Source organism: Planomonospora alba (assembly GCF_039534085.1).
GTDB lineage: Bacteria > Actinomycetota > Actinomycetes > Streptosporangiales > Streptosporangiaceae > Planomonospora_B > Planomonospora_B alba.
Map to the genome: position 1 here is coordinate 1 of NZ_BAAAUT010000040.1, position 54937 is coordinate 54937.

The 54937-nt window shown below is 74.3% G+C and carries 52 protein-coding genes (1 of these 52 cut by a window edge); 15 read left to right on the top strand and 37 right to left on the bottom strand.

The genetic code is table 11. The features are described 5' to 3' along the window. Positions 1-282: 282 nt before the first annotated feature. From ABD823_RS22980 to ABD823_RS23000, 5 genes are all read right to left on the bottom strand, one after another. Complete coding sequence (locus ABD823_RS22980; RefSeq protein ID WP_425566647.1) at positions 283-966, bottom strand: VOC family protein; 684 nt, start codon at positions 964-966, stop codon at positions 283-285. A gap of 182 nt (positions 967-1148) precedes the next feature. Next, on the bottom strand, positions 1149-2213 hold the full coding sequence (locus ABD823_RS22985; protein WP_425566648.1) for an NAD(P)H-dependent flavin oxidoreductase: 1065 nt from the start codon (positions 2211-2213) through the stop codon (positions 1149-1151). Between the two features lie 127 nt (positions 2214-2340). Beyond that, positions 2341-3093: a CoA-transferase subunit beta gene (locus tag ABD823_RS22990; RefSeq protein WP_344862860.1), complete on the bottom strand. Its 753-nt coding sequence runs from the start codon at positions 3091-3093 to the stop codon at positions 2341-2343. Next, positions 3090-3989, bottom strand: coding sequence for a CoA transferase subunit A (locus tag ABD823_RS22995; RefSeq protein WP_344862996.1), 900 nt, complete (start codon positions 3987-3989; stop codon positions 3090-3092). Before ABD823_RS22995 ends, ABD823_RS22990 begins: the two co-directional genes overlap by 4 nt. Before the next feature lie 17 nt (positions 3990-4006). Next, positions 4007-4759 (bottom strand): enoyl-CoA hydratase family protein, encoded by a 753-nt coding sequence (locus ABD823_RS23000; RefSeq protein WP_344862862.1) that lies wholly within the window; start codon positions 4757-4759, stop codon positions 4007-4009. A 122-nt stretch (positions 4760-4881) separates the two neighbouring features. On the opposite strand from ABD823_RS23000, the gene ABD823_RS23005 reads away from it, so the two are divergent. Next, the gene (locus tag ABD823_RS23005) at positions 4882-5784 is read left to right on the top strand and encodes an SDR family oxidoreductase (RefSeq protein ID WP_344862864.1); all 903 of its coding nucleotides are present in this window, start codon (positions 4882-4884) and stop codon (positions 5782-5784) included. A gap of 195 nt (positions 5785-5979) precedes the next feature. Here the strand turns inward: ABD823_RS23005 and ABD823_RS23010 are convergent, their stop codons facing one another. After that, a complete protein-coding gene (locus tag ABD823_RS23010) occupies positions 5980-6867 on the bottom strand; it encodes an MBL fold metallo-hydrolase (RefSeq protein ID WP_344862866.1) in 888 nt (295 codons plus the stop codon). 160 nt (positions 6868-7027) lie between these two features. Between ABD823_RS23010 and ABD823_RS23015 the strand changes: the two genes are divergently transcribed. Next, on the top strand, positions 7028-7456 hold the full coding sequence (locus ABD823_RS23015; RefSeq protein WP_344862868.1) for a MarR family winged helix-turn-helix transcriptional regulator: 429 nt from the start codon (positions 7028-7030) through the stop codon (positions 7454-7456). Positions 7457-7702: 246 nt separating this feature from the next. Here ABD823_RS23015 and ABD823_RS23020 read toward each other — a convergent pair whose 3' ends face one another. Further along, positions 7703-9400, bottom strand: a complete 1698-nt coding sequence (locus ABD823_RS23020) for an AMP-binding protein (RefSeq protein ID WP_344862870.1) — start codon at positions 9398-9400, stop codon at positions 7703-7705. A 218-nt stretch (positions 9401-9618) separates the two neighbouring features. Between ABD823_RS23020 and ABD823_RS23025 the strand changes: the two genes are divergently transcribed. Next, a complete protein-coding gene (locus tag ABD823_RS23025) occupies positions 9619-10407 on the top strand; it encodes an SDR family oxidoreductase (protein ID WP_344862872.1) in 789 nt (262 codons plus the stop codon). 90 nt (positions 10408-10497) lie between these two features. On the opposite strand, the gene ABD823_RS23030 is transcribed toward ABD823_RS23025, so the two are convergent. The 7 genes from ABD823_RS23030 to ABD823_RS23060 are packed head-to-tail and all read right to left on the bottom strand — an operon-like array spanning position 10498 to position 16906. Then, positions 10498-12666, bottom strand: a complete 2169-nt coding sequence (locus tag ABD823_RS23030) for a chemotaxis protein CheA (RefSeq protein WP_344862874.1) — start codon at positions 12664-12666, stop codon at positions 10498-10500. Next, entirely contained in the window at positions 12663-12977 is a 315-nt protein-coding gene (locus ABD823_RS23035) for an STAS domain-containing protein (RefSeq protein ID WP_344862876.1), read from the bottom strand. Before ABD823_RS23035 ends, ABD823_RS23030 begins: the two co-directional genes overlap by 4 nt. Then, positions 12974-13342, bottom strand: coding sequence for a response regulator (locus tag ABD823_RS23040; protein ID WP_344862878.1), 369 nt, complete (start codon positions 13340-13342; stop codon positions 12974-12976). The genes ABD823_RS23035 and ABD823_RS23040 overlap by 4 nt, the downstream gene beginning before the upstream one ends. An 11-nt stretch (positions 13343-13353) precedes the next feature. After that, complete coding sequence (locus tag ABD823_RS23045; RefSeq protein ID WP_344862880.1) at positions 13354-14418, bottom strand: methyl-accepting chemotaxis protein; 1065 nt, start codon at positions 14416-14418, stop codon at positions 13354-13356. Continuing rightward, positions 14411-15475 (bottom strand): protein-glutamate methylesterase/protein-glutamine glutaminase, encoded by a 1065-nt coding sequence (locus ABD823_RS23050; protein ID WP_344862882.1) that lies wholly within the window; start codon positions 15473-15475, stop codon positions 14411-14413. Before ABD823_RS23050 ends, ABD823_RS23045 begins: the two co-directional genes overlap by 8 nt. After that, positions 15468-16304 (bottom strand): CheR family methyltransferase, encoded by an 837-nt coding sequence (locus ABD823_RS23055; RefSeq protein WP_344862884.1) that lies wholly within the window; start codon positions 16302-16304, stop codon positions 15468-15470. The genes ABD823_RS23050 and ABD823_RS23055 overlap by 8 nt, the downstream gene beginning before the upstream one ends. Further along, complete coding sequence (locus tag ABD823_RS23060; RefSeq protein WP_344862886.1) at positions 16301-16906, bottom strand: chemotaxis protein CheW; 606 nt, start codon at positions 16904-16906, stop codon at positions 16301-16303. Before ABD823_RS23060 ends, ABD823_RS23055 begins: the two co-directional genes overlap by 4 nt. Positions 16907-17245: 339 nt before the next feature. Between ABD823_RS23060 and ABD823_RS23065 the strand changes: the two genes are divergently transcribed. After that, positions 17246-18997 carry a methyl-accepting chemotaxis protein gene (locus ABD823_RS23065; RefSeq protein ID WP_344862888.1) on the top strand — a complete coding sequence of 584 codons (1752 nt, stop codon included), beginning with the start codon at positions 17246-17248 and terminating at the stop codon, positions 18995-18997. Positions 18998-19148: 151 nt separating this feature from the next. Here the strand turns inward: ABD823_RS23065 and ABD823_RS23070 are convergent, their stop codons facing one another. The 3 genes from ABD823_RS23070 to ABD823_RS23080 all read right to left on the bottom strand — a co-directional run bounded on the left by ABD823_RS23070 (position 19149) and on the right by ABD823_RS23080 (position 20834). Next, positions 19149-19634 (bottom strand): SRPBCC family protein, encoded by a 486-nt coding sequence (locus ABD823_RS23070; protein WP_344862889.1) that lies wholly within the window; start codon positions 19632-19634, stop codon positions 19149-19151. Then, entirely contained in the window at positions 19631-19966 is a 336-nt protein-coding gene (locus ABD823_RS23075) for an ArsR/SmtB family transcription factor (protein ID WP_344862891.1), read from the bottom strand. Before ABD823_RS23075 ends, ABD823_RS23070 begins: the two co-directional genes overlap by 4 nt. A gap of 88 nt (positions 19967-20054) precedes the next feature. Continuing rightward, positions 20055-20834: a helix-turn-helix transcriptional regulator gene (locus tag ABD823_RS23080; RefSeq protein ID WP_344862893.1), complete on the bottom strand. Its 780-nt coding sequence runs from the start codon at positions 20832-20834 to the stop codon at positions 20055-20057. Positions 20835-20922: 88 nt separating this feature from the next. On the opposite strand from ABD823_RS23080, the gene ABD823_RS23085 reads away from it, so the two are divergent. The 3 genes from ABD823_RS23085 (at position 20923) to ABD823_RS23095 (ending at position 23114) form a co-directional block, all read left to right on the top strand. Next, positions 20923-21402: a nuclear transport factor 2 family protein gene (locus ABD823_RS23085; protein WP_344862895.1), complete on the top strand. Its 480-nt coding sequence runs from the start codon at positions 20923-20925 to the stop codon at positions 21400-21402. 170 nt (positions 21403-21572) lie between these two features. Then, positions 21573-22115: an NUDIX domain-containing protein gene (locus tag ABD823_RS23090; RefSeq protein ID WP_344862897.1), complete on the top strand. Its 543-nt coding sequence runs from the start codon at positions 21573-21575 to the stop codon at positions 22113-22115. 216 nt (positions 22116-22331) lie between these two features. Then, positions 22332-23114, top strand: a complete 783-nt coding sequence (locus ABD823_RS23095; protein ID WP_344862899.1) for an SgcJ/EcaC family oxidoreductase — start codon at positions 22332-22334, stop codon at positions 23112-23114. Positions 23115-23294: 180 nt separating this feature from the next. Here ABD823_RS23095 and ABD823_RS23100 read toward each other — a convergent pair whose 3' ends face one another. The 7 genes from ABD823_RS23100 to ABD823_RS23130 form a co-directional block, all read right to left on the bottom strand. Next, positions 23295-24038 carry a hypothetical protein gene (locus ABD823_RS23100; RefSeq protein ID WP_344862901.1) on the bottom strand — a complete coding sequence of 248 codons (744 nt, stop codon included), beginning with the start codon at positions 24036-24038 and terminating at the stop codon, positions 23295-23297. Between the two features lie 673 nt (positions 24039-24711). Further along, on the bottom strand, positions 24712-25905 hold the full coding sequence (locus ABD823_RS23105) for a lipid-transfer protein (protein WP_344862903.1): 1194 nt from the start codon (positions 25903-25905) through the stop codon (positions 24712-24714). Next, the gene (locus ABD823_RS23110; RefSeq protein ID WP_344862904.1) at positions 25902-26531 is read right to left on the bottom strand and encodes a MaoC family dehydratase; all 630 of its coding nucleotides are present in this window, start codon (positions 26529-26531) and stop codon (positions 25902-25904) included. The genes ABD823_RS23105 and ABD823_RS23110 overlap by 4 nt, the downstream gene beginning before the upstream one ends. Next, positions 26528-27724, bottom strand: coding sequence for an acyl-CoA dehydrogenase family protein (locus ABD823_RS23115; protein ID WP_344862906.1), 1197 nt, complete (start codon positions 27722-27724; stop codon positions 26528-26530). Before ABD823_RS23115 ends, ABD823_RS23110 begins: the two co-directional genes overlap by 4 nt. Further along, on the bottom strand, positions 27724-28833 hold the full coding sequence (locus ABD823_RS23120; RefSeq protein ID WP_344862908.1) for a bifunctional MaoC family dehydratase N-terminal/OB-fold nucleic acid binding domain-containing protein: 1110 nt from the start codon (positions 28831-28833) through the stop codon (positions 27724-27726). Before ABD823_RS23120 ends, ABD823_RS23115 begins: the two co-directional genes overlap by 1 nt. A gap of 31 nt (positions 28834-28864) precedes the next feature. Continuing rightward, positions 28865-30031: an acyl-CoA dehydrogenase family protein gene (locus tag ABD823_RS23125; protein WP_344862910.1), complete on the bottom strand. Its 1167-nt coding sequence runs from the start codon at positions 30029-30031 to the stop codon at positions 28865-28867. Between the two features lie 254 nt (positions 30032-30285). After that, positions 30286-31221, bottom strand: a complete 936-nt coding sequence (locus tag ABD823_RS23130) for an SDR family NAD(P)-dependent oxidoreductase (protein WP_344862912.1) — start codon at positions 31219-31221, stop codon at positions 30286-30288. 64 nt (positions 31222-31285) lie between these two features. Here ABD823_RS23130 and casG point away from each other — a divergent pair, with 64 nt between their 5' ends. Beyond that, complete coding sequence (gene casG / locus ABD823_RS23135) at positions 31286-33016, top strand: steroid-24-oyl-CoA synthetase (protein ID WP_344862914.1); 1731 nt, start codon at positions 31286-31288, stop codon at positions 33014-33016. Here the strand turns inward: casG and ABD823_RS23140 are convergent. Then, entirely contained in the window at positions 33006-34007 is a 1002-nt protein-coding gene (locus ABD823_RS23140) for a GlxA family transcriptional regulator (protein ID WP_344862916.1), read from the bottom strand. The two genes, casG and ABD823_RS23140, sit on opposite strands and share 11 nt — an antisense overlap. 72 nt (positions 34008-34079) lie before the next feature. Between ABD823_RS23140 and ABD823_RS23145 the strand changes: the two genes are divergently transcribed. Next, positions 34080-35366 (top strand): APC family permease, encoded by a 1287-nt coding sequence (locus ABD823_RS23145; RefSeq protein WP_344862918.1) that lies wholly within the window; start codon positions 34080-34082, stop codon positions 35364-35366. Here ABD823_RS23145 and ABD823_RS23150 read toward each other — a convergent pair. From ABD823_RS23150 to ABD823_RS23165, 4 genes are all read right to left on the bottom strand, one after another. Then, positions 35350-36510 (bottom strand): steroid 3-ketoacyl-CoA thiolase, encoded by a 1161-nt coding sequence (locus tag ABD823_RS23150; RefSeq protein WP_344862920.1) that lies wholly within the window; start codon positions 36508-36510, stop codon positions 35350-35352. The genes ABD823_RS23145 and ABD823_RS23150 overlap by 17 nt on opposite strands. A gap of 327 nt (positions 36511-36837) precedes the next feature. Then, positions 36838-38496, bottom strand: coding sequence for a ribosomal protection-like ABC-F family protein (gene abc-f / locus ABD823_RS23155; protein ID WP_344862922.1), 1659 nt, complete (start codon positions 38494-38496; stop codon positions 36838-36840). Positions 38497-38946: 450 nt separating this feature from the next. Beyond that, complete coding sequence (locus ABD823_RS23160; RefSeq protein WP_344862924.1) at positions 38947-39816, bottom strand: GNAT family N-acetyltransferase; 870 nt, start codon at positions 39814-39816, stop codon at positions 38947-38949. Positions 39817-39960: 144 nt separating this feature from the next. Continuing rightward, complete coding sequence (locus ABD823_RS23165) at positions 39961-40803, bottom strand: LysR family transcriptional regulator (protein ID WP_344862926.1); 843 nt, start codon at positions 40801-40803, stop codon at positions 39961-39963. Between the two features lie 72 nt (positions 40804-40875). Here ABD823_RS23165 and ABD823_RS23170 point away from each other — a divergent pair, with 72 nt between their 5' ends. The 4 genes from ABD823_RS23170 to ABD823_RS23185 all read left to right on the top strand — a co-directional run bounded on the left by ABD823_RS23170 (position 40876) and on the right by ABD823_RS23185 (position 45371). Further along, positions 40876-42135: an MFS transporter gene (locus tag ABD823_RS23170; protein ID WP_344862928.1), complete on the top strand. Its 1260-nt coding sequence runs from the start codon at positions 40876-40878 to the stop codon at positions 42133-42135. A 58-nt stretch (positions 42136-42193) separates the two neighbouring features. Further along, entirely contained in the window at positions 42194-43291 is a 1098-nt protein-coding gene (locus ABD823_RS23175) for a serine/threonine protein phosphatase (protein ID WP_344862930.1), read from the top strand. Positions 43292-43632: 341 nt separating this feature from the next. Beyond that, positions 43633-44052 carry a YciI family protein gene (locus ABD823_RS23180; RefSeq protein WP_344862998.1) on the top strand — a complete coding sequence of 140 codons (420 nt, stop codon included), beginning with the start codon at positions 43633-43635 and terminating at the stop codon, positions 44050-44052. Further along, positions 44049-45371, top strand: coding sequence for an RNA polymerase sigma factor (locus tag ABD823_RS23185; RefSeq protein ID WP_344862932.1), 1323 nt, complete (start codon positions 44049-44051; stop codon positions 45369-45371). Before ABD823_RS23180 ends, ABD823_RS23185 begins: the two co-directional genes overlap by 4 nt. A gap of 51 nt (positions 45372-45422) precedes the next feature. On the opposite strand, the gene ABD823_RS23190 is transcribed toward ABD823_RS23185, so the two are convergent. From ABD823_RS23190 to ABD823_RS23200, 3 genes are all read right to left on the bottom strand, one after another. After that, a complete protein-coding gene (locus tag ABD823_RS23190; protein WP_344862934.1) occupies positions 45423-45800 on the bottom strand; it encodes a GntR family transcriptional regulator in 378 nt (125 codons plus the stop codon). After that, positions 45797-46609, bottom strand: coding sequence for a hypothetical protein (locus tag ABD823_RS23195; protein ID WP_344862936.1), 813 nt, complete (start codon positions 46607-46609; stop codon positions 45797-45799). The genes ABD823_RS23190 and ABD823_RS23195 overlap by 4 nt, the downstream gene beginning before the upstream one ends. Positions 46610-46811: 202 nt before the next feature. After that, on the bottom strand, positions 46812-47786 hold the full coding sequence (locus ABD823_RS23200; RefSeq protein WP_344862938.1) for a helix-turn-helix transcriptional regulator: 975 nt from the start codon (positions 47784-47786) through the stop codon (positions 46812-46814). A gap of 135 nt (positions 47787-47921) precedes the next feature. On the opposite strand from ABD823_RS23200, the gene ABD823_RS23205 reads away from it, so the two are divergent. After that, positions 47922-48317: a RidA family protein gene (locus ABD823_RS23205; RefSeq protein WP_344863000.1), complete on the top strand. Its 396-nt coding sequence runs from the start codon at positions 47922-47924 to the stop codon at positions 48315-48317. Positions 48318-48509: 192 nt separating this feature from the next. Here ABD823_RS23205 and ABD823_RS23210 read toward each other — a convergent pair whose 3' ends face one another. The 3 genes from ABD823_RS23210 to ABD823_RS23220 all read right to left on the bottom strand — a co-directional run bounded on the left by ABD823_RS23210 (position 48510) and on the right by ABD823_RS23220 (position 50935). After that, positions 48510-48812: a hypothetical protein gene (locus ABD823_RS23210; protein ID WP_344862940.1), complete on the bottom strand. Its 303-nt coding sequence runs from the start codon at positions 48810-48812 to the stop codon at positions 48510-48512. A 288-nt stretch (positions 48813-49100) separates the two neighbouring features. After that, positions 49101-49922: an MOSC domain-containing protein gene (locus ABD823_RS23215; protein ID WP_344862942.1), complete on the bottom strand. Its 822-nt coding sequence runs from the start codon at positions 49920-49922 to the stop codon at positions 49101-49103. A 29-nt stretch (positions 49923-49951) separates the two neighbouring features. Next, entirely contained in the window at positions 49952-50935 is a 984-nt protein-coding gene (locus ABD823_RS23220; RefSeq protein ID WP_344862944.1) for a helix-turn-helix domain-containing protein, read from the bottom strand. A 110-nt stretch (positions 50936-51045) separates the two neighbouring features. Between ABD823_RS23220 and ABD823_RS23225 the strand changes: the two genes are divergently transcribed. Then, entirely contained in the window at positions 51046-52074 is a 1029-nt protein-coding gene (locus ABD823_RS23225; RefSeq protein ID WP_344862946.1) for a saccharopine dehydrogenase NADP-binding domain-containing protein, read from the top strand. 152 nt (positions 52075-52226) lie between these two features. Here the strand turns inward: ABD823_RS23225 and thrS are convergent, their stop codons facing one another. Further along, positions 52227-53510 carry a threonine--tRNA ligase gene (gene thrS, locus ABD823_RS23230; RefSeq protein ID WP_425566644.1) on the bottom strand — a complete coding sequence of 428 codons (1284 nt, stop codon included), beginning with the start codon at positions 53508-53510 and terminating at the stop codon, positions 52227-52229. Between the two features lie 120 nt (positions 53511-53630). Further along, on the bottom strand, positions 53631-54937 hold the 3' portion of the coding sequence (locus tag ABD823_RS23235) for an RNA polymerase sigma factor (protein ID WP_344862950.1). The gene runs 10 nt beyond the window's last position; the window shows 1307 of its 1317 coding nt (coding positions 11-1317); the start codon falls outside the window, past its right edge; its stop codon occupies positions 53631-53633.

Genomic DNA, 54937 nt, shown 5'->3' on the forward strand with positions numbered 1-54937 from the left:
CCTTCCGGCGCTCCGGAGCGCCCGCGGCTGGAGCGCGACGTCGCCCGTCTGACGGCCGGGCTGGAGGCCGCCCGGGACGCCTCCCGCCTGCCGGAGACCGCCACCGCGGACGGCGTCCTGCACGACCTGGTCGTCCGCACCCGCCTGGCGGCCGGCGCCGGGCCCTCCCGAAGCTGATCCGGCCGGAGCCCGGCCTTCCCGGGGCTGACCGCGGGGCCGGCGCCGGGGCCGCCGACCACTGCGCCCGGGTGACGGCCTGCCGGGCAGGCCGCTGAAGAACCCTCAGCCCAGCCACTCCCGCAGCCCGGCGAGATGCCCGAGCTCCGACTCGATGCGCTGCCTGTCGTCGGCGACGAGCTCCAGATCGCGTAGATCGGCGATCCACGGATCGGTGGGCTCACCGAGGACCGCGGCCAGGTCGATGAGGTGGCACAGGGCGATGGCCAGCTCGACCGGCGGGGCGTCCCCGCCGCGCCTGCGCACCGCGGACTTGAGCGCGCGGAACGCCTGCAGGTCGTCGTTCTTGAACTCGCGCAGGATCCGGGCGTTGTCCAGTGCCCTGGCCAGGCCCGTCAGCCGCTTCGAGCCGCCGTACTCCAGCTCGACCGGCTCGTCGCGCTGGATGAAGATGATCGAGTTCCCGGATGGATCGATCAGCGTGAACCGGGACGCACCCGGCCGGTAGCGGGTGATCCGCGGAAGGCCCGAACCCAGCACCTTCCCGTAGGCCCGGCGCATCGCCGCGGTGAACGCCGCGTGGTAGGGCGCCACGGCGTCGACCATGACCAGGCAGCCTCCGGACTCCTCCCGGGCCGGATCCAGCCCTCCCGGCGCCGGGCCGAAGTGCAGCTGAAACCCGCTCCACCGCAGCGCCAGATAGACATAGGGCCTGCTCTGCCTGTAGGTCACCTCGAACCCCAGCGCCTCGTAGAACGCCGAGGTCTCCTCCACCGACGCGCACGGCATCAGTGGAACCGTCGTCTCGTTCGCGAGAACCGCGGCCTCGTCCACGTCATTCCCCTCTCCGTCTCTCCCGGCGATGCTGGCACCCTTCGGCGAAGCCCGCATATGGATCGTTCCAGGCAGGGATGCGCCTGCCGGGGAGCCGGTGCTCCGGTGCTCCCGGGGGCCTGCCCGGCGGATCGCCCCTACGGCCCGCCGTGCCTGCGCCCCAGGTCACGCAGGGTCGCGGCGGCCCGGGTGACGACGGCGTCGATCAGCTCCTCGCAGGAAGGCAGGTCGTCGATGACCGCCACCGCCTGGCCGGAGGCCAGCACCCCCAGGTCCGGGCGGCCGTCGACCATCGCGGCCCTGAGCAGCATGGGCGTGTTGGCCGCCATCAGCACCTGCGGCCAGGTCAGCTCCCCGCCGCGCCGCATGGCCAGGCCGTCGCGGACCATCGCCGCCCAGGACATGCCGGAGACCTTCCGGAAGCGGGCGGCGTTGCGCACCGCGCGGGCCAGCCGGGTCATGCGGCCCGCCTCCTCCAGCCCCGCCACCAGGGGCGTGCGCAGCACCCGGTGCGGCGTGCCGTCCACCTGGCGGGTGACCACGGTCTCGGAGGCCTCCAGGTAGAGCCGCTTGACCGCGTCCGGGACGGCGCTGTCGGAGGTGAGCAGGAAGCGGGTGCCCATGGCCACGCCGGCCGCGCCGTACGCCAGGGCGGCGGCCAGCCCCCGGCCGTCGAAGAAACCGCCGGCGGCGATCACCGGGATGTCCACGGCGTCGACGACCTGCGGCAGCAGCAGCGTGGTGGCGACCGGACCGGTGTGGCCGCCGCCCTCGCCGCCCTGGACGAGCACCGCGTCGGCGCCCCAGGCGGCGACCTTCTCCGCGTGGCGGCGCGCCCCGACGGACGGGATCACCACGACTCCGGCCTCCTTCAGCCTGGCGATCAGCTCCCGTCGGGGGGCCAGCGCGAAGGAGGCGACCTTCACCCGGTGCCCGATCAGCAGGTCGACGCGGTCGCCCGCGTCGGAGGCGTCGGCGCGCAGGTTCACCCCGAAGGGGGCCGCGGTGCGCGAGCGGACCTCCTCGATGGCGGCGTCGAGCCGGTCGAGGGTCATGGTGGCCGAGGCGAGGATGCCCAGGCCGCCGGCGTTCGCCGTCGCCGAGACCAGCCGCGGCCCCGCCACCCACCCCATGCCGGTCTGCACGACCGGGTGGCGGACCCCGGTCAGCCGGGTGAGCGGCGTGTCGAGGAGCTGGCCGATCACGTCCGGGCCTCCGGTCCTCGCGGCGCCGCCGGCGCGGGCGCCCGGCGGTCGCGGAACGCCCCGCCGCGGGAGGCCGCACCCGCGTCCCCCCCGCCGGTGCGGACGCCCGCCGCCCTGCGGGGTGTCATGCCGGGACCTCCCGGTCGCGCAGGCCCCGCGGGTCGAGCCGCTCGCGGATCAGTCGCAGCTCCTCGCCGGTCGGCTGCCGGGTCTCCGGCACGTCGCCGTCGACGACCGGGTCGAAGCCGGTGGCGGCGAGGACCTGGTCGACCTCCGCCCCGGGGTGGACCGAGACCAGCCGCATCGCCCCGTCCGGCGTGCCGAAGTCGAACACGCCCAGGTCGGTCACGACCCGGCGCAGGTCGTGGAAGCGGGAGGCGGCCGGGCCCAGCTCCGCCGCCCGGTCGGCGCCGACCCCGCTGACCACGTCCACCTCCGGCACGAAGACGCGCCTGGAGTGGCGGGGGATCCAGTAGCTGGTCGGGTTGCAGATCGTGTTGCCGGGGGCGCCGCGCACGCCGAGCAGCTGGGAGGCGGGCCGGGCCCGGTCGCCGATCGCCGAGATGTTCGTGTTGCCGTACCGGTCGATCTGGGAGGCGCCCATCATCACGTGCCGCCGCCCGTTCTGCACCAGCCACAGGTGGTCGCGGAACGGCAGCCAGCCCTCGGCCGGGCCGGCGGGCGCGCCGAGCGGCACCGGCTCGGCGGTCAGCAGCGCCCCGCCGTCGGTGGTCAGCAGGTCGGGCGCGAAGGTGAGCCGGGCCAGCCGGGCGCCCAGGACCGAGCAGGTGCCCATCGCCGCCGCCAGGATCTCACCGTCGCCGCGCCAGGCCTCGGCGCAGGCCACCACGCAGACCTCGGCCCGGGTCGCGCTCATCGGTCCTCCTCCTCGTGCCAGCGCCGTACCGCGTCCCGGTAGGCGGTCTCGCCGCCGGACAGGAAGCGGCCGGTGAAGGCCGCCCACGCGTCCGGGTCGGCGGCCGAGGCCGCGTAGTGCCGCTGGAACGCCTCGTCGCGGCCGCGGTCCGCGCACTCGGTGAAGTGCGCGCCGTCGGGGGTCTCGACCACCCCGGCGACGTGCATCCGGCTGACCAGCAGCGTCTGCGGCGGGCCCGCCAGGCGGCCCGGCCCCACCAGCTGCTCGCAGCTGACGTAGGTGCGGGCGGCGGCCTTGGCGAACAGGTCGTCCAGGTACGGGTCGGGGCCGAGGTACTGGCCGTTGCCGCGGGTGTCGGCCCGGTCCAGGTGCACCAGCGCCGCGTCCGTCGTCAGCGCGGGCACCGCGACCAGCTCCTCGCCCTCCTCCCCCGCCGCCCCGCCCGCGTCCCGCCCTGGAGCGCCGTGCGGCGTGCCCGCCCCGCCGTACGGCGAGCGGACCGTGCGCAGCTCCGGGTTGGCCCGCATCACGTCGGAGCCGAGCCCGGCGCGGGTCGGCAGGAACGGCAGCCGGTGCGCCGCGGCGAGCAGGCCGAACATGAACATGCCCTCGTCGTACTCGGTGAACTCGACGGCCCCGCTGCGCCGGGCGGCCCGGAAGTGCGGCTCCAGGGGGACCGAGTCGAGCGTCACGAACGGGGCGACCACCCGGCGGACCTTGCCCGCCGCGCAGAGCAGGCCCACGTCGGGCCCGCCGCAGGAGACGATCGTCAGGTCCGTCAGGGAGGACCGGAAGATCGCCCGGACCAGGGCCATCGGCTTGCGCCGCGATCCCCAGCCGCCGATCCCGAGGGTCATGCCGCTCTCCAGCGAGGCGACGACCTCCTCGGCCGTCATCACCTTGTCCGCCGGGCTCACCGCCGCGCCCCCTCCGCGACGAAGGCGGCGCGGTGCCTCTCGCCTGCGCCCGTCAGGGTGAGCTCGAAGGTGAAGCCCTGCTCGTAGCGGTAGCTGCGGTGGACGTCGACCGGGTCGATGCCGTTCAGCGACTCCTTGGCCCGGCGGATCACGTACGGGTCCTTGGCCGCGATCTGGGCGGCGACCCCGAGGGCCGTCTCGCGCAGCCGCGCGGCGGGCACGACCTCCAGCACCGAGCCGAACGCGTGCAGCTCGGTGGCGGTGACGTTCCGGCAGGTGTAGACCATGGCGCGCACCAGGTGCTGCGGGACGAGGCGGGCCAGGTGGGTGGCGGCGCCCAGCGCGCCCCGCTCCACCTCGGGCAGGCCGAAGTAGGCGTCCTCGGAGGCGACCACGATGTCGGCGTTGCCGGCCAGGCCGACGCCGCCGCCCAGGCAGAAGCCGTGCACGGCCGCGATGACCGGCGCCTCGCACTCGTAGACCGCGCCGAACGCGGCGTGGCAGCCGCGGTTCGCGCCGACCAGCGCCTCGAAGCCGGGGGATGCCTGGATCTCCTTGATGTCGACCCCGGCGTTGAAGCCCCGGCCCTCGGCGCGCAGCACCACGGCGCGGGTCCGCACGTCGCGCCCGGCCTCCCGGACGGCCCCCGCCAGGTCGAACCAGCCCTGGACCGGTAGCGCGTTGACCGGCGGCACGTCCATGACGATCTCGACGACGCCGTCGTCGTGGTTCCTGGTGGAGATTCCCATGGGCTACCTTTCCACCAAACATTTGTTAGAAATTAAGGTAGCAGAAGGACCGGCACGACCGCCTCCCCCGGCGCCGGGCCGTCCTCGCCCGACCCGGCCGCCGGTGATGAGGAGAACCGACCATGATCTGCAAGGACCGCGTCGTCGTGGTGACCGGCGCCGGGCGCGGCCTCGGCCGCGCGCACGCCCTGGAGTTCGCCCGGCAGGGGGCCCGGGTCGTGGTCAACGACCTCGGCGTCAGCGCCTCAGGGGAGGGCGCCTCCGGCGGCCCCGCCCAGCGGGTGGCCGAGGAGATCCGCGCGCTGGGCGGCGAGGCGGTGGCCGACTGCTCCGACGTCGCCGCCGACGACGGGGCACGGCGCCTGGTCGCCACCGCCCTGGAGTCCTTCGGTCGGCTGGACGTGCTGGTCAACAACGCCGGCTTCCTGCGCGACCGCATGCTGGTGAACATGTCGGAGCAGGAGTGGGACGCGGTGATGCGCGTCCACCTCAAGGGCCACTTCCTGCCGCTCAAGCACGCCGGGCTGCACTGGCGGGCCGAGTCCAGGGCGGGCCGGGCGGTGGACGCCCGGGTGGTCAACACCTCGTCCGGAGCGGGTCTGCTGGGCAGCGTCGGGCAGGGCAACTACTCCGCCGCCAAGGCCGGCATCGTGGGGCTGACCCTGGTGGCCGCCGCCGAGCTGGGCCGGTACGGCGTGACCGTCAACGCCATCGCCCCGGCCGCCCGCACCCGGATGACCGAGCGCGTCTTCGCCGCGGCGATGGCGCCCTCCGCCGCCGGCGCCTTCGACGCGATGGCCCCGGAGAACGTCTCCCCGCTGGTCGCCTGGCTCGGCTCGGCGCAGTCGCGGGACGTCACCGGCCGCGTCTTCGAGGTCGAGGGCGGCCGGATCTGCGTGATGGAGGGCTTCCGGCGCGGCCCGGCCGCCGACAACGGCGCCCGCTGGGACCCCGCCGGGCTCGGTCCGGTGGTCACCGGCCTGCTGGCCCGCGCCGCCGAGCCCGAACCGGTCTACGGGACCTGAGAGGGCGGCTCGCGAGCCGATGCCCGGCCTGCCACGGCATGGCCGGACGGTTCTGCGGCGTCACCGCCGACCGGCGGGCTCGGCCGTGCCGGGATCACGGGGCGGTCGGGCGCAGGCCGTACCCGGCGGCGGGTCCGGCGAGCGGGTGGGCGGGCCGCGCGTGGTCGTCGTGGTCGTGGTCGGTCTCGGGACGGGTCAGACGTCCAGGGGGCGCCAGGCGGGGCCGGTGCCGTCCCGGCGGACCTGCCCGAAGACCGCATCGGCGAAGTGGACGCCGAAGCCGATCGTGTCAGGCTCCTCCAACTCGGCGACGAGGCGACGGCGGTGCTCGGCGGACCGGGCGGGGTCGTGGTCGTAGAGGCAGGACCACTCGGGGTGGTCCACCTGGATCGGTGAGTGCAGGGCGTCGCCGAAGGCGATCAGCCGGGTTCCGCCCCCGGTGATGACGTACTGCGTGTGCCCGGCCGTGTGGCCACCGGTGACCTGGACCCGCACGCCGGGGAAGACCTCCTGCCCGTCCGTCACCGTACGCACGCGCGGTGCCAGCGCGGCGGCCTCCTCCTCGGTGACGCCCTGCGCGAGCAGGTCGCGTTGGGCCCATTCCGGTTCGGCCACCACATACCCGGCCCGGGTGAACACGGGCCGGTCACCGCCCGGGGCGGGGTGCCAGGCCCAGCCGAGGTGATCGATGTGCAGGTGGGTGAAGGCCACCGTTTCGATCTCTTCCGGCCTGCGGCCGAGCTCGGCCAGACCGTCCAGCAGCGCGCCACCGTGAACGGCGCCGTTCGGGCTTCCCGGCTCGGCCGGCAGCGACACCGGCCCCCACCCCGCATCGATCAGCAGTGCGCGGTCGCCGTTCTCCACCAGGAGGCCACCGATACTCGCCACAAGATGGCCGGAGGCATCCAGGTACTGCGGGTGGGCGGCCCAGATCTCATCGGTGGTGTCCGGCAGCCAGCTGCGCGGCCTCCCCTGGATGGCCCCGTCCGGCACGAAGGACACCCTCGTGTCGCCCAGCCGTACCGAGCGGACCCCCGCCGGCCGCCGCAGCCGCTCGTCCTGGTCAACCGCGGAGTTCGCCATGGTCGCGTTCCCTTCTTCGGGGTCGGGTCGCCGCCGCGCCCTCGTCGGCGACCGGGCCACCATAAGCATCAAGCTTGAAACAGTCAAGCTTGAAACATACCGGCTTGAAATAGTTAAGTTGCAAATATGCTGGCTTGATGGACTTGCTAGGATGGAGTGCATGACCACGTCCTCAGAACCGCAGGCCGCCGCCGAGCGGGAGCTGTGCGGCCTGGTGAACGGACTGGCCCAGCAGATCGCCGTTCACGTACGCGAATGCGCGGCCGTCCTGGGCCTCACCTCGGCCCAGGCGACCGCGCTGCGGGAGATGACCGGACCGATGACCATGCGGGAGCTCGCCGAGCGCATGAGCTGCGAGCCCTCCAACGCCACCTTCGTCGTCGACAAGCTCGAGAAACAGGGCTTGATCGAGCGCCGCGCGCACCCCACCGACCGTCGCGCCAAGCAACTCGTCCTCACCGCGGAGGGCGACGCCCTCCGCGAACGGCTCCTCGGACTCCTCGTCCAGGACTCACCGCTGGCCGGCCTCACCGCCCAGCAGCAGCGCACCCTTCAGGGCCTGCTCGAACAGGCCATCATCCGTTCATGAGCCGACACCGCCCCACCCCGGCGGCCCCCACTCCGGTCCGCGCAGCCGGCCCGGTCACCGGCCGGCCCCGACGGCGGAAAGGGCGCCGAAAGGCCGCCGCCCGTTCGTCCGCGCGGACCCGGGCCGACGAACTCGGTCGACGGCGGCCTGGACCAGATCTGATCCACGGCCGTCACGGCCGCACGTCCGGTTCACGAGCTACGCCAGGAGCACCTCCGCGTCCCGCCCGGCGGGACGCGCCCGCCCTCACCTGGGCAGCTCCGACTTCTGCACCTTGCCTGCCGCGTTGCGCGGCAGGCCGTCCACGACGACGACCTCCCGGGGGACCTTGAAGTTCGCCAGCAGCTCCCGGCAGTGCGCGACCAGTTCCCCCGGTACGGCCCGCGCGCCGGGCCGGAGCACGACGTAGGCGCGGCCGACCTCGCCCAGCCGCGCGTCCGGCACGCCGACGACGGCGGCCTCGGAGACGGCCCCGTGGCGGACCAGGACCTGCTCGACCTCGGCCGGGTAGACGTTGAACCCGCCGACGGTGAACATGTCCTTCGAGCGGCCGGTCACGGTCAGGTTGCCCCGCTCGTCGAGGCGGCCCCGGTCGCCGGTCACCAGCCAGCCGTCCCGGACCGCCTCCGCGGTCGCCCCGGGATCGCCGAGATAGCCGAGCATCACGTTGTGCCCGCGGACCAGGATCTCGCCGTCCTCCCCGGCCGGCACCGGCTCGCCCCCGCCGTCGACCACCTTGACCTCCACGCCCTCGATGGGGCGGCCGGAGGTCGTCGCCACGGTCACGTCGTCGTCGGTGAGGGAGCAGGAGGTCACGGTGCCGCACGACTCGGTGAGCCCGTACGCGGTGACGACCTGCGGGAAGAGCTCGGCGCGTACCCGCGTGACCAGGGCGACCGGCACGGTGGCCGCGCCGGTGACCGCGAGCCGGAGCGAGGACAGGTCGTGGCGGGAGCGCTCCGGCGCGTCCAGCAGGGACGTGTAGATCGTCGGCGGTCCGGGCAGGACGGTGATCCGCTCGGTCTCGATCAGCCGCATCGTCTCCTCCGGCGAGAAGACCCGCTGGAGCACCATCGTGGCCCCGCGCAGCAGGCAGGCCAGCACGCCCGCCTTGTAGCCGAAGGCGTGGAAGAGCGGGTTGACGATGAGGTAGCGGTCGCCGCGGGCGAGCCCGGTCCGGCCGCACCACGCCTCGTAGGTCCGCACGTCCTGGCCGTGGGTGCACATGACGCCCTTGGGCCTGCCGGTCGTGCCGGAGGTGAACAGCACGTCCGCGACGTCCCCGGGGGCCACCGCCGCCGCCCGCGCCGCGGCCTCCTCCTCCGGCACGGCCCGTCCCGCGGCCAGGAACTCCGCCCAGGGCACCCCGCCCGCGCCCGCGCGGCTTCCCTGCCCCGCGGGCACGTCCGCGCCCCCACCCGCGCGGGCATCCGTGCCCGCCCCCGTATCCGCGTCCGTGCCCGCACCCGTGCCCGCCGCCGTGCGGCCGCCGAAGTCGATCACCGCGATCAGCTCCGGCAGGCCCGGCACCGGCCCCGCGGCGCCGCGGGCCCGCCCGCCGGGCTCCTCCGCGCCGAGCACGGCCGGGTAGTCCTTGCCGAGGAAGCCGTTCTCCACGAAGAGCAGCCGCGCCCCGCTCCGGGCCAGCGGCCACCGTGCCTCCTCGCCCTTGTAGCGGGTGTTGACCGGCACCAGGACGAGCCCGGCGCTCACCGCCCCCAGCGCGGTCACGATCCATTCGAGGCCGTTCGGCGCCCAGATCGCGATCCGCTCCCCCGGCCGCAGGCCGTAGGCGAGCAGGGCCCGCGCCGCCCGGCGGGCCCGGTCGCGCAGCCCGCCGTAGGTGACCCGGACCGGGCCGTCCACCACGGCCTCCAGGTCCGGGAAGTCACGGGCGGCGCGGTCCAGGATCCGCGGGATCGTCGGTGCGTCGTTCTCGCTCATGGACTCCCTGCCTCGGTGGGGGCCCCGGTGCGGGCCGTTCTGCGGTGCGGGCGCGGCGCCGCCGTACTGCCGCCGTGCCGCTGCCGTGCCGCCATGGTGCCGCCCGGCCCCCGCTCCCGGGAGCGGTTGTCCCGGTGATCGGTACCGTCCGCCCGCCTCCGCCGCGCGCGGCCGTACCCTCCGGGGGCGGGAACGGCCGCGCGCACCGGGAGGCGACGATGAACGTGACGATGGACTTCACCGGCCGGACGGTGCTGGTCACCGGGGGGACCAGGGGCATCGGGCGCGCGATCGCGGAGCGCTTCCTGGCGGCCGGCGCCGAAGTGGTGGTCTGCGGGCGCGCCGAGCCCGCCGCCCTGCCGCGCGCGGGCGGCCGGACGGCCCGCTTCGTCGCCGCCGACGTGCGGGACGCCGCGGCCGCCGCGGGCCTGGTGGACAGCGCGGCCGGCCTGCTCGGCCGGCTCGACGTGCTCGTCAACAACGCCGGCGGCTCGCCCTCGGCGGACGCGGCGACGGTCTCCCCGCGGTTCGTCGAGAAGATCGTGGGCCTGAACCTGCTCGCGCCGTTCTACGTGGCGCAGCCGGCCAACCGGGTGATGCAGGGCCAGGAGTGCGGCGGCTCGATCGTCAACATCGGCAGCGTCGCCGCCCACGACCCGCAGCCGGGCGTCGCGGCCTACGCCGCGGCCAAGGCCGGGCTGCTCGCGCTCACCCGGGCGCTGGCGCTGGAGTGGTCGCCGAAGGTGCGGGTCAACCACATCACCACCGGGCTGGTGCGGACCGAGGCCGCGGCCGCGGTGTACGGCGAGGACGGCGGGGCCGCGGTCGCCGGGGTGATCCCGATGGCGCGGATGGCGGCGCCCGCCGACGTCGCCGACGCCTGCCTCTACCTGGCCGGCGACCTGTCCGCCTACGTCACGGGAGCGGACCTCGCCGTCCACGGCGGCGGCGAGGTCCCCGCCCGCTACGTGGTCACCCGGGAACGGGACCGGGGCCGACCCGGCTGACGGAAGCCGGACCGGACCTCGGGAGCGTCGCCCGGTGCGCCGCCCCGCACGGACCGGGTCGCACGGCGGACGCGCCCGCCGTCTCGCGGCCTATCCCGCGACGCGGAGGCGTTCCCGCTCGCCGTGGCCGGCGACCAGCGGGCCGACGTCCAGGATGAGCGCCACCTCGCCGTTGCCGAGGATGGTCGAGCCGCTGACGCAGTTGAGACTGCTGAACAGCGGGCCCAGCGGCTTGATGACGGTCTGGACCTCGCCCATCAGGGAGTCGACGACCAGGCCGGTCCGCTGCCCCGACTGCTCGATGACGACGACGCTCTGGCGGCGGGCCGGCTCGCCGGGGATGTCGAACAGGGACCGCAGCCGGATGAACGGCAGGACCTCGCCGCGCAGGTACATGCAGTCACGGTCGGCAGGGCCCGCCGGCAGTTCGACGCACTCGGTGACGCGGTCCAGCGGGATGATGAACGACGACTCGCCGACGCCGACGAGGAATCCGTCGATGATCGCCAATGTCAGCGGCAGCCGGATCCGCATGGTGGTCCCCACACCGGGCGTGGAGTCGATCTCGATGCTGCCGCGCAGTTCGGTGACGCTGCGGTGCACCACGTCCATGCCGACCCCCCGCCCCGAGATGCTGGAGACCGACTCCGCGGTCGAGAACCCGGGTTCGAAGATCAGCCCGTACACGTCCTGATCGCTCAGGACGGCCCCGGGCGCCACCAGCCCCCGCTCGGCGGCCTTGGCCAGGATCCGCTCCCGGTCGAGCCCCCGGCCGTCGTCGATGACCTCGATGACGACGCTGCCGGCGTCGTGGAAGGCGTTGAGCCGCAGCGTGCCCCGGGCCCGCTTGCCGCGCCGGACGCGTTCTTCGGGCGGTTCGATCCCGTGGTCAAGGGAGTTGCGGACCAGATGCAGCAGCGGGTCGCCGATCCGCTCGACGAGGGCCTTGTCCATCTCGGCGTCACCTCCCGTCACCACCAGGGCGACCTCTTTGCCCAGGTCCATGGAGACGTCCCGGATGACCCGCTCGAAGCGCCGCAAGGTGGTGCCGATGGGCACCATGCGCAGCGCCAGGGCGCTGTGCCGGACCTCGTCGACCAACCGCATGACCTCGCTCTCCGCCTGCAGCGCACCGCCCTGCCCCGCCGCGGCCGGCCGCATGCCCGTGCTGGCCTGGGCGACGACCAGCTCGCCGACGAGGTCGATGAGCTTGTCGAGCCGGGACGCGTCGATCCGGATGGTCTGGGTGTCGTGGAAACGCGCCTCGACCGTCCCCCGCTGCTTGCCCAGCGCCGCTTCCACGATGGGCTGCCCGACGATGTTCTCCTCGACGAGCACCTCGCCGATCCGCACCGGCGGCTCGGCGTATCCCGCCGATCGCTCCTGCTGGATCCGCAGGGCCCTGGCGATCTCGGCCTCCGTGACCGCTCCGCTGCGGACCAGGATGTCGCCGACCCGCTCGCTCTCCGGCAGCGACTGGATGCGCTGCACGTAGGAGTCGGTCTGGTCGTCGGCCGCCACGATGCGGATGTCGCCGTCCTCGCGCACGAACTCGAACACATTTTCGATCTCGGCTTTCGGGGCGTCGGTGACGAGGTGCACCTCGAAGCCGAGATAGCAGGTCTCGGGGTCCATCCCGTCCGCCTCGGGCAGCGCGTCGACGTCCGTCGTCACGCGTGTCACCGAACCCATGGTGCCCAGGTAGCGGAGGAAGGCCAGCGGATCCATGCCGTTGCGCAGGCTGTCCGGGCCGAAACGCAGGCTCAGCTCCCAGGCGACGTCGGGACGGGCCGGACCGGTCTCCGCGGGCGGCCCGGGAACACTCCCGGCGGGGCGGGTCTGCGCCGTGTCCGCGGACAGGAACGGCCGCAGCCCGGCCAGCAGGTCCTCACCTGCGCGCACCTGGGAGGGGCTCGCCTGCGTCTGCCCCGCGGCGACCCCCTCCACGATGGCCGCGATGTGGTCCGCGCACGGGAGCACGGCGCTGACCAGCCCGGGCGACACGCCGAGTGCGCCCTCACGCACGAGGCCCAGCACGGTCTCGACCACGTGGGTGAACTCCACCAGGTGGTCCAGGCCGAACAGGCCCGCCGACCCCTTCAGCGTGTGCACGGCGCGGAAGAGCGCGTTGACGGTCTCGTCCGCGGCCGGGTCGTCCTCCAGCGCGATCAGCCCGTCCTCGATGTCCTGGAGCAACTCCCGGGCCTCGATGACGAAGGTGCCGAGCGCCTGGCCCAGGTCCTCACCGAGGGACATCATGCCTCCGATCGTCCGGTCACGGTCTGCGCGGTGCCGTCCAGCACGCCGTCGAGGTGGGCGACGGCCAGGGTGTCGCGGACCACCTCGTTGAGATCGCGGAACGTGACGGTCCGGCCCAGACGGTGCGCCTCCCGGCGGGCGTGCAGCAGCACCTGGAGACCGGCGGTGTCCAGGTCGGTCACCCCGGCCAGGCACACCTCCACCGGTGCGCCGTCGCTCAGGGCCGCCGCGAGCCGCCGGTTGTACTCGGCCGCGGTGATGATCGTCAGCTCGTCGTCGACGGCGATCCGGTGGGGAGGGGACGCGGTCATGGCTGGACCAGCTTCGCCACGGCGGCGAGCATCTGCGGGGGCTGGAACGGCTTGGTCACCCAGGCCTTGGCCCCGGCGGCCTGGGCCTGCCGCTTCTTGTCCTCCTGGGACTCGGTCGTGAGCATGATGATCGGTGTGAACTTGTACGCCGGCAGCTTCTTGACCTCCTGGACGAAGGTGATGCCGTCCATGTTCGGCATGTTGACGTCGGAGATGATCAGGTGGATCCGCTGCCCGGTCAGCTTCTTCAGGGCATCCTGTCCGTCGACGGCGGCGATCACGTCGTACCCCGCGCCGCGTAGCGCGATGGTGACCACCTGCCGGACCGAGGCGGAGTCGTCGACTATCAAAACGCTCTTGGGCATTTCCTGTCCCCTCAGAAGAATGTGATTTCGGATTCGCGCACCCGGGCGACGGCACCGGAGTGGTGGGCCTGTCGCTCCTCGTGCATCGTGTAGTCCTCGGCCAGAGCCTTCAGCAGCGCCTCGGCGTCCAGCGAGGCGCCGCCCGGCTCCGCCTCCCGGGTCCGGGCGATGAGCTCCGGGAGCCGGTCGATGTTGTCACGCAGGTGCTGCAGTACCTGGCCTACCCGGTCCTGGAACTGGAGGTTCACGATCGCCTCGTTGATCTCCGCCCGGATGCCGACCGCCGCGTTCTCCAGCTGGGCCGACGAGTCCCGGACCGTGGAGACCACCGACAGCAGGTCCTCGAGGACCCCCTGGACCTCGTCGTTGGCCTGCGCCACGGCGTGGTCCTCCCGCTCGGCCGACTCCTGCGCGGCCGTCAGCACCGACTCGATCGCCTCGGCGATGCCGGTCACCTTGGTCTCCATCCGCTCGCTGATGCCCAGCGACCGGTCGGCGAGCTGGCGGACCTCCGAGGCGACGACCCCGAACGCCGCGCCCGCCGCGCCGACCCGGGCCGCCTCGATGGAGGCGTTGAGCGCCAGCAGATGCGTCTGGCCGGCGATCCCGGTGACCTCGGCCGCCATCCGCTTCAGCTCCTCGTTGAGGCCGAGCAGCGTGTGCAGTTCCTGGGACGCCCGGCGCTTCACCGCGAGCGTGTCGTCCAGGGTCCCGACGACGTCGCCGAGGCGCTTGCGGCTGCGTTCGAAGGCGCCGCCGTCACCGTCGTCGAGCACGACCGCGGATGAGGCCAGGACCTCGTCCAGATTCGACACGATGCCGCCGAACTGCTCGGCCAGGCCGCTGACCGCCGTCTCCATCTGGGCACGGGAGGAGTCGATCTGGGCTGACCAGACCGGGGCGACCTTGGTGGCGAGGTCGGTGATCAGATGCAGGTGCGCCGGCGTGTCCGGCGCCGGCGCGGCCGCAGAGACCTGGCGGGCCCGGACGGCCCGCCGGGCCCGTGCCGACGCGAACCCGTAACCGAGCACGCCGCCGAGGACGAGGACGAGGAGCAGCTGAATCGGTTCAGCCATGCTGACGGATCACCTCCGCGATCGAGGGGAGTGGTACTTCACGGTCGACGGCGCCCAGGGCGACCGCGGAACCCGGCATGCCGTACACGGCGCAGGTCGCCTCGTCCTGGGCGATGGAGAGGGCGCCGCGGCGGCGCATCTCCAGCAGGCCGCGGGCGCCGTCGTCGCCCATGCCGGTCATGATGATCCCCAGCGCGCCGGGCCCGGCCGCCTCGGCCACCGAGCGGAACAGCACGTCCACCGACGGCCGGTGCCGGTTGACCGGCGGGCCGTCGGAGATCCGCACCCGGTACCGGCCGTCGGAGTTCCGCAGCTCCATGTGCCGCCCGCCGGGCGCCACCAGGACGTGTCCGGCGCGCACGGGGTCGCCGTCCGCGGCCTCCTTGACCGTGACCTGGCACATCGGGTCCAGACGGGCGGCGAAGGCGTTGGTGAACACCGCCGGCATGTGCTGGACCACGACGATGCCGAAGTCCACCCGCGGGAGCGCGGTGAGAACGGTCTCCAGCGCCTGGGTGCCCCCGGTGGAGGCGCCTATCGCGACGACCGGCCCGGCCGCACCGGGCGGCGTGCCGGGCCGGTGCGGCACGGGCGGGGGCACGGCGGGCCGGGTGGCCGTGTCCGGCCGCCTCACCCGGCCGGCCGCCGCGGCGCGGACGGCGGTGACGATGTCGTCGGAGCTGTCCTCGACGAACCCCCGCAGCCCGGTGGCGGGTTTGGCGATGACGGCCACCGCGCCCGCGGCCAGGGCGGTCATCGCCGTCCGCGCTCCGCGCTCGGTCAGGGCCGAGCAGATCACGACGGGTGTCGGCCGGATCGCCATGATCTTCTTGAGGAAGGTGAGGCCGTCCATCCTCGGCATCTCGAGGTCGAGGAGGACGACGTCGGGCCAGGACTGGTTCATCCGCCTCATCGCGAAGATCGGGTCCGGCACGGCGGCGATCACCTCGATGCCGGCACTGGCGTGCAGCCGGGAGGTCAGCGCCTGCCGCATGACGGCGGAGTCGTCCACGATCAGCACCTTGATCGGGCCGGCGCCCGGGCCCCGCTCAGCCACGGCCGTCTCCGTCGAGCCGGTAGACGGACGGCGTGACCATGCGCAGCCGCGACGTGATGCCGCTGAGCGACTCGGAGTGGCCGACGATCAGGTGGCCGCCGGGGTGGAGCATCTCCTGCACCCGGGCCACCAGCTCGTGCTTGGTGGGGGCCTCGAAGTAGATCATCACGTTGCGCAGGAGGATGACGTCGAACCTGCCCAGCGACCGGAGGTCCGTCATCAGGTTGGCGTGCAGGAACGTCACCTTCGCCCGGAGCTCGGGGGCGATCGCCATGAGCCCGGCGTAGTCGTCGCGGCCCTTGCGGCAGTACTTCCGCAGCAGCGGCCGGGGGATCCTCTCCGCGGCCGCGATCGGGTAGACGCCCCGGCGGGCGACCGCCACGACCCGGGACGAGACGTCCGTGCCGACGATCTCCCACGGCGTGGCCGGCGCGGCGTCGGCCAGGACCATCGCCGCGGTGTAGGCCTCCTCGCCGGTCGAGGAGGCCGCGCTCCACAACCGGAGCGGCCGGTGCCCGCGGTGCGAGGGCACGACCGTGTCCCGCAGGAAGCCGAAGTGCGGCGCCTCGCGGAAGAAGAACGTCTCGTTGGTGGTCAGCCGGTCGACGACGTAGCCCACCTCCGCCTCCTGGTCCGGCCGCTCGAGGAGCCGGATGTACTCGCTGTAGGAACCCATCCCGAGCTGGCGCAGTCGCCGGTCCAGCCGGTTGGCCACCATGGCCTCCTTGCCGGGAGTGAGCCTGATGCCGGTATGCCGGTGCAGCAGCTCGCTGATGTAGCCGAACTCGCCTCCGGTGATGGCGAGCGGCTCCGCGATCGGCGGTGTCATGCTGACGGGACCTCGCTCGCCGTACCGCCGTGGCCGGCGGGCGCGCCCGCGGCCGGCCCGGCGAGACCGGCCATGTCGGCGATCGACAGGACGTTGTCGACGTCCAGCACGATGACGAAGTCGCCCTCCCGCCTGGCCATGCCGCTGATGTAGTCGGCCCGGATGCCCGCGCCGAAGGCGGGGGCCGGCTCGATGTCGTCGTCCTCGAAGGCGACGACCTTGTTGACGGTGTCGACCAGGATCCCGATGTCCTGCCCGGTGCGCTTGCCCCTCGCGGAGGCGCCGGCGACGTCCCCGGACGCGTCGTTGATGTGGACGATGATGACGCTCGTCCGCTTCTTGATCTCCGTGCTTCCCCGGGAGAGCCGGACGGCGAGGTCGATCACCGGGACGGCCCGGCCGCGAAGGTTGATCACCCCGCGCACGAACTCCGGCATCGTCGGCACCACGGTCAGCCGGCGGTGTTCGAGGATCTCGATGACGTGGAAGATGTCGAGGGCGTAGGCATCCCCGTTGAGGGTGAAGGTCAGGTAGCGGGCCGGTTCGGCGGCCGGCGAACCGTTGGCCGAGGCGCCCCCGTGCGCTGCGGAGATGTCACTCACCGGATGATCCTTTCGGGCAGGCGGGGACCGCGCGTCCCGTGACCCGCACCCGTCTGTTTCGTGGCGTACTAACGTCCGGGCACACACATCGGCGCGGCCGCACGCCAGTCAAGGTGATTTCCGCAGATCGTCCTTCCGGCGCGGCGCCCGCCGGTTCCCCGCCCTCCCCGCCGGCGGGCGCACGGAGGCGGGGTGCCGGAGGCCGGGGACGCGGCCGGGCCGGGGACGCGGTTGCCCGGAAGCGCTCAGGCGGAGCCGGAACGGGCCGATTCTGGGGCGGTTATGACAGACATCCCCGCCCCGCTGTGCGGCAGAGGCGGTTAAGGAGCCTTGGGAGAAATGGCAGACGAAGACATCCGTCGTCGCTCGATCATGTCCGCGTTCCGCGACCTGTCGGTCGTGTGGAAGCTGCGCGCCCTGGCCATCGTGGTCCTCACCCTGATGCTGGCCGTCGGCGCGGTGGGCCTGGTCCAGCTCGGCGGCACCCAGCAGCGCTTGGACGATCTTTACCACGGGAACCTGCGGGACGTTCAGATGATCGGCGACGTCGAGGCCGGTTACCTCAAGGTCCGGCTCAAGACGAACAGGGCCGCGATGGCCCAGAGCAGCGCCGAGAGCGAAGCCGGGATCGCGGACGTGCAGGAGTCCGCCGCCGCCCTGGACCGGGCCTGGGCCGACTTCACCGCTCGGGACGCGGCCGGCGGCGAAGACGAGCGGCGTGCGTTCCTCGACGCGTGGAACGCGTACAAGCAGACCGTGTCGGACGAGTTGATGCCGCTGGCCAAGGCCGGCAAGTACGCCGATTTCAACCGGGTCGTCAACGAGAAGGTCACGCCGATCGCGACGAGGGCCGAAACGGCCCTGGCCGGCCTGCTGGAAGGCGCGGACCGGAACGCGCAGGCGCGGCTGGACGAATCGGCCTCCGCCCACGACACCGCCCAGACGATCCTGATCACCCTCATCGTGCTCGCCCTGGTGCTCACCTTCTCGGTCGTCCAGGCGATCAGCCGGGCGATCTCCCGGCCCCTGAGCCAGGCCGTGACCGTCCTCACCGGTCTCGCCGGCGGACGTCTCGACCAGCGGCTGACCGTGGCCGGCCGCGACGAGGTCGGGCGGATGGGCATCGCGCTGAACAGCGCCCTGGACCGGCTCTCCGAGACCGTCGGCGGGGTGCTGGACTCCACCGCGCAGCTCAACAGCGCCGCCAACCAGATCAGCGGCGCCTCTCAGAGCCTGTCGCAGGCCGCCACCGAGCAGGCCGCCAGTGTGGAGGAGACCACCGCGGCCATCGAGCAGATGACCTCCGGCATCACCCAGAACAGCGAGAACGCCGTCGTCACCGAGGGCATCGCCACGAAGGCCGCCGCCGAGGCCATGGAGGGCGGCGACGCCGTCCTGAAGACCGTCGAGGCGATGAAGGAGATCACCAGCAAGATCGGCATCATCGACGACATCGCCTTCCAGACCAACATGCTCGCGCTGAACGCCACGATCGAGGCCGCCCGCGCCGGGGAGCACGGCAAGGGGTTCGCCGTGGTCGCCACCGAGGTCGGCAAACTCGCCGAACGGAGCCAGATCGCCGCCCAGGAGATCAGCGAGCTGGCCGCCGGCAGCGTGAAGACCGCCGAACGCGCCGGGGAACTGCTCAACACGATCATCCCGAGCATCACGAAGACCTCCGACCTGGTCCAGGAGATCGCCGCGGCCAGCAGCGAGCAGTCCACCGGCGTCCGCCAGATCAACACCGCGATGACCCAGATCAGCAAGGTCACGCAGCAGACGGCCTCGTCCAGTGAGGAGCTGGCGGCCACCGCCGAGGAGATGTCCGCCCAGACGGCTCAGCTCCAGGCCACCATGGCGTTCTTCACCACGGGCACCGCCTCCGGGCACGGGGCGCGCCGTCCCGGCGCCTCCCCCGCGGTCTCCGGCGGTGGCTCCGGCGGCGGGTACGGATACGACGGGCCCTCGCGCCACGGGGCCCACCACAACGGCAACGGCCAGTACAACCTGAACGGCGTCACTGCGCCGGTGTTCACCGGTGTGGACGTCGTCGTTCCGGACATCGACGACACCAAGTTCGACCGGTTCTGACGACGCCATCCGGTCCGGCCGGGCCGTACCGGGCCCGGCCGGACCGTTTGCGCGCCCGGTCCCGCCCGGCGGCGGAGCACGGCCGGCGGAGCGGCGGGCCCGGGGCGGCCTCCGGCGCGGAGCCGGGGCCACCGCGGGCCCGCCGGGGGTCTCAGCTCGCCTTGACGAGGGCGACGAGCTGGTCGAGCGCCGCGCCCCAGCCCTCGACGAAGCCCATGTCCGCGTGCTTCTTGTTGTCCTCCGGCGTCCGGTGGATGGCGATCGCGCGGTAGCGGGTGCCGCCGGAGCCGTTCGGCTGGAGCTCGATGACCGCCGTGAAGGGCAGGTCGCCCTCCTGCGGGCGGTAGCCGGGCGCCAGCGCGCTGGTCCACACCAGCCGCTCGTTCGGGACCACGTCGAGGTAGCAGCCCGCCCCGTCGAACTCCGCGCCCTCCGGAGAGCGCATCACCGTGCGGAAGATCCCGCCGGGGCGCAGGTCGATCTCGCAGTGGGGCGTCTCGAAGGGCTTCGGCGCGAACCACTGCTTGAGCAGGTCCGGCGTGGTCCACGCCTTCCAGACGAGCTCGGGCGCCACATCGACCTCCCGGGTGAGTTCGATGTCGAGGTTCGGGTCGAGGACGTACGGGGTGAAGCTCATCCTTGCTCCTTCAGAGTGGTCACGAAGTGGTCGAATTGATCGAGGCGCCGCTCCCACAGCCGGCGCTGCTCGGCCAGCCAGCCGTCGGCGGCCTCGAGGCCGGCCCGGGAGAGCCGGTAGGTCCGCACCCTCCCCTGCTTGGCGGAGGTCACCAGCCCGGCGCGCTCCAGCACCGCCAGGTGCTGGGTGAACGACGGGAGCGCCATGTCGAACGGCTCCGCCAGCTCCGAGGTGGCGGCCGGCCCCGAGACGAGCCGTTCGATCACCTTGCGTCGCGTCGGATCGGCCAGAGCCTGGAAGACCTGGTCGAGCCGTTCCTGTTCCTTAGGCACACACCTAAGTATGGTGGCCATCGACACTTAGGTCAATACCTAAGTGTCGCGGAATCGCGGTCGCCGCCGCTCGCCGCCGGGCGGGCGGCTACGCCTCGGCGTGAGCGTCGGATGCGGTGAAGTGGGCGGCGCTCTCGGCGTCCGCCGGGTAGTACGACTCGACCGCGACCTCGTCCAGCGTGATGTCCATCGGGGTGCCGAACGTGGTCGTGGTCGAGAACAGCCGCAGTTCCCGGCCGCCGAAGCGGAAGATCATCGGAACCGCGATCTCGGACTCGGCCGGATGGCCCGCCTCCTCGGAGCCGGGCGCCAGCAGTTCCTCGCAGATCGCGGCGAGCTCGGGGTCGGGGGCCACGGCGAGCTGACGCGTGATGCGGCCACGCAGCAGTGCACGCACCTCGGCCAGGTTGACGATGTGAGGGGCGAGTCCGCGCGGGTCCAGTCCGAGCCGCACCATGTTGATCGGCGGCCGCAGCAGATCGGGGGCGACGCCGGCGAGGAACGGGTCGACGGCGCGGTTGCTCATCACGATGTTCCATCGGCGGTCGATGACCAGCGCCGGGTACGGCTCATGGGCCCGCAGTACCCTTGCGACCGCGTCCCGGGCCGCCGCCAGCCCGTCCCCGTCCAGCGGCCGCTCGGCGTAGCGGGGAGCGAAGCCGCCGACGAGCAGCAGCCGGTTGCGCTCGCGCAGCGGCACATCGAGCTGATCGGCGAGCCGGAGGATCATGTCGGCGCTCGGGTTGGACCTGCCGGTCTCCACCAGGCTGACGTGACGAGCCGAGACATCGGCGGCGATCGCGAGATCGAGCTGGCTGAGCCGTCGGCGACGCCGCCACTGCCGCAGCAGTTCCCCCACCGTGTGCATGGCCGCCGATGCTACCCGCCGGAGAGCCGGACGCCATGAAATGCGAGTTCATCGACAACCCTCGCGGGCGGCGGGGACACTGCTGCCCGTGACCAAGCGGAACACGACCCCAGACAACAGGAGCATCGTCCGGCGGGCGCTGACGGCACTGGTCGCCACGGGCGACGTCGATGCGCTCGCACCGCTGCTGAGCGACGGCTTCGTCCATCACCGGCCGGATGCGACCTCGAAGACCAAGGCGGAGTGGCTCGCCGCCGTACGCGCCGCGCTCGTCCCGCTCGCCGGCATGCACGTCGAGATCGAGCACCTGCTGGCCGACGGCGATCACGTCGTGATGCACTCCCGGCGCCGGCTTCCCGGCGCCGGGCCGGGGATCGCGGTCGTCGACATCTGGCGCCTCGACGAGGGGCTGATCGCCGAGGCATGGGAGATCATCGAACCGGTGACCCAGGCGGCCGCCCACCTGAGGTGGTGGGAACCCGATGATCACGACCCGGCCGCGAGCCCGGCGTCACCGCCGGCAGCCGTCAGCGGCAGAGCGGATAGCGGTCGGTTCCGACGACCTTGAGGTTGTAGGCGTCCCGCATGACCCCCGCCCTCCGTCCAGGTCCGCGCTCGCCGGAACCGGACGGCGCCTTGCCCCACCGGCGCGGAGACGATCTCATGGACCCGGAGCGGGCCGCCGTCATCGTCTCCGGACCCGCCGGACACAGCGTGAACACAGCGTGAGGAGAGCCCGTGGCGATATCGGCCTACCTGAGACGGCTGCGGCAGTACGTGGGGCACGACCTGCTGCTGATACCGGCGGTGACGGCCGTCGTCACCGACGGGGAGGGCCGGATCCTGCTGGTGGAGGACGTCGACAGCGGCCGCTGGATCCTGCCCGGTGGAGCGGTCGACCCCGGCGAACGGCCGGCGGACGCCCTGGTCCGGGAGATGCGCGAGGAGCTGGGCGTCGAGGTGGAGCCCACGGCCGTGCTGGGGGTGTTCGGCGGTCCCGAGTGCGTCACCGAGTACCGCAACGGCGACCGCGTCGAGTACGTGACGACGGTGTTCGCCTGCCGGATCGTCGCCGGTGAGCCGGTGCCCGACGGGGAGGAGGTCGCCCGCTTCCGTTTCACCTCCTCCGAGGAGCGCGACGGGATGCGCGTGGCCCCGCTGACCCGCCACATCCTGGCCCGGACCGATCCGGACGCGCCCGGGGCCCGCTTCGACCCCCCGAGTCCCTCCGGCGCCGCAGACGTCCCGGAACCCGTCCGGGAGTCCCCGGGAAAGCGGTGAGCTGCGACTTCCACCGGTGAGCGGCGGTGGGTCCCCGCCGTTCCGTGGCGCGTGACCGTCGAGCGGGACGATGCCTTCATCGCAGCTCGACGTCGACCCGGCCTTCGGCGAGGCTGTCGCCGAGCGACCACACCGGCCGGCCCATCGGCCGGCGCGTCCGTTGCGCGCGGTGCAGAACGGTGGTGTTCATGCTCTGGCTCCTGTGAGGTGCGGGGGTTGAGCAGCAGCCGAACGGCCGGTCATGCCAAGCGCCGATCCGGAAACCGGACGGTCACCGGGCAGGCGGATCAGGGCGCAGCCGCGCCTGAGGAGCGCTCCGTGGACGTCGGCGCGGGCCTCCCGGCGGATGCGTTGAGATCAAGACCGCCTTCGTTTCGCATTACGGCCTTGCAGGCCATCGCCATGGCGTGGGGAGACCTCGCCGACGAGGAAGGGGCTCCCGATACGGCCTCACCCGTCTTGGGCGAGCGCGGTTCGATCCAGGCTTGCCATCAAGTTAAGTCGAGGTTCTACGGTCATCACAACGGTCTTGCCCGACCGGTATTCGAAGGAGCGATGATGAGTCTTGAGATCTTCGGCGTTGCGGACGACCCTCAGAACGACGTGGACGCGATCGTCGGCCTGGTGGCCGCGGTTCAGGAAGCCCAGCAAAACGAGCGGGTCGAGGCTTTTCTCAGCCTGTTCCGCAAGGCGGACCCGGTCTGGACGACCGGGCACGGCAGACGCCTTTCCGGCTGGCAGACCATCCACGACTTCACCGCCCAGGTCCTTCCGGGCTCCACCCGGCACGGAACCGCCGCCTACACTCCGGTTCGGATCCTCTTCATCCGCCCGGACGTGGCCGCCGTCAACGTCCACCAGGTGCCCCTCAACCCTGACGGCACCCGCGCCGACGGCCCCGAAGGACGCCCCTTCTACATCCTCGCCAAGGAAGAAGGTCTCTGGAAGATCGCGGCCGCCCAGAACACCCAGGTCCACGAGAACCTCCGAACCGTCTGACGCCACCGGCCCGCCGGCCGTCGCCCAGGTGGTCCGCCCCGGGTCCTGTGGAGGCGTCCGGGCGACGAGTCGGCCCGGCGCTGCCTGATCGTCACTCACGAGGCTGTAGCCAGGGCACGCCGTGTGCGGGCCCGGGCCGCCGACGGTGTGGTGGCCCGGGCCCGACGGGACGGCAAGCGGTCAGTCACCCGTGTCGGTGGTCACCTTCTCGGAAGGTGGCGCCTTGACGGACACCCTGGTGCCCCACCCGGTGAAGCGGCTGTCGATCGTGATCGTCTTGCCTTCGAACTCGGTTTTGTCGAACACGCCCGTGGCCGCGTACGACGACTTCACCCTGCTCACCAGCCCGGCCGGGGTCAGCGTGAGGGTGTAGGAGACCTTCGTGCCGTTGTGCATGCGCAGCGGGACCGACGCATCGAACCAGCGCGACGCCTTCGCCAGTTCCTTGAAGGTGATCTTCCCTGTGAGCGTGCTCCCGCTCAGCCGGCCCTTCTTGACCAGGGCCGCCAGGGTCTTCGGCTCGACGGGGTTGATGACCTGCCCGTAGAAGCCGCTTCCGCCACCGAGCAGGGCGTTGCCCTTGAGCCAGGACTTGCCCTCCGGCAAGCGGTCCTCCCACATGCCGCCCGAGGTGTAGCTGACCTTGCCGACGCTGATCGTGCGCTCGCGGGGACGGCCCACGGGAGTGGCGGTGATGTCGGAGGCCGCCACGCCTCTGGCGTCGAACTGGAAGATCCCCTTACGGCTCTGAATCTTGATCGTGTCGTCGCCCGAGAGTGTGGTCGTCTCGGTGAACCGCACGCCGTGTCCGGAGGTGAGCTTGCCCTTGAGGGCGCGTACGGGGTCTTTGGGAGCGGCCTGGGCGGGCGCGGCCGCCGCCAGCAGGAAGCCGCAGGCCATCAGGGCCGCAATCGTCGTCTTCATCTTCACGGTCAGCGATCTTTCCGTAAGCGGATCACGGCCCGGACACGGCCGAGGACCGGCGGACGATCGGAAAGCGCGACGGGACCCTATGCACGCCGTCTGCGTGCCCTGTCGCGCCGTCCCACTTCCAAGGAAGTGGGACGGCGCGAGGACGTGAAGACAACGCTCCCATCCCCCGGCTCATCAGCCGTACCGGTCCTCCCCCTCCAGACAGCGTGAAGTCCCAACAGGATCCGGACGGCATCGTCCGGCGCGATGTGACCGGCCGCGTACTCACCGCCTTCGACCACCTGCTCACCCTCCCAGTCCGGGACGTCCGCGGGATCCTCCCCACTGATGCTCAGCGAGCAGGTGTCCCAGCGGCACCGGTAGTGGAAGCGCTCACCGGACGGGAGAAGACCCTCCAACACGACCGGCGAGACGGTCCCGGCCGGCTCCGCCTCCCAGCCCTGGACGTGGAGACCGGCAAGCGGTGGTTGCCGGGCGGCATCCGCTCGTGGCGCGTCCGCCGCGGGAGGCGGCCCACCGTCGAAGGAGGCGGCCGGGTCGTCCATAACGCAGGTCCTTCCGGGGAAGGTGCTGGCCGGGTGGGCGCGGCGCGGCGACCGCGTGGTCGCGAGCCGGTAGGGCAGGCGCTCCCGTGACGGGACCCGGCCGTGCCGATCCGCCGCGCTCACCCCTCCGGACCCAGGATGAGGCCGCTGGTCGGCACGCCCGTGCCCGCGGTGACGATGACATGGCCGACCTCGGCGGGCTGGTTGACCGAGGTGCCGCGGACCAGCCGCACGGCCTCGGCGATGCCGTTCATGCCGTGCAGGTACGCCTCGCCCAGCTGGCCCCCGTGGGTGTTGCAGGGCAGCCGGCCGCCGACCTCCAGGTGCCCGTCGGCGATGAAGTGCCGGGCCTCTCCGCGGGCGCAGAAGCCCAGCTCCTCCAGTTGCGGGAGCACCAGCGGGGTGAAGTGGTCATAGATGACCGCCGCGCCGATGTCGTCCGGGCGCAGGCCGCTCTGCGCGTACAGCTGCTCGCCGACCAGGCCCATCTCCGGGATGCCGGTGATCACCGGCCGGTAGTAGCTGGTCATCATGTGCTGGTCGGCACCCGAGCCCTGCGCCGCCGCGCGGATGACCGCGGGCGGACGCGGCAGGTCGCGCGCCCGCTCCGCGGAGACGACGACCAGCGCCTGACCGCCGTCGCTCTCCTGGCAGCAGTCCAGCAGGTGCAGCGGCTCGGCGATCCAGCGCGACGCCTGGTGGTCGGCCAGGGTGATCGGCCGGCCGTGGAACCAGGCGGCCGGGTTGACCGCGGCGTGCCTGCGGGCGACCACGGCGACCCGGCCGAAGTCCTCGCTGGTCGCGCCGTACTCGTGCATGTAGCGGCGGGCGAACATCGCGACCCACTGCGCGGGGGTGAGCAGGCCGAACGGGGTCGTCCACGCGTAGGCCGCGCTCTCGGCGCCGGCGTCCATCGGCCGGTCCGCCTGGCCGAGGCCGTACCGCACGCCGGAGCGCTCGTTGAAGGCGCGGTAGCAGACGACGACGTCGGCGACGCCGGTGGCGACCGCCATGGCGGCCTGCTGGACCGTGCCGCAGGCGGCCCCGCCGCCGTAGCCGACGCGGGAGAAGAACCTCAGCTCGCCGATGCCGGTGCTGCGGGCGACGTGGATCTCGGAGTTGGTGTCGGCGGTGAACGTCACCAGCCCGTCGACGTCGGACGGCTCCAGCCCGGCGTCGGCGATCGCGGCGAGCACCGCCTCGCAGGCCAGCCGGAGCTCGCTGCGCCCGGAGTCCTTGGAGAACTCCGTGGCGCCGATGCCGGCGATCGCGGCGGCGCCGGACAGGCCGCCGGAGCGGGTGCGGGCGCTCATGCGGCGCCTCCGTCCGGGAAGCGGCCGCTCCGCGCGTCCCGGCCGCCCTCCGGAGGCCCTCCGCCCAAAGGCGGACCCCCGTCCGGGAGACCCCCGTCCGGAAGGCCTCCGGCCGGAGGCGGACCGCCGTCCGCGATCCCGGCCGCGACGAGGCCGCCGGGACCGGAGGACGGGCCGCCGACGGGCAGCCGTACCTCGACGGTTCCGGTCACGTGGGTGCCGACGCCGTTGACGCCGCGCACGGAGATCTCCACCCTGCGGTCCTCGTCCCGTTTGGCGGTGACGGTCCCGCTCAGCACCATGGTGTCTCCCGGGTGGTTGGGCGCGCCGAGCCGGATCCGGATGGCCTTCACCACGGCGGCGGGTCCCGCCCACGCGGTGACGTACCGGTCGACCAGCCCGTTGGTGGTCAGGATGTTCATGAAGACGTCCTTCGAACCCCGGGCCACCGCCGCCTCGGGATCGTGGTGCACGTCCTGGTAGTCGCGGGAGGCGAGCGCGGTCGCGACGATCATGGTGCGGGTCACCGGGACGGCCAGCTCGCCGAGCGTGTCGCCCACCGCGACCTCGTCGTAGGTCTTCGAGGCCGGTACGGTTCCGGCGGCCCCGGAGGCGGGCGGGGTCACGGTGCCGCCGCCCTGTCCGCCAGCACGTCGCCGAGGCGGGCGAGAGCGGCGCTCGCCCCGCCCAGGGTCCCGGCGATCTGCCGGCCCCACAGGAAGTGGCGGTGCACCGGGTAGTCGACGTCGACGCCGATCCCGCCGTGCACGTGCTGGACGCGGTGGACGACGTTCAGCCCGGCCTCGGCCGCCCACCACCGGGCGACCAGCGCGGCGGCCTCGGCGTCACGGGCGGCCCGTGCGCCGTCCGGTGCGCCGTCCCGCGTGTCCCGACCGGCCGGGCCGCCCGGGACGCCCGGGCCGCCCGGGGCGTCGTCGAGGGCGCAGACGGCCCGCCAGAGGCAGACCCTCATGGCGTCGATCTCGATGTAGCAGTCGGCGAGCTGGTGCTGGACCGCCTGGAACGCGCCGAGCGGGCGTCCGAACTGCCTGCGCACGGTCAGGTGGCCGACGGCCAGCCGGAGCGCGCCCTGGCAGACGCCGAGCTGGAGGGCGGCCAGGGCGGCGGACGCCCGGCCGAGGACCAGGTCGAGCACTCCGGCGCCCTGCTCCCCGACCGCCTGCGCGGGCGCGCCCGCCAGGGTGAGGTGGCCGCCGAGGTCGCGGCTGGTGGTCTCCGCCCGCTCCCAGGAGACGCCCTCGCCGCCGGCCGCGACCAGGAACAGCCCGGAGCCGGCCGCCGTGCGCGCGGAGACGAGCACGCGGGCCGCCCCGGCCGGCGAGGGCACGGCCGCCTTCACCCCGTTCAGCCGCCAGCCGCCGGGGGCGCCGCCGTCCGGCCGGGCCTCGCACCGCGGGTCACGCGGGTCGTGCGGGCCGAACTCCTCCAGCGCCAGGGTGAGCCGCGCCGCCCCGTCCGCGAACGCCGGGAGCAGGTCGCGGCGCTGCCCCGCCGTGCCGTACCCGGCGATCGCGAGCGCCGCGACGGCCGCCGACCAGACCGGTACGGGGGCCACCCGGCGGCCCTGCTCCTCCAGCAGGACGCAGAGGGCGGCCAGTCCGAGCCCGGCGCCGCCGTCCCGCTCGGGGAGCGCGGCACCGAGCAGGCCGGCCTTGGCCAGCTCCGTCCAGAGCTCCTCGTCGACGCGGCCCGGGGAGCCCTCGACGGCGCGGACCCGCTCGGTGGAGGCCCGGTCGGCGAAGACCTCCGCCGCCAGGCCGCGGACCTCCTCGAGCTCCTCGCCAAGGGTGAAGTCCATCAGCGCCCCTCCTGCTCGGCCGGCCGGAACACCGGGAGCGACAGGTCGGGGTCGGGGTCCGCCCAGTCGAGGACGACGGGCATGCCGATCCCGGCCTCCTCGGGGGCGACGCCGACCAGGTTCGTGACGAGCCGGGTGCCCTCCGCCAGTTCGACGACCGCGACGACCAGCGGGTAGTCGAAGGCCGGGTGGCGGGGGTGGTGGTTGACGACGTAGCTGTAGACGTGCCCGCGGCCGGACGCCTCGACGGTGTCCCAGTCGAAGGACCCGCACTCCGCGCAGCAGGGGCCGGGCGGGTGGCGGAGCGTCTTGCACGAGGAGCAGCGCTGGATCAGCAGGCGGTGCTCGCGGGCCGCCTCGAACCAGAACGCGTTGTCCCGGTTGAGCGCGGGCCGGGGCCGCGGCGCCGGGGGCTGCTCCGGCCGCCCCTCCTGCCCGGCCCGCCCGCCCCGCTCCGGCTGCCCGGCCTGTCCCTCCGCCCGCTCCCCGGTGCGGTCCCCGGCCCGTTCCCCCGCCCGCTCCCCGGGCCGGTTCTTCGGCCGGAAGCGCAGGGTGCGCCAGCGCTGCGTGGCCACCACCTCGCCGTCCGCGTCGCGGTAGGTCCGCAGCGTGGTGATGAACCGGCCGGCGCCCAGGGCGGTGGACTTCTCCGCCGAGACCGACTCGACGACCTCCTCCGCGCCGATGCGGTCGCCGGGGACGAGCTCGCGGTGGAACTCGAACTCCGAGTCGGTCGCCACCACCGAGGTGTAGCCGCCCTCGTCCAGCAGGGCGAGCAGCTCGCCGTAGGCGCCGCCCGGCCCGCCCGGCGCCCGTGTCGCGGCGTAGCCGCGCATGGTCCACGCCTGCGTCATCGAGGCGGGGGCGACGATACCGGGCCTGCCGGTGGCGCGGGCCGCCTCCTCGTCGAGGTAGACCGGGTTGGCGTCCTCCATCGCCTCGACCCAGTGCCGGATCATCGGCCGGTTGACCGGGTCCGGGGCGGGCCGTGACGGCACCAGCACCCGGCCGGTGAACGCCTGCAGCCGCGCCTCGTAGTCGTCCGCACCGCCGCCCATCCCGCCGCCGCCCGTACGGCCCCGCACTCCGGGCTCCGTCTCCTCGCTCATGCGCTCTCCTCGCGCCCGTCGGTCCGCCCGCTCACCCGCCCCGTCCCGCCCGGGGAAGGCTCAGCCCCTGGGTGGCGACCATGTCGCGCAGGACCTCGTTGACGCCGCCGCCGAAGGTGTTCACGATGCCCTGCCGGGACAGCTGCTCGATCTGCCCGGCCAGCGCGGCTCCGGGCGACTCCGGGCGGATCCGGCCGGCCGCGCCGAGGATCCCGCTCAGGGTCCGCTGCACGTGGATGTGGGTCTCGGTGCCGTAGACCTTGGCCGCGCCCGCGTCCGCCCCGGACAGGACGCCGCGCTCGGCCGCGCCGGCCATCTTCCAGTTCAGCAGGCGCATCGCCTCCAGCCGGGCGTGGGCGCGAGCCAGGTCCTGCCGGACCCACGGCACGTCGAGCGCGCCGTTCTCCCCCGCCCAGGCGACGACGTCCTCCCAGAGCCGGATCATCCGGCCGCCGAGCGCGGCCAGGCCGATCCGCTCGTGGTTGAGCTGGGTGGTGATCAGTTTCCAGCCGCCGTCGACCTCGCCGACGACGGCGCTCGCGGGCACCCGTACGCCGCTGTAGTAGGTGGCGGTCACCACCATGCCGCCCACCGTGCGGATCGGGCTCCAGGAGAACCCCGGGGCGTCGGTGGGCACGATCAGGATCGAGATGCCCTCGTGCCTGGGGGCGCCGGGGTTCGTACGGCAGGCGAGCCAGATGTGGTCGGCGGTGTTCGCGCCGCTGGTGAAGACCTTGCCGCCGTCGATGACGAGCTCGTCGCCGTCGCGGACCGCGCGGGTCGTCAGCGACGCCAGGTCGGTGCCGGCGTCGGGCTCGGTGTAGCCGACGGCGAAGACGACGTCGCCGGAGAGGATGCCGGGCAGGTAGCGCCTGCGCTGCTCCTCGGTGCCGTGGCGCATCAGGGTGGGGCCGACCGTGTTGACGGTGACGAACGGGAACGGCAGCCCGGCCCGCTGCACCTCGTCGAAGAACACGTACTGGTCCTCGGCCGAGCGGCCCTGCCCGCCGTACTCGGCGGGCCAGCCGATGCCGAGCCAGCCGTCGGCGCCGAGCCGGCGGACCACCTCGCGGAAGCGCTCGCCGCCCACGCCCTCCTCGCCGGCGCGGCGGCGCTCCTCTTCGGGCAGCAGGCTCGCGAAGTAGCTCCGCAGCTCGGTGCGGAGCCGTCGTTGCGCGGCGGTCTCGCGCAGATCCATGTCGCCTGCTTCTCCTTCTCGGGGTCTCGTGCCGCGGAGGGCTGCCGCGGGGGCTCCGGGGGCGGCCGCGGGCGGGAGGCGGTCGCCCGACACGCCGGCGTCAACCGGCGGATGCCGACGTTAACCGGCGGGGCCCTCCCCCGCCCCGGCCGGTCCCGCTGACCGGGAAGGCCGGGTCCCGGCCGGGGGAGCGCGTCGCGGAGGCCGCGGAGAGCGACGCCGGAGCGCGGCGGGGACCCCGGGCGGGTGCGGACTCATCCGAAACGGGCCTGGCCGCCGTCGAGCGGCACGGTCGCGCCGGTGAGATAGCGCATGTCCGGGCCGACGAGCACGGCCACGGCCCGCCCGATGTCCCGCTCGCAGTCGCCGATGTAGCCGAGCGGGATGGTCCTGCGGAACTCCTCCGCCTCGGCGGGGTTGTGCTCCGTCCACCATTTCAGCCCGGGTGACAGGGCGTGCGGGGCGATGCAGTTGACGCGGATGCCGTCGGCGCCCCACTCGGCGGCGGCCGTCCGGGTCAGCGAGCCGATCGCCTGCTTGGCCGCGGCGTAGGCGCCGTAGGTGCTGGTGTCCCAGCGGACCATCGCCGAGGTGACGAGGTTGACGATGCTGCCGCCGCCGCGCCGCTTCAGGTGCGGATGGCAGGCCTTCATGAAGGCGAACGCGGCGAACGGGCCGCTGCGGAAGCCCAGCTGGAAGTCGGCGTCGCTCATCGACAGCAGCGGCCCGAACGCGCCCGAGTAGGCGTTGTTGACGAGGATGTCGATCCCGCCGAGGCGCGCCGCGACCTCCTCCACGACGTCCGGCACCGAACCGGTGTCGCTCACATCGCACCGGAGGGGTTCGGCCCGCGCCCCGCGCTCGCGGATCAGGGCGCAGGTCTTCTCCAGCTTGGCCTCGGTCCGGCCGAGCACCGCGACGGACACCCCCTCCGAGGCGAGGGCGAGCGCGATGCCCCGGCCCACCCCCTGCCCCGCGCCGGTCACGATCGCGGTCTTCCCGTCCAGGCTCCCCACGTCCGCCTCCCCTTCCGCACCGGCGGCCTCCGGCCGGTCCCCGGCCATGGTGGTGCGGCGCGCGCGCCGCCGCGAACCGGCGGTCCCGCTGAGCGGGAACGCCCGTCCGGCCGGGGTGCCGGAGCCCGTCCCGGTCAGCGGGACCGCCGGTGCCGCGCCGTCGCCGGCGTTCACAATGGGCGGCCGGGCGCACGCGCCGGGCGGCGCTTCCGCGAGGCGGCGGGACGAGAGGGAGACGATGTCCACACCGACGGACCCGAGGGCTGCGGCGGCAGCGGTCATGGCGGGACTGACCGGTCCCGGCGGCGAGTTCGAGCTGGTCGAGGAGGAGGTGCTCGGCTCGCGGATGCGGGTCTTCGCCCACCGGGCCCGGAACCTCGGCGAGGTGCTCGCCCGGTCGGTCCGGTTCGGCGAGCGCGACTACATCGTGACGGCGGACGAGCGGCTGAGCTTCGCCGGGCACGCGGCGCGGGCCGCGTCGCTGGCGCGGGCGCTGCGCGAGGAGTACGGCGTGCGCCCCGGCGACCGCGTCGCGGTCGCCGCCGCCAACTCGCCCGCCTGGATCGTCGCGTTCTGGGCGACGGTCTCCCTGGGCGCCGTCTGCGTCGGCTACAACGCCTGGTGGTCGCGGCGCGAGGTCGCGTACGCGCTGGGCCACACCGCGCCGGAGGTCGTCGTCGCCGACGCCGCGCGGGCCGCGGTGGTCTCCGCCGCCCTGTCCGGGAGCGGGGCCGGGGACGCCCCCGCCCTGCTGACCGTCGAGGAGGACGTGCCGCGCCTGGCCGCGCTCTTCGCGGGAGAGGACCCGCCGGAGTGCGGTGCCGCCGAGGACGACCCGGCGGTCGTCCTCTACACCAGCGGGACGTCCGGCCGGCCGAAGGGTGCGGTGCACTCGCACCGGAACCTCACCTCGGTCATCGAGTACCACCGGATGAACGACGCGGTGGCCCGGGCGTTCGGCGACCCGAGGAGGCCGGAGGACAAGCGCTACCTGCTGGCGCTCCCGCTGTTCCACATCGCGGGCCTGCACAACCTCGCCGTGCCGCGCCTGGCGACCGGCAGCGCGGTCGTCATGCACCGGGGCGCCTTCGACGTGGACGGGGTGCTGCGGCTGATCGAGAAGGAGCGGGTCACCAACTGGGGAGCGGTGCCCACCATGGCGCACCGGCTGATCGAGCACGGCGACCTGTCGGCGTACGACCTGTCGTCGCTGACCGCGTTCGCGCTGGCCTCCGCGCCGTCCTCGCCGGCGTTCAAGGAGCGGCTGCGGGCGGCGCTCCCGGCCGCGGAGCACTCCCTGGCCGACAGCTACGGGCTGACCGAGTCCTCGACCGCGATCACGGTCGCCTCGCCGCTCGACCTGGCGGAGGACCCCGGGACGCTGGGCCGTCCCATCGCGACCGTGCAGCTGGAGATCCGCGGACCGGACGGCGGGGCGCTACCCGAGGGCGAGGAGGGCGAGGTCTGCGTGCGCAGCCCGTTCAACATGCTCGGCTACTGGAACGACCCCGAGGCCACCCGGAACGCGCTGCGCGAGGACCGGTGGCTGCACACCGGCGACATCGGCACGGTGGAGCGGGGCCGGCTCCGCCTCACCGCCCGGCGCTCCGACCTGATCATCCGCGGCGGGGAGAACGTCTACCCGGCCGAGATCGAGAGCGTCCTGGCCGAGCACCCCGGCGTGCGCGAGTGCGCCGTCATCGGGGTGCCCCATGCGGATCTGGGCCAGGAGGTCATGGCGGTGGTGGTGACCCGCGGCGGGCGGCCGGTGGCCGAGCGGGAGCTGCGGGAGTACGCGGAGGGCGAGCTGGCCTACTACAAGGTCCCGAGCAGGTGGCGGATCACCACCGAACCCCTCCCCCGCAACGCGACCGGCAAGGTGGTCCGCCGCGAGGTGGAGCGCACCGCCGGGGTCGCCGGGGGCACGGGGAGCTCCGGGGACACCGCGGCCGCGTCCGTCACGCGCTGAGGCCCCCGGCGGCGCGCTCGGCGGCGGCCGCGGCGGCGCGGTGGCGGAAGACGTGCCGGTACGCCTGCGGGGAGACGCCTGCGATCCTCCCGAAGTGGTGGCGGAGGTTGGCCGCGGTGCCGAACCCGGTGCGCCGCGCCACCGCCTCGACCGGCTCGTCGGTGGTCTCCAGCAGCTCCTGCGCCAGCCGTACCCGCTGCTGGAGCAGCCACTGCAGCGGGGTGATCCCGAGCGCGTCGCGGAAGCGGCGGGTGAGGGTGCGCTCGCTCAGGCAGGCGACCCGGGCGAGGTCGGCGACGGTCACCGGCTCGTCCAGGTGGTCGCGGGCCCAGCCGAGCACCGGAGCGAGCCCGTCGTCGTGCCCGGGCTGGACCAGCAGCCGCGCGTACTGCGGCTGCCCGCCCTCGCGGTGCGGCGGCACCACCATGCGGCGGGCGACCTCCGCGGCGGCCGCGGCGCCGTGGTCGTGGCGGACCAGGTGGAGGCAGACGTCGATGGCCGCGCCGGTCCCGGCCGAGGTGAGGATGTCACCGTCGTCGGTGTAGAGCGCGTCCGGGTCGAGGCGGACGGAGGGGAAGCGGCGGGCGAAGTCACCGGCGTTCATCCAGTGCGTCGTGGCCCGCCGCCCGTCCAGCAGGCCGGCCGCGGCGAGCACGTAGACGCCGCTGCAGATGGAGACGATCCGCCGGCCCCGCGCGTGCGCCGCGCGCACCGCCTCCAGCAGGGGCCGCGGCGGGTCGAGCTGCACGGCGCGCGAGCAGGCCGCCACGACGACCGTGTCCGCCTCCGGCAGGGCGTCCAGCCCGTGGTCGGTGGACAGGCGCATCCCGGCGGTGGTGCGGAGCGGGCCCGGCTCCGCCGCGCACAGCCGCAGCTCGTACCACGGGTCGGCGATGTCACTCCGGTCCACGCCGAAGACCTCGCACGGCACGGCCAGCTCGAAGACGGGGGTGGCGTCGGTCACCGCGACCGCGACGACGTGTCCGCTCATGGCAGGAATTTAGCGCATCCCGACGTTTTTCCTGCTCGTGGCCGGTGACGGGAGGCGGAAGGCTTGCCGTCCATGACCCACACGATCGCGCCGGCCCCGGCGGGCCGGCTCACCGCCGCGCAGGGCACCGCCATGTACGTCGGAGCGGTGCTCGGCACCGGCGTCATCGCCCTGCCGGCCCTGGCCGCCGAGAAAGCCGGTCCGGCGTCGCTGCTGGCCTGGCTGGCCCTCGTCGTCCTGTCCGCTCCGCTGGCCGCGGTGTTCGCCGCGCTCGGCGCCCGCCACCCCGACGCCGGGGGCGTGTCCACCTACGCCCGCCTGGCCTTCGGGGAGCGGGCCGCCGCCGTGGTCGGCTGGTGCTTCTACCTGGCGGTCCCGCCGGGCGCGACCGCCGCGGCGCTGTTCTGCGGCGCCTACGTGTCGGCGGCGGCCGGCGGCGGGACCGCCGTCACGGTCGGCACGGCCGTGGCACTGATGGCCGCCGTCGCCGCGGCCAACGCCGCGGGCCTGCGGGTGACCGGGCGCCTGCAGCTGGCCATGGCGGGGCTGCTCGTCACGCTGCTGCTCATCGCGGTCGCGCTCTCGCTGCCGCAGGCGCGCCTGGAGAACCTCCAGCCGTTCGCCCCGCACGGCTGGACGGCGGTCGGGCCGGCGGCGGCGCTGCTGGTGTGGAGCTTCGCGGGCTGGGAGGCGATCACCCATCTGGCCGCGGAGTTCCGCCGCCCGGAGCGGGACCTGCCCCGGGCGGCGATGGCCGCGGTCGCGGTGGTGGGCGTGCTCTACCTGTCGGTGGCGTTCGCCACCGTCGCGGTCCTCGGCCCGGGCGCGGCGGACACGCAGGCGCCGCTGGGCGAGCTGATGGCCGCGGGCCTGGGCGGGAACGCCCGGATACCGGCCGCCGCCGCGGCGCTGCTGCTGACGTTCGGCACGATGAACGCCTACTACGCCAGCGCCGCCAAGCTCGGCGCGGCCCTCGGCCGGGACGGGGCGCTGCCCCGGTGGCTCGCGCGCGGCAGCGTGGCCGGCGAGGTGCCGCGCCGCAGCCTGGGCGCGGTCGCGGCGCTGTCGTTCCTGGCGATGGGCGCGGTCGCGGTGAGCGGGACCGGGCCGGAGCCGCTGGTGCTGCTGACCACGGGGTCGTTCGTGGCGGTGTACGCGGTCGGCACGGCGGCGGCGCTCCGGCTGCTGCCCCGGGGCCGGATGCGCCTGGCGGCGCTGGTCTCGCTGGCCGCCGTCGTGGTGCTGCTGGTGATGTCGGGGGTCTACCTGCTCTGGCCGCTGCTGGTGACCGGGGCGGCCCTGCTGTACCTGCGGCTGCGCGCCCGGCGGGGCCGTACCGCCCTCAGATCCGCTCGATGACCGTGGCGGTGGAGTGGGCGCCGCCCGCGCACATGGTGACCAGGGCGGTCGAGCGGTCCGAGCGCTCCAGCTCGTGCACGGCCTGGGTGATCAGCCGGGCGCCGGTGGAGCCGACCGCGTGGCCGAGGGCGATCGCGCCGCCGTTGACGTTCACCCGGTCCATGTCCGCCTCGTGCACCTGCGCCCAGGAGAGCACCACGGAGGCGAACGCCTCGTTGATCTCCACCAGGTCGATGTCGGACAGCGCCATCCCGGCCGTGCGGAGCACGTGCTCGGTGGCCTGCACCGGCCCGTCCAGGTGGTAGTAGGGGTCGGCGCCGACCATGCAGGAGGCGACGATGCGGGCCCGGGGCCGCAGGCCGAGGTCGCGGGCCCTGGTCTCGCTCATCAGGAGCACGCCCGCCGCGCCGTCGCTGATCTGCGAGGAGTTCCCGGCGGTGTGGACACCCCCGGGGACGACGGGCTCGAGTCTCGCCAGCGCCTCGGCGCTGGTCTCGCGCAGGCCCTGGTCCCGGTCGACGAGGACGGTCTCACCGGTCGGCCCCTCCTCGCCGATGACGGGCGCCTCCACCTCGATGATCTGGCCGGTGAAGCGGCCCTCCGCCCACGCCGCCGCGGCGCGGCGCTGCGAGGTCAGGCCGAGGGCGTCGGCGTCGGCGCGGGTGACGCCGCGCAGCTCCGCGATGCGCTCGGCGGCGGTGAACTGGTCGGGCATGTCCAGCGACCAGCTCTCCGGGAAGGGGCTGCCGGTTCCGGGGGTGACCGCCTGCCCGAGGAAGACCCGGCTCATCGACTCGACGCCGCAGCCGATGCCGGCCTCGATCGCGCCCGAGGCGATGAGCCCGGCGACCAGGTGGACCGCCTGCTGGGAGGAGCCGCAGGCGCAGTCGATCGTCGTGCACGCCGTGCCGTACGGCAGGCCGGCGTGCAGCCACGCCTGGCGGGTGACGTTGTTGGACTGCTCGCCCGCCTGGGTGACGCAGCCGCCCACGACCTGGCCGATCCCGGCCGGGTCCACCCCGGTGCGCTCCAGCAGGCCCCGGTGGACGAGGCCGAGGAGTTCGGCGGGGTGCAGCCCGGAGAGCGCTCCCCTGCGTCGGCCGACCGGCGTGCGGGCGGCGTCGACGATGACGGCTCCGGCCATGGCTTCTCCTCGCTTCCGTTGTCCCGGCGGGGCCGTGGGCCGCCGCCCCGCCGGTCGCCGCGGCGGGCTCCTCCCCCGGCGGCCGGCGCGGCGCGCTCCGAGACGGCCGCGGCCGCCGTCCCGGGCGGGGCCGCCGGGTCCGATGTCATGGCGGGAGGCTAGAGCCGATTCCCGCCCGTACCGGCTCCAGTCCCACTGAGTGGTCCGCCCGCGCCCCGGCCGCATCCCCCGTATCCCCCGCGTCCCCTCCGCGGCCGGGGCGTGGGCGGGCACGGATCCGGGACGGGCGGGCGGCCGGCGGGTGAGGGCGGCGCTCCGGCGACGCGGTCACGCGGCCGCGTGCGGCGCCGCCCTGCCCGCCTCGAGCTCCAGGTGCGAGCCGGTGAAGGCGGACCGCATGCGCCGGTCGTGGGTGACGATGACGAGCGCGCCCTCGTAAGCGGTCAGAGCGGCCTGCACGTCGTCCATCAGGGCGGGGGACAGGTGGTTGGTGGGTTCGTCCAGGAGCAGCAGATCGACCGGTTCGCTCACCACGCGGGCGAGTTCGAGCCTGCGGCGCAGGCCGGGAGACAGGGCCTTGACCGGCGAGGCGAGCTGGGCGGCGCGGAACAGTCCCAGCGCGAGCAGCGCGTCGGCGTGTTCGGCCGGATCTCCCGGCCGTCCCGCCGCGAACGCCTCCAGGACCGTGCCCGCGCCGTACGCCGTGCCGTCGTGCTGACGCAGATGGCCCACGCGGGGCGCCCTGCGGACCGTACCGGTGTCGGGGGCGAGTTCACCGGCCAGGACGTGCAGGAGCGTGGTCTTGCCCGCCCCGTTGGGACCGGTGACCAGCAGCCGTGCTCCCGGTCGGATGCTCAGCGATTCGACGTGCAGCCGCGCGCCGACGCGCACGTCGGTCAGCTCCACGACAGGGCCGCCGGTGCCCGTGCCGAGGCCGGTACCGGTGACGCGGGCGGTGAACCGCAGGGGCCGCGGAGGCGGCGGGACCGGGTCCAACCGGAGCCGCCGCAGCCGTTCACGGGCGCCGCGGACCCTGCTCATCGCCCCGTGCGCCCGTGATCTGGCGCGGAACGCGCCCGCCCCGCTGAAGGCGGCCGGCGCCTTGCGCGGGATGGCGGCCAGCCGCTTCGCGTGGGAGTCGGCCAGCTCTTCCTGGCGGGCCACCTCGGCGCACCACTCCTGGTGCTCCCGCGCCCAGCGCGCCCTGGCCGCCGCCTTGGCCGCCAGGAATCCGGCGTAGCCGTCGCCGTAGCGGTGCGCGGTGCGCAGGTCGCCGTCCACCTCCACGATGGTGGAGGTGACCCGTTCCAGGAAGAGCCGGTCGTGAGTGACCGCGACCAGGGTCCCCCGGTGGTTTCCCAGGTGGTCCTCCAGCCAGGCGACGGCCTGGTCGTCGAGGTCGTTGGTGGGCTCGTCCAGGAGCAGCACCTCGGGAGCCGCGGCCAGGGTCGCGGCCAGCGCGAGCCGGGACCTCTGCCCGCCCGACAAGGTGCCCAGCGGGCGGTCGCGGTCCAGCCCGGGCAGGCCGAGGGCGTCCAGCATGATCTCGACCCGGGTGTCGGCCCGGTATCCCTCCCGGGCCTCGAACACGGCGACCAGGTCGCCGTAGGCGGCCAGTTCGGCGGGCGTGGCCCCGCCCAGGCCGAGCTCAGCCCGGCGTATGCGGCGCTCCAGGTCCCGCAGGTCGGCCAGTGCGAGATCGACCGCGTCGCCGACGAGGGCGGTCGCGGGCAGGTCCAGGGTCTGGGCCAGATAGCCGACGCCGCCGGGCGCCGCGACGGTGACGGAGCCGTTGCCGGGCCGGCTCCGCCCGGCGAGCAGGCGCAGCAGGGTGGACTTCCCCGAGCCGTTGTCGCCGATCACCCCGACCTTCTCACCGGGCTTGACGGCGAGGGAGACGTCGTTCAGCACGACCGTGTCGCCGTACCTCTTGGTGACGCCGGACAGGACGAGACGGGTGTCGGATGAGGGATGACCGGTGCGCATGTGGGCGCCCTCCTGATGTCGGGACGGGGACGGGTGGACGGGTCGCCGCCGGGTCCGGCGGTGCGGCGGTTCCGGCGCCGCTCCGCCGGCTGGCCGGCGGTTCCGGGGGCGGGCACGGCGTGCTCGGCGGCGCGGCGAGGGCGAACGCACGGCCCAGGCCGCGGCCGGTGCCCGTGATGGACCGGGCGCGGGAAGAGGCGGTGTCCGGGGTGCGCGTATGCGGTGCTCCGATCGGTGGCGTGTTCTCTTTCGAGACGGTCCGTTTCGTCTCGATGGATGACGGTACCGATCCCCCACTCTCAAGTCAAGACGGATCGTCTCGTCTTGTCCTATCGGTCCTCCGGCAGGGCGCCGCGGCGTCCGCCGCCCCCCGCCACGGCCCGCATCCCCGGCGGGCCGTCCACGCCGTGTCCTCCGCACCGGTGCGGGGCCGGCCCCGCACCGGTGGCCTCAGGAAACGTCCCGGTACAGATCCCGTCTCTCGGGCAGCCGCTCAAGGCCGGCCGACCGGTAGGCGGCGACGGCGCCGGCGTTGGCGCTCTGGCAGCACACGACCACGCTGGACGAACCGAGCTCCCGGAGTGTGCGCGCCGCGGCGACCGTGATCGCCCTGCCGTAGCCGCGGCCGCGGTGCGCCCGGTGCACCCCCATCGGCTCGATCAGCCCCGGCCTGCCCTCGCCCGCCGACCACACCGCCACGACCGCCACCGCCTCGCCCCGCTCGTCGCGGGCGAGCAGGCACCGCGCGCCGGCATACGGCGCACCCGCCGCCATCGCGTGCCAGCGCTCGCCGCCGAACGTCGACCCGTCGAACGACGCCCGCAGGACCGCGGCCCACTCGTGCGCCCGCTCCGGCCCGACCGCCTCGACGCGGACACCGGGGTCCGGCACGGGAGCGCCGAGGTCGCGCAGGAGCGGTGTCCACGACTCGCCGCTCTCCCAGCCGCCCTGGGACAGCAGGTCCCGGACCAGCGCGCCCGTCGGCGCCTCGACGTACGCCCTGCCCTCGGGCAGCACACCGCGCCCGGGCGCCGCCGCGTCCTCGGCCACCTGCCGCGCCAGTTCCCCGTCCCGCAGCGCCTGCGGCGCGAACGCCAGCCGCAGCAGATCCGCACCGTCCAGCAGCCCGACCGCCAGGACCTCCCCGGCCCGGCTCCAGATCCGCGTGGCCTCCGCCGTCCGTTCCGCGCCGAACCGCCAGAACCACCCCACGTCGCCCGGATGCACCTGCACGGGTCCCGCGTCGTGCTGCCACCGCCCCAGCAGCCGCACCACGTCGCCGAGCCCGTCGGCCTCCGGCCTGCCCATCTCGATCGTCATCCCCCGATCACACCCCGCCCCGCCGGTCCTCCGCATCCGGATTTCTCCCGGGCGGCCGGTGACCGGGCCTTCCCCGTCCGCCGGGCGAGGCGCTGAGCGGACGGCACGCCCGGCGGCGCGACCCGGGGCGTCGCCGCGTGCGGCTCAGATCATCCGCCGCAGGGCGGTCTCCACGGCGTCGACGAGCGCGTCGCCCTCGGTACCGGGGCGGCGGGCCAGGCCGAGCTCGACGTCCGGCAGAGCGGGCAACGCGGCCGCGTCGTGGCAGGCCATGGCCGGTTCGAGGTTGGCGGGCAGGAGCGCGGCGACCCCGAGGCCGGCCCGGAGCGCGGCGAGCACGCCGGCCAGGCTGTTGCTTTCGAACGCCACCCGCCAGCGGCGCCCGGTGCCTTCCAGTGCTTCCAGCACCGACGTCCGCCAGGCGCACGTGTTCGAGAACAGCACCACCGGCAGCGGATCGGCGTCGACGGCGACGCCCTGCCCGACCGCCCAGGCCAGCGGCAGACGCACCGTCCACCGCGGCGGCCAGGGGAGATCCGGGACCTCGTCGAGCACGAGCTGGACACGGCCGGTGTCGTAGGCCTCCCGCATCGCCCCGCTGGAGAGGCTGAGCACCTCCAGCGTCGCGTCCGGATGCAGCCGCGCGAGGTCGGCCAGTGCCTGCGGCAGGCGGGAGACGGCGAGGTCTTCGAGGAGTCCCACGCCGCAGTGCCCGGTGAGCGCACGCCCCGTCTCGGCGAGCGCCTGTGCCGACAGCGCGAGGATGCGCTCGGCGTAGGGCAGCAGTTCCTCGCCCGCCCGGGTCGGCGAGACCCCGGACGGCGCCCGGTGCAGCAGCGGGCTGCCTACGGCCCGCTCCAGCTTGCGCAGCTGCTGGCTGAGCGCGGGCTGGGTGTGGCCGAGCGTCGCCGCCGCACGGCTGATGCTGCCCGCTCGCACGGCGGTGACGAACGACCGCAGGAGTGCGATGTCGAGATCACGGGCCATAAGAATTAATTATGCCCGGCCCAACGGATTAACGGCTACCTATGGCATGACGCACGATCTAGCGTCAGGCCGGTGAGCGGATTCCGACAGGTGCTCGCGGTGCCGGGGATGGCACCGCTGCTGGGCGTCTCACTGCTGGCCCGTGCCGCGATCACGGCGGACGTGATGGCGCTGACGATGTACGTCGTGCTCGCCCTCGGCATGAGCTACGCGGCGGCGGGCGCCGTGGCGGCGGCGCTCACCGCCGGTGTCGCGCTGGGCGGGCCGCTGCTGGGCCGGATGATCGACCGGCGGGGCCTGCGTAGCGTGCTGCCGGCCGCGGTCGCGGCGCAGTTCGTGTTCTGGCTGGCCGTGCCCGCGCTGCCGTACGCGGTCGTGCTGGGCGCCTCCTTCGCCGCCGGCCTGCTGATGGTGCCGGTCCAGTCGGTCACCCGGCAGGCGATCGCCGCGATGACGGCACCGGGGCAGCGGCGGGCGGCGTTCGCGCTGGAGTCGGTGACGGGCGAGCTGTCGTACATGGTGGGTCCCGCGGTGGTGATCCTGTGCGCGGCGAAGGCGTCCCCCGGCGCGGTGGTGTGGGGCGTGGGCGCCGCGATCGTCGTCGGCGGAGCGGGCATCGCCCTGCTCGACCCGCCGCTGCGGACCGGGGACGAGACGGGCGGCGACGCGGCGGACCGGCCCCGGCGCCGGGAGTGGCTGGGGGCGCGCATGGTCGCCGTCCTGACGATGGGGTTCGGCACCACGGTGCTGCTCAGCGGCGTCGACCTGGCCATCGTCGCCACTCTCGAACAAGCCGGGCAGGTCTCGTGGGCGGCCGTGGTCGTCGCCGTGTTCGGGATGACGTCCGTCGTGGGCGGCCTGGTGTACGGAGCGCTGCCCCGGCGGATGCCCACCTGGCTGCTGCTCGGCCTGCTCGGGCTGGCGACGGTCCCGGCCGGGCTCGCCCGTGACTGGCCGTGGCTGTGCGCGGCCGTCGCCGGTGCCGGGCTGCTCACCGCCCCGACCCTGTCCGCGGTCTCCGACGCGGTGAGCCGGCTGGCACCGGCCGGTGTGCGGGGTGAGGCGACCGGCCTGCAGTCCTCGGCCCTGAACGCGGGGTTCGCGCTCGGTTCCCCGGTTGTGGGAGCCGCGATCGACGCGTCCGCGCCGGCGGGCGGCTTCGCGGCGGCCGGCCTGGCCGGCCTGCTCGCCGCGCTGACGGGATGCCTGCTCTCGCGCCGCCCACCCGCCCCGCGCACTCCTGGACCGTCTGCGGCGCCCGCGCCACCGTCACCGGGGTCATCGCCGCGGAACGGACCCGGAAAGGCCCGCCCCGGCGGGTGTAGCATCTGACACGCGAAGCCGATCTGAGGGGTGCCTGTCATTGGAGCCGCAGGACACACGGTCGGACATGTCGCGACGTGCGCGTGTCGGCAGATACGGCGAGGTCGCGAGCGCGCTGGCGCTGCACAGCGACCGGCAGCTCGGCGAGGCCCTGGAGCAGGCGCGGGTGCTGGGCTCGGGGGTCGGCGGCACCTCGGTGCTGCTGGACGTCGACGGGGTGCCGGTCTTCGCCAAGCGGATCCCGCTGACCGACCTGGAGCGCCGCGCGGGCAACGTGATGTCCACCGCGAACCTGTTCGGGGTGCCCGCGTTCTGCCAGTACGGAATCGCCGAGTTCGCCGGGCCGGGCTTCGGCGCATGGCGTGAGCTCGCGGCCGGCGTCATGACGACCAACTGGGTCCTGACCGGGCGCAGCGCGGCCTTCCCCCTGCTGTACCACTGGCGCGTGCTGCCGGGAGCGCCGCCGCCCACCGAGGAGCACGCCGACGTCGAGGCGGTCGTGCGGTACTGGGACGGCTCACCGGCGGTGCGGGACCGTCTCCACGCCCTCGCCCGCGCCTCGGCCGGCATCGTGCTGTTCCAGGAGTTCATCCCCCACCGCCTCGACGACTGGCTCACCGCCCGGCTCGCCGCCGGCCGGGACGCCGCGGTGGCGGCGGGCGCCATGGTCGAGTCGTGCCTGCTCGCCGACGTGGCCTTCATGAACGGCCAGGGGCTGATGCACTTCGACGGCCACTTCGGCAACATCCTCACCGACGGTGAACGCCTGTACATCGCCGACCTCGGACTCGCGACCTCCCCCCGGTTCGACCTGTCCGCGCAGGAGGCCGGGTTCCTGGAGCGCAACCGGACCCACGACCTCGGGTACGCGCTGATGCGGCTGGTCAACTGGCTCGTCACCCATGTCTGCGGGGTGGAGGACCCGCAGTACGGCGGTCCCGCGCGGCGCAACGAGTACGTCCGCGCGTGCGCGGCCGGCGCGGACCCCGTCGGCGCCCCGCCGGCCGTGGCCGCGACGATCCGCCGGTACGCACCCGTGGCGGCGGCCATGAACGACTTCTACTGGGACCTGTTCGGCACCAGCAGGACGACGCCGTATCCGGGCGAGGAGATCGAACACGCCATGAGGGCCCGCCGCCGGGACCCGCATGACCGGACGCGATGAAGCCGATCACACCGTAGACGGCGCCGCCGCGGTCAGGACGTCGGCCGGATGCGGGTCGCCGTGGAGTCATGGCGCCGGGCCCGCCCAGCCGGGCGCGGCGGCGTCCTCCCAGAGCGCGCGGGCACCGGCCCAACGGCTCGACCGGCGCCGAGGCCGGCGTGTACGCTAACCAATGATCTTGGAAAAGGTCCGGGATCCGCCCGCCGCGGACAGGCCGTGGCCCGCCGGCGGATTCCCCGCGGAAAAAGATCCGGCGCCGTGTCGATCCGCAGCGCCGCCCGTTCGACCTACGCGTGGCAGAAGCCGAGACCCACCCGGACGACCCCGAGGAGACACCGACCATGAAGTACATGCTGATCTGGCGCGCCACCGACGAGGCCCTCGCGAAGATGGGCGACGTCGGCTTCGGCCAGATGCTGGAGACCGTCGGCCGCTACAACGACGAGCTGGTCCGGGCCGGCGTCCTGGTCGCCGCCGAGGGGCTGGCCGACGCCGCCGAGGGCGTGGTCGTCGACTACTCCTCCGACCCGCCGGTGGTCACCGACGGCCCCTACGGCGAGACCAAGGAGCTGTTCAACGGCTTCTACATCCTCAACGTCGCCTCCAAGGAGGAGGCCGTCGAGTGGGCCAGGCGCGCGCCGGTCACCGGACCGGGCTTCAAGACCGAGATCCGCCGGGTCACCACGATCGACGAGTTCCCGCAGGACAACGAGTGGATTCAGAAGGAGCGGGCGTGGCGCGAGGCCACCGGCCAGCTGTGAGCGGATCGACGGGGACCGACGGGAACCGGCAGCGGGCGGCTGATCCCACCGGCCGCCAGGCCGTCGCCGCCGTCTGGCGGATCGAGTCCGCGCGGATCGTCGGTGCGCTGGCCCGCTACACCGGCGACTTCGCGCTGGCCGAGGACCTGGCCCAGGAGGCGCTGGCCGAGGCGCTGGTGACCTGGCCGCGCGAAGGGGTGCCCCGCCATCCCGCGGGATGGCTGCTGACCGTCGGCAGGCGCCGTGCGATCGACGCCTTCCGGCGGCGCTCGGCCCTGGACGACCGGTACGCCGCTCTCGCCCGTGACCTGGGCGAGGGCGGCGCCGCCTCGGGCGGCGCACCGGCCGATCCCCGCCAGGCCCAGGACGTGCTGTGGGATCCGGACCAGATCGACGACGACCTGCTCGCGCTGATGTTCATCTCCTGCCATCCCGTGCTGTCGCGGGAGGCGCGGGTGGCGCTCACCCTGCGGGTGGTCGGCGGTCTGACCAGCGACGAGATCGCCCGGGTGTTCCTGGTGCCGACCGCCACCGTGCAGGCCCGCATCACCCGGGCCAAGAAGACCCTCGGGGCGGCCCGGGTGCCGTTCACCGTGCCGTCCGCCCGGGAGCGGGCCGAGCGGCTCGGCTCGGTCCTCAGCGTGATCTACCTGATCTTCACCGAGGGGTCCTCGGCCGGCTCGGGTGAGGACCTGATCCGGCTGGATCTGGCGAGCGAGGCCCTGCGGCTCGCGCGGGTGCTGGCCCGCCTGACGCCGGACGAGCCCGAGGTGCACGGCCTGCTGGCGCTGCTGGAGCTGACCGCGGCGCGCTTCCCCGCCCGCATCGGGCCGGACGGCGCGCCGGTGCTGCTGGAGCATCAGGACCGCCGCCGCTGGGACCGCGCCGCGGTCGGCCGGGGGCGGGCCGCGCTGGCCCGCGCCGGGCAGGCCGGCCGGGGCCTGGGCGCCTACGGCCTGCAGGCGGCGATCGCCGAATCCCACGCCCTGGCCCCGTCGGTCGAGGAGACGGACTGGGAGCGGATCGTGCTGCTGTACGAGGCGCTCGGCCGGCTGGCGCCCTCGCCCGTGGTCGAGCTCAACCGGGCGGTGGCGGTCTCCATGGCGCGGGGAGCGGCAGCGGCGCTGCCGATCACGGACGAGCTGGTGGCCGCCGGGGCGCTGGCGGGCTCGCATCTGCTGCCGAGCGTGCGCGGGGAGCTGCTGACCCGCCTGGGCCGTACCGACGAGGCGCGCACCGAGCTGGAGCTGGCGGTGCGCCTGTGCGGCAACAAGCGCGAGCGGGCGGTGCTGGAGCGCAAGCTCGACGCCCTCGGATGAGCGGCGCGCAGGCGGCGGTCGCCGGCGACGTGCCCCGTGGCCGGGGCGCGGTCACGACGAGGCCGGCGCCGGCGCGCCGGACGCCAGGGCCGCCTGGACGATGCGGATCGCCTCGGCCGTGTCGATGCCGACGCTGGCGATCACGGCCGCGTAGTCGGCGGCGGCCCGGCGGGCCCGTTCCCGGCCCTCCTGACCGGCGGCCGACACGAACGAGCCCGCCCGCCCGCGCGTCTCGATCAGCCCCGCCTCCTCCAGCTCCCGGTAGGCCCGGCCGACCGTGTTGACGGCCAGGCCGAGATCGGCCGCCAGATGGCGGATGGTCGGCAACCGGGCGCCCACGGCCAGCGTGCGGTCCTGGATCTGCCGGGCGAGCTGGGCCCGCAGCTGCTCGAACGGCGGCACCGGCGAGGCCGCGTCGATGACGATCATCGGGCGCTCATGGCCTGCCGGGCCACCGCGGCGCTCGGGAGGGTCTTGAGGCGGAGCGCGACGCACGCGGCCAGGCTCAGGACCAGATAGGCGAACGCGGCGGCGCTCCACCAGCCGGGCGCGGTGCCGACCAGCACCACCGGCAGTGACCACTGCACGTTCGGCGTGGTGAGCTCGCGGGCGTTCTCAACGCGCATGATGACGTCGGCGGTCAGCGACTCCTCGTCCTCCGCCACGACCGGGAACCTGAGCAGGTGGCGCAGCTGCAGGGCGGTGATGGCCGTCGCACCGAGCAGGCCGACCAGCACGACGACGGCCAGCTGCCGCACGGTGGGCTCGGGAACGGCCAGGGCGCTTGCGGCCAGCACCATCGCACCGGCGAACGTGGCGACCGCGAAAACGGCGTACGGCAGGCCCAGTACGGCCCGCCAGCCGGGCTGGATCAGATGGGCGACCCGGCGTGACAGCACCGCGCCCGCCCGCTGGTCGACGCGTCGCACCCACCGGTCGAGCAGCGACTGCGCCAGCAGCAGCCCGGCCACCGACGCGACCAGGGCCGGCAACGGCAGCGGGCGATGCGGCGGGAAGCCGCCGAAAGCGGAAGTGGCGGCGAGGGCGCTCACGATGATCAGCGCGGCCAGGATGACGTAAGTGGCCAGGCGGGCGCGTTCCCGGGCCGCCAGCCGGCTGGCCAGCAGCGGGGTCGGGCGGGCGTCGGACAGGCCGTGCACGGCCAGCCACTCGCTCGCCAGCCGCAGATCGGCCGCACGCGTCGGCGGGCCGGTGTCCGGTGACGGTCCACGGGTCATCGCGCCTCCTTTGTCGCAACCTTTGTATCAAGATGATGCGTCATAGCTTGCGACAAAGTCAACGCCTTCGAGTCCTCGTCGTCCTGAGGGCGCGGGCCCGGGCTCACGCACCGCCTGCTTGAGCCGCTTCGCCGTCCGACCCGCGGAACCCCGCGAGAGGAGCGGTCCGGGTCGCGCCGGCGGCACGGGAAACCGGCGGCGCTCAGGATGACGTTGCGTAGTGGGCGGCGAGCGCGGCGGCGCGGTCGCGCAGGGAGTCGCGCAACCACTGCGGGGCCAGGGCCTCCGCGTCCGTGGCGAGCTGCCACAGCGCCCATTCGGCGTGTCTCGGGTCTTGGAAGGTCACCTCCAGCCGCAGCCGGCCGTCGGGGTCGGTTTCCTCGGCGTGGACCGCGAGCGCGGTGCCCACCAGGTCCTCCCGCCGCGCCGGGTCCAGCCGTACCAGCACGCTGACCTGGTCACCGCCGGTCCGGAAGCGCGTGCCGCGTTCCCGCCACGCCCGGTCCAGGTCGACCCGGTCCGGTCGCTGCGCGGGTTCGGCGAGCTCCTCGGCGGCCAGGATCCGGGACAGCCGGTAGGTGCGGTCCGCACCCGACCTCGTGGCCAGCAGGTAGCCCCGCTCGCGTACGGTGACCAGGCCGATCGGGTCCACCGTGCGCCACCTCGGGGCCTGGTCCGCGGCCGCGTAGCGGATGCGCAACCTGTGCCCGGCGCACACCGCGCGCAGGACCTCGGCCACCACGGCGTCGGGCACCTCCTCGGCGACCAGCCGGCGCGAGAGGAGGTCGGTCTCCGGGTCGATGAGCAACCGCCCGGCCGCGCCGGCCGCGGTTTTCCGGTGGCTTTCGGGCAGCGCGTCGACCACCTTGAGCATCGCCGAGGCGAGCGCCGAACCGAGGCCGAACACCTGCGCGCCACGCCGCGATCCGGCCACCAGCAGGGCGAGCGCCTCGTCGTGGTTCAGTCCGGTGAGCTCCGTACGGAAACCGGGCAGCAACGCGAAACCGCCGTGCCGGCCGCGTTCGGCGTAGACCGGGACGCCGGCTGCCGACAGCGCCTCGATGTCGCGCAGCACGGTGCGGGTGGACACCTCCAGCTCACGGGCCAGGGCGGCCGCCGACAGCCGACCGTGCTGTCGCAGCAGCAGCACCAGCGAGACCAACCGGTCGGCGCGCATGCGGAAACTCTATCGAGATACACGACAAAGGATGTCGTGATTCGTTGGGAGGCTGATCACCACACCGGGAAGACGGCGGTCGGCGAGCCGATCGCCGCAGGTGATGTCAACGAATCGAATGGAGCTGATATGGCGATGGAGCGAACGGCGGTCAACCCGTGGGCGTGGTCGGTGGAGCTGGGCTACAACCAGGGGGAGATCGTCTCCGGGCACACCCGGACCCTGTACTGCTCCGGGCAGACCGCGATGGACGGCGACGGCAAGCCCCGGCACGCCGGTGACATGGCGGCGCAGCTGGCGCTGAGCCTCGACAACCTGGAGGCCGTGCTCGGCGAGGCCGGCATGTCCCTGGCGAACCTCGTCCGGCTCAACGTCTACACCACCGACGTCGACCGGCTCTTCGAGCACTACGGCGTGCTGGCGTCGCGGCTGGGCGCCGCCGGGGTGGCGCCGTCCACCACGATGCTCGGGGTGACACGGCTGGCGGTCCCCGACCTGATGGTGGAGCTCGAGGGCACCGCCGTCGCCTGATGCGGCCTCGCCGCCTCCGGCAGGGCCGCCGGCCGAACCCGGTCGCCACGGCCACGGTCTGAAGGCGTGCCGGCGGTGCCGGGGCCGGTCCGGCGCCGGCCGGGGACGATCGCGCGGTCCGGCGTCGCTGCGGCCACGACGGGTCCGGCGTCGGGGGCAGGGCCCGCCGGTATGCGGGCCCTGCCCCTTCCCTCAGTCTTCGCCGTGCCAGGCGCGCAGCTCGCGGCGCGCCCGGTGACGGTCGCGGCGGCGCTCCTGGCGCCGCAGGCGGCATCCCTCCCGGCCCCCGCTGACCCCACCGAGGTCGAACACGTAGTACGCGGTGGCGCGCCAGTGGCAGCCGCTCGCGCGGTAGTTCACGGACGCGCTGTCGGCGGTGATCTCGTCCGGCAGCGTGCACGGCCCGAAGCGATGATCATGCTCGGGCACGCAGGTCACCATCGGCGCGTCGGCCATCCGCACCCACCAGGGCCGGGTCTTGTCGGTCTTGCTCATACGGTCACCTTTCGGCTCCGTGACGCCCCGGGCTGGGGCTGTCACAAGACCGGATGCACCGTGATCACCTCCGACTTCCGCATACGACATATCAGCACAGACAGTGACGCTACCGCGAACCCCGGGAGCGTGCGAGCGACGAGGCCGCGGCGTCGTCCCCCATCTGAGAGCCGCGGCATGACCGGGACCGGCGGGCGCCCCCTGCGCAGCCCTGCGGCCGGCGGTCGCCGGCGGCGGAGCCGGTGGCCGGATGCGTGCTCCGGCGGGCCCTCGGCAGGTCCGGCCGGTTCAGGCCAGGACGGTGACCGGGTCGCCGAGCCGCAGTTCGCCGCGGCCTCGGGGGACCAGGCGGATGCCGAACCAGGTCTTGCCGCCCCAGCGGCGGTGGCGGGCGAGGGTGCGCAGGGGTTCCTTGCCCCGGCGGAGGGTGACGGGGTCGTAGGTGGTGACGGCGCAGCGGTCGCAGTGTTCCGTGACGCGGAAGGCGAGCGCGCCGATGCGGATCTCGCGCCAGCCGTCCTCGGCGTACGGGGACGCGCCGTCGATGACGAGGTTGGGGCGGAACCTGGCCATGTCCAGGGGGGCGGGCGGGTCGTCCCCGCGCTCCCGGGCGCCTTCGAGGATCCACTCGTCCAGCCGGCGCAGCGAGGAGCGGGAGGTCAGCAGGATGGGGGCGTCCCCGGCGAAGCTGACGACATCACCGGGCAGGCCGCCGTGGGAGGGCGGGACGGCGCAGCGGTTGGGGTCGTCGAGCCAGACCAGGCGGGCGGGTCTGCCGAGCAGGCGGGTGAACCAGGCGTGGGCGCCGGAGTCGGCGAGTATCGCGAAGTCCAGCTCGACGAAGCCCACGGGGACGTTCTCCCCGGTGGCCGGGGGGACCCTCAGCCGGGGCAGCCCCGGCGCGTCGAGCAGCAGCCCGTCGTCGTCGGTGACCTCGGCGGTGACGGACAGCAGCCGGGGGTTCTCCCCGGCCCAGTGCAGTCCGCCGTGCTCGTCCACGACGGCCCAGCGGCGGTCCTCCGCCAGCCCCCAGGGCTCCACGACCGCCGAAGCCACCGCTCGCCCCGAAACCGACTTGACCGGATATTTCAGGATCTCGGCTAGCTCCACCCCGCCACCATACGTCTGAGAGAGCGCTTTCACGAGTCTGGCCGGCCCGGCGGCCGGCCGCCGCCCTCCGGTCCGGGGCGGGAGCGGAAGGTGCGGCGGTAGGTGTCCGGCGGCACACCCACCGTGCGGTTGAAGTGCCGGCGCAGTGTCGTGGCGGTGCCCATGCCGGTGGCCGCCGCGATGGCCTCGACGCTGTCGTCGGTGGTCTCCAGCAGCTCCTGGGCGTGACGGATCCGCTGGGTCAGCAGCCACTGCAGCGGGGTGGTCCCGGTCACCGACCTGAAGTGCCGGCCCAGGGTGCGCGAGCTCATGTTCGCCCGGCGGGCCAGGTCCTCCACGGTCAGCGGGCGGTCCAGCCGCTCGATCACCCAGGGGAGCAGCCCGGCGAGCGGGTGGTTGTCCGGAGCGGGCACCGGGGTGGTGACGAACTGGGCCTGGCCGCCGTCCCGGTGCGGCGGCACGACCAGGCGGCGGGCGACCGCGTTGGCGACCGACGAGCCGTGGTCGAGGCGGACCAGGTGCAGGCACAGGTCCATGGCGGCGGCCTTGCCCGCGGAGGTGAGCACGCTGCCGTTGTCCACGTACAGCACGTCCGGGTCCACCTCCACCCGGGGGTGGCGCGCGGCCAGTTCCCGGGCGTGCGCCCAGTGCGTGGTCGCGCGCCTGCCGTCCAGCAGGCCGGCGGCGGCCAGGATGAACGCGCCCGTGCAGAGGGAGGCCACCCGCGCGCCGGCCTCGTGGGCCGCACGCACCGCCTCGACCAGGTCGGCGGGGGGATCCACGTCGACGTCGGCCCAGCCCGGGACGATCACGGTGCGGGCGCGCGGGAGGTGGTCGAGGCCGTGGTCGGGTTCCAGCCGGAACCGGCCGGCCCGCACGGCGCCCGGCCCGCAGACGGTGAAGCCGTACCAGGGGTCGGCCAGGTGTGTCAGATCGGATCCGAAGACCTCGTAGGCCAGGGACAGCTCGAAGTGCAGCATCCCGTCGGTGACGGCCAGCGCGACAGTGTGCATGTCCGGAATTGTATGGGTGATGGCGTTCCGGACACTCGTGCGGGACGCCCGCTCCCGGAAGGATCTCCGTGACGGATCGCAGAGACCATTCGAGCGCGGGGAGACGACCCATGGGATCAGGGCAGACGGTGGCGGTGTTCGGCGCGTACGGGCACACCGGGCGCTTCGTGGTGGCGCGGCTGCGGGAGCGCGGGTTCGTCCCGGTCCTGTCCGGCCGCGACGCCGGCAAGCTGAAGGAGCTGGCCTACGAGACCGGGCTGGAGGCCCGGCCGGCGTCGGTCGGCGACCCGGCCTCGCTCGACCGCGCGCTGGCCGGCGCGGCGGCCGCCGTCAACTGCGCCGGGCCCTTCGCCACGACGGCCGCCCCCGTGATCGAGGCGGCGCTGCGCGCCGGGATCCCGTACGTGGACGTGGCGGCCGAGATCGAGGCCAACCTCGACACCTTCACGCACTTCGCCGGCCGCGCCCGCGCCGCCGGGGCGGTGGTCGTGCCCGCGATGGCCTTCTACGGCGGCCTCGGCGACCTGCTGACCACCGCCGCGATGGGCGACTGGACGGCGGCCGACGAGGCGCACATCGCGTACGGGCTCAGCGGCTGGCATCCCACGGCGGGGACCCGCGCCGCGGGAGCGGTCTCCCGGCGGCGGCGGGACGGCCGGCGCGTCCGCTACGCGAACGGCCGGCTGGAGTACCGCCATGACGACCCGCCGACGCTGCAGTGGCCCTTCCCCGACCCGATGGGCCCCCGGACCGTCATCGGGGAGTTCACGATGGCCGACGTCGTCACCGTCCCCAGCCACCTGTCCATCCCCGAGGTGCGCACCTACATGACGGTCGAGGCGGCCAGGGAGCTCGCGGCCCCGGACACCCCGGCGCCGGCTCCGGCCGACGAGCTGGGGCGGTCGGCACAGACGTTCCTCGTCGACGTCGTCGTGCGCTCCGGAGGCGAGGAGCGGCGCGTCACGGCCAGGGGGCGGGACATCTACGCCGTCACCGCGCCGCTGGTGGTGGAGGCGGTCGACCGCATCCTGACCGGGCGGACCAGGACGGTCGGCGTCGCCTCCGCCGGCGAGATCTTCGACGCGCCCGGCTTCCTGCGCGCGCTGTCCCCGCACATCTCCCTGGACCCGCGCCCCTGACGGCACGCCCGGCGCGGGCGGCCCGGGCGGCCGCACCGCCGATCCGGGCGGGCCGGCGGACCCGGGCGCTCCCCTGGCGGGCCGTACGGCCGGCCCGGCCAGCCGCCGTCCGCGGCGGCCCGGATCCCCGCGCCCGGGGATCCCGGCCCGTGCTACGCGGCGGCGCCGTCCCACAGCGCGGTGGTGCGGGCGCCGACCAGGGAGCGGATGCGGGCCAGCACCTCCTCCGCGGGCCGCGCCTCGATGCGGCGCCCGTCGCGCAGGCGCAGGGCGAGGAGACCGCCGGCTGCCTCCCGCGCGCCGACGACGGCCTGGTAGGGCACGAGCCGGGCCCGGCGGATGCGGGCCCCCAGGCTGCCCCGCTCCGGGCCGGCGGCCTCGGCGCGCAGCCCGAGGTCCAGGCAGCGCCGTACGAGTGCTTCCGCGGCGGGCAGCTCGGCCTCCGACACCGCCAGGGCGACCAGCTGGACGGGGGCCAGCCAGGCGGGGAAGGCGCCGCCGTGGTGCTCGACGAGGTGGGCGACGGCGCGTTCGACGCTGCCGATGACGCTGCGGTGGACCATGACCGGGCGGTGCCGGGCGCCGTCCGCGCCGATGTAGTGCAGGCCGAACCGCTCGGGCTGGTGGAAGTCGATCTGGACGGTGGACAGGGTGGACTCGCGGCCGGCGGCGTCGGCGACCTGGACGTCGATCTTGGGCCCGTAGAACGCGGCCTCGCCCTCGGCCGCCTCGTACGGCAGGCCGGAGTCCTCCAGGACCTCGGTCAGCAGGGCCACCGAGCGCCGCCACAGCTCCGGTGCGGCGACGTACTTGCCGCCGGGGCCGGGCAGCGACAGCCGGTAGCGGGCCGGGACGACGCCCATCGCCTCGTAGGCGCTGCGGATCATCTCCAGGGCGCCGCGCGCCTCGCCGGCGGCCTGGTCGAGGGTGCAGAAGATGTGGGCGTCGTTGAGCTGGATGGCCCGCACCCGGGTCAGCCCGCCGAGCACGCCCGACGGCTCGGAGCGGTACATGCCGCCCAGCTCGGCCATGCGCAGCGGCAGCTCGCGGTGACTTCGGGAGCGGGAGCGGTAGATCAGCGCGTGGTGCGGGCACAGGCTCGGCCGCAGGACGACCTGCTCGCCGCCCAGGACCATCGCCGGGAACATGTCGTCGCTGTAGTGCGACCAGTGCCCGGAGATCTCGTACAGCTCGCGTTTGCCCAGCACGGGCGAGTACACGTGCCGGTAGCCGGCGCGCCGTTCGGCGTCGCGGACGTACTCCTCCAGGGCGTGCCGCACGGTCGCGCCGTCGGGCAGCCAGTACGGCAGGCCGGCGCCGATCAGCGGGTCGGTGTCGAACAGCTCCAGCTCGCGGCCGAGTCTGCGGTGGTCGTGCACGGTGGTCTCCTCGCGGATGCGGGAGGCGGGTACCGCGAAGCGAAAGCCCCGGGGCACTCGCCCCGGGGCTTTGAGATCAAGACAGCTGTCAGCGCGCCGGGACACTCTCCGGCGTCGTCGTCATGGCGGCACGCTGCATACCGGCGAGGGTAGCAGGCCGGACCGGCCTCCGCTTGATCACGGCCGCGCCGGGGGCCGCACCGGCCGGTCCGCCGCACCGGCGCCCGCTCCGCCCTCCGCTCCGGCGCGGACCGGGGCGAGCTCCCGCAGGCGCCGGTGCAGGAAGGCGCGCTCGACCGCGTTCTGCGTGCGGGCCATGGCCGCCTCGTAGGCGCGCGCCGCCTCCGCCCCGCGGCCCAGTCGCCGCAGCAGGTCGGCGCGGACGGCGTGGAACAGGTGGTAGCGGTCCAGGCCGAGGGTGTCGACGATCTCCAGCGCCGCCCGCGGCCCGTCGACCTCGGCGACGGCGACCGCGCGGTTGAGGGCCGCGACCGGGCTCGGCGCCAGCTCCAGGAGCAGGTCGTACAGCCGCACGATCTGCCGCCAGTCGGTGGCGGCCGCGCTCGGCGCGTCGCCGTGCACGGCGTTGATCGCCGCCTGGACCTGGTAGGGACCGGGGCGGCCGCGCCGCAGGCACGCCCGCACCAGGTCCTGGCCCTCGGCGATCAGGGCGCGGTCCCAGCGGGTGCGGTCCTGCTCGGCCAGCGGCACCAGGCTCCCGTCCGGCCCGGTACGGGCGGCCCGCCGGGACTCGGTCAGCAGCATCAGCGCCAGCAGCCCCAGCACCTCCGGCTCGTCGGGCATGAGCCCGGCCAGCAGGCGGCCCAGGCGGATCGCCTCGGCGCACAGCTCCCCGCGGACCAGCCGCTCACCCGAGTCGGCCGTGTGCCCCTCGGTGAAGATCAGGTAGATGACCGTCAGCACCGAGCGGAGCCGGTCGGGCAGGTCGGCCTCACCCGGGACGCGGTAGGGGATGCGCGCGTCCCTGATCTTGTTCTTGGCCCGGACCAGCCGCTGGGCCATGGTCGGCTCGGGCACCAGGAAGGCTCGGGCGATCTGCGCGGTGGTCAGCCCGCCCAGCAGCCGCAGGGTCAGCGCGACCCGGGCGGCGGGGGCCAGCGCGGGATGGCAGCAGGTGAACAGCAGGCGCAGCCGGTCGTCGTGCACGGGTCCCTCCTCGGCGGCGGCCCGGTCACCGGCGTGCAGCAGGGCCGCCTGGGCGTGCCGGTCCGCCCGTACGGCCTCCCGCCGGTGGCGGTCGACGGCCCGGTTGCCGGCGGTGGTGATGATCCAGCCGGCCGGGCTGGGCGGCAGCCCCTGCTCCGGCCAGCGGCGCAGCGCTGCGGCGAACGCCTCCTGGACCGCCTCCTCGGCGGCGTCGATGTCACCGAGGCGGCGGACCAGGACGGCGACCGCGCGGCCGTACTCGGCGCGGAAGACCCGCTCGACGTCCGCGGCCGACACCCCCGGCGTCCCCGGTACGG

What these genes read in the sequence shown, in the direction of transcription:
- ABD823_RS22980 (WP_425566647.1), bottom strand. Translation starts at nt 966, where the DNA reads ATGCCGTGCGCGTCGGTGGAGGAGACCTCGGCGTTCTACGAGGCGCTG.
- ABD823_RS22990 (WP_344862860.1), bottom strand. Translation starts at nt 3,093, where the DNA reads ATGAGCGCGACCCGGGCCGAGGTCTGCGTGGTGGCCTGCGCCGAGGCC.
- ABD823_RS22995 (WP_344862996.1), bottom strand. Translation starts at nt 3,989, where the DNA reads ATGACGGCCGAGGAGGTCGTCGCCTCGCTGGAGAGCGGCATGACCCTC.
- ABD823_RS23000 (WP_344862862.1), bottom strand. Translation starts at nt 4,759, where the DNA reads ATGGGAATCTCCACCAGGAACCACGACGACGGCGTCGTCGAGATCGTC.
- ABD823_RS23005 (WP_344862864.1), top strand. Translation starts at nt 4,882, where the DNA reads ATGATCTGCAAGGACCGCGTCGTCGTGGTGACCGGCGCCGGGCGCGGC.
- ABD823_RS23010 (WP_344862866.1), bottom strand. Translation starts at nt 6,867, where the DNA reads ATGGCGAACTCCGCGGTTGACCAGGACGAGCGGCTGCGGCGGCCGGCG.
- ABD823_RS23015 (WP_344862868.1), top strand. Translation starts at nt 7,028, where the DNA reads ATGACCACGTCCTCAGAACCGCAGGCCGCCGCCGAGCGGGAGCTGTGC.
- ABD823_RS23020 (WP_344862870.1), bottom strand. Translation starts at nt 9,400, where the DNA reads ATGAGCGAGAACGACGCACCGACGATCCCGCGGATCCTGGACCGCGCC.
- ABD823_RS23025 (WP_344862872.1), top strand. Translation starts at nt 9,619, where the DNA reads ATGAACGTGACGATGGACTTCACCGGCCGGACGGTGCTGGTCACCGGG.
- ABD823_RS23030 (WP_344862874.1), bottom strand. Translation starts at nt 12,666, where the DNA reads ATGATGTCCCTCGGTGAGGACCTGGGCCAGGCGCTCGGCACCTTCGTC.
- ABD823_RS23035 (WP_344862876.1), bottom strand. Translation starts at nt 12,977, where the DNA reads ATGACCGCGTCCCCTCCCCACCGGATCGCCGTCGACGACGAGCTGACG.
- ABD823_RS23040 (WP_344862878.1), bottom strand. Translation starts at nt 13,342, where the DNA reads ATGCCCAAGAGCGTTTTGATAGTCGACGACTCCGCCTCGGTCCGGCAG.
- ABD823_RS23045 (WP_344862880.1), bottom strand. Translation starts at nt 14,418, where the DNA reads ATGGCTGAACCGATTCAGCTGCTCCTCGTCCTCGTCCTCGGCGGCGTG.
- ABD823_RS23055 (WP_344862884.1), bottom strand. Translation starts at nt 16,304, where the DNA reads ATGACACCGCCGATCGCGGAGCCGCTCGCCATCACCGGAGGCGAGTTC.
- ABD823_RS23065 (WP_344862888.1), top strand. Translation starts at nt 17,246, where the DNA reads ATGGCAGACGAAGACATCCGTCGTCGCTCGATCATGTCCGCGTTCCGC.
- ABD823_RS23070 (WP_344862889.1), bottom strand. Translation starts at nt 19,634, where the DNA reads ATGAGCTTCACCCCGTACGTCCTCGACCCGAACCTCGACATCGAACTC.
- ABD823_RS23080 (WP_344862893.1), bottom strand. Translation starts at nt 20,834, where the DNA reads ATGCACACGGTGGGGGAACTGCTGCGGCAGTGGCGGCGTCGCCGACGG.
- ABD823_RS23100 (WP_344862901.1), bottom strand. Translation starts at nt 24,038, where the DNA reads ATGAAGACGACGATTGCGGCCCTGATGGCCTGCGGCTTCCTGCTGGCG.
- ABD823_RS23105 (WP_344862903.1), bottom strand. Translation starts at nt 25,905, where the DNA reads ATGAGCGCCCGCACCCGCTCCGGCGGCCTGTCCGGCGCCGCCGCGATC.
- ABD823_RS23115 (WP_344862906.1), bottom strand. Translation starts at nt 27,724, where the DNA reads ATGGACTTCACCCTTGGCGAGGAGCTCGAGGAGGTCCGCGGCCTGGCG.
- ABD823_RS23120 (WP_344862908.1), bottom strand. Translation starts at nt 28,833, where the DNA reads ATGAGCGAGGAGACGGAGCCCGGAGTGCGGGGCCGTACGGGCGGCGGC.
- ABD823_RS23125 (WP_344862910.1), bottom strand. Translation starts at nt 30,031, where the DNA reads ATGGATCTGCGCGAGACCGCCGCGCAACGACGGCTCCGCACCGAGCTG.
- casG (WP_344862914.1), top strand. Translation starts at nt 31,286, where the DNA reads ATGTCCACACCGACGGACCCGAGGGCTGCGGCGGCAGCGGTCATGGCG.
- ABD823_RS23140 (WP_344862916.1), bottom strand. Translation starts at nt 34,007, where the DNA reads ATGAGCGGACACGTCGTCGCGGTCGCGGTGACCGACGCCACCCCCGTC.
- ABD823_RS23145 (WP_344862918.1), top strand. Translation starts at nt 34,080, where the DNA reads ATGACCCACACGATCGCGCCGGCCCCGGCGGGCCGGCTCACCGCCGCG.
- ABD823_RS23150 (WP_344862920.1), bottom strand. Translation starts at nt 36,510, where the DNA reads ATGGCCGGAGCCGTCATCGTCGACGCCGCCCGCACGCCGGTCGGCCGA.
- abc-f (WP_344862922.1), bottom strand. Translation starts at nt 38,496, where the DNA reads ATGCGCACCGGTCATCCCTCATCCGACACCCGTCTCGTCCTGTCCGGC.
- ABD823_RS23160 (WP_344862924.1), bottom strand. Translation starts at nt 39,816, where the DNA reads ATGACGATCGAGATGGGCAGGCCGGAGGCCGACGGGCTCGGCGACGTG.
- ABD823_RS23165 (WP_344862926.1), bottom strand. Translation starts at nt 40,803, where the DNA reads ATGGCCCGTGATCTCGACATCGCACTCCTGCGGTCGTTCGTCACCGCC.
- ABD823_RS23175 (WP_344862930.1), top strand. Translation starts at nt 42,194, where the DNA reads ATGTCGCGACGTGCGCGTGTCGGCAGATACGGCGAGGTCGCGAGCGCG.
- ABD823_RS23180 (WP_344862998.1), top strand. Translation starts at nt 43,633, where the DNA reads ATGAAGTACATGCTGATCTGGCGCGCCACCGACGAGGCCCTCGCGAAG.
- ABD823_RS23190 (WP_344862934.1), bottom strand. Translation starts at nt 45,800, where the DNA reads ATGATCGTCATCGACGCGGCCTCGCCGGTGCCGCCGTTCGAGCAGCTG.
- ABD823_RS23195 (WP_344862936.1), bottom strand. Translation starts at nt 46,609, where the DNA reads ATGACCCGTGGACCGTCACCGGACACCGGCCCGCCGACGCGTGCGGCC.
- ABD823_RS23200 (WP_344862938.1), bottom strand. Translation starts at nt 47,786, where the DNA reads ATGCGCGCCGACCGGTTGGTCTCGCTGGTGCTGCTGCTGCGACAGCAC.
- ABD823_RS23205 (WP_344863000.1), top strand. Translation starts at nt 47,922, where the DNA reads ATGGAGCGAACGGCGGTCAACCCGTGGGCGTGGTCGGTGGAGCTGGGC.
- ABD823_RS23210 (WP_344862940.1), bottom strand. Translation starts at nt 48,812, where the DNA reads ATGAGCAAGACCGACAAGACCCGGCCCTGGTGGGTGCGGATGGCCGAC.
- ABD823_RS23220 (WP_344862944.1), bottom strand. Translation starts at nt 50,935, where the DNA reads ATGCACACTGTCGCGCTGGCCGTCACCGACGGGATGCTGCACTTCGAG.
- ABD823_RS23225 (WP_344862946.1), top strand. Translation starts at nt 51,046, where the DNA reads ATGGGATCAGGGCAGACGGTGGCGGTGTTCGGCGCGTACGGGCACACC.